The organism is Lactobacillus gallinarum DSM 10532 = JCM 2011, assembly GCF_001434975.1.
GTDB lineage: Bacteria > Bacillota > Bacilli > Lactobacillales > Lactobacillaceae > Lactobacillus > Lactobacillus gallinarum.
This window is the reverse complement of sequence record NZ_AZEL01000047.1, coordinates 82,115-139,785: the sequence shown is the minus strand read 5'-3', so window position 1 is coordinate 139,785 and position 57,671 is coordinate 82,115. Positions and strand designations below refer to the sequence as shown.

The following is a 57,671-nucleotide window of genomic DNA, read 5'->3' as shown; positions in this document are numbered from 1 at the left end:
GCAATCATTAAGCAAGCTCCCGCTCTAATTTCACCAGCTGTTACTTCAGCTCCATGAAGTTGCTTAGTTGGATGAGCCAAAATAATATTATCTTCAACTTTAATATCGGCACCCATCTTCTGTAATTGTGGAATATGACCATTACGTTTTGGATAAATATTATCGATTACTACGCCTTCACCTGATTTAGCAGTTAAAAGAAGCGGTGTAATTGGTTGTTGAAGATCAGTCGCAAAGCCAGGATACACGTCTGTCTTTACTTGTACCATCTTTAAGTCCCCTGCTGGGTAAACATAAAGTGAATCTTCATCTGCGTCAATTACTACACCCATTTCTTCTACCTTGGCTAAGTAAGAATCCAGGTGCTCCTCAATAATATTATGAATGCGAATACCATTACCAATGCAAGCAGCCAAGGAAACATAAGTACCTGCTTCAATTCGATCAGGAATAATTGTATGTGGAATTTGTGCTTTAAGCATATCCACACCTTCTATTCTGATAGAATCAGTTCCGGCACCACGAATTACTGCGCCCATATTATTCAAGAAGGTCGCTAAATCAATAATTTCTGGTTCTTTGGCTGCATTTTCAATAATAGTTTGGCCTTGTGCAGTTACACTGGCCATAATAATATTCATCGTTGCACCAACAGACGGCATTTTCAAATGGATTTTTGCCCCATGCAATCCATCTTCTGGTGCTGTAATTACAATTTGATCATTTTCATTTTTTACACTGGCGCCTAGAGCTTCAAAGCCCTTAATATGTTGGTCAATAGGACGTGGTCCAATATCGTCACCACCAGGGAAGCCTACTACTGCCTTGCCAAAACGACCGAGAAGCGCACCCATGAAGTAATACGATGCACGCAAACTCTTAATCTTACCAGCTGGTAATGGACTCATCTTAATATTCTCTGGATCAATACGTAATGTGGTTTCTCCAAAATCACAATGTACATCCATCTCGCTTAATAAATCCATTAAGTTGACAACATCAGCAATCCTTGGGACGCCTTCCAAAGTTACTGGTGTTCTTGACAAAATCGATGCTGGAATGAGCGCAACTGTAGAGTTCTTTGCGCCACCAATCCAAACGTCACCTTGTAGAGGCTTTCCACCATGAATAATCATCTGCTTCATTGGCGAAAACAAATCCTTTTCTTTTACTTTCAATTAATCATAATAATGTTAAAGGAAATTTGAGAAAAAAACAAGAGCCGAGGTCCCTCAACTCTTGTTTTCTTAAGATTTTGTATAATTCAAGTGATTATTCATTAAAATTCTTGTGCTGGAAGTCCACTAGCTGCACCGATAAATGACTTAAATAATCCTTCTGGACGTTGTGGACGACTCAAAAATTCTGGGTGGTATTGAGCTGCAATAAAGAACTTCTTCTTTGGCAATTCAATGATTTCAACCAAATGATTATCTGGTGATACACCTGAGAATACCATACCAGCTTTTTCAAATGCTTCACGATATTTGTTGTTAAATTCAAAGCGGTGACGGTGACGTTCTTGAATTACATCTTGATCATCGTAAGCTTCACGAGTCTTAGTACCCTTCTTAAGAGCAGCTGGGTAAAGACCTAAACGCAAGGTACCACCAATATTTTCTTCATCACGCTTATCAGCCATGATATCGATAATATTGTTCTTACAATGTGGTTCTGCTTCAGTAGTATTAGCATCTTCAAGATTCAAGATGTCACGTGCAAATTCTACACTAGCCATTTGCATACCTAAGCAAATACCCAAGAATGGAATATCATTTTCACGAGCATACTTAATAGCAGTGATCATACCTTCAAGACCACGAGTACCAAAACCACCAGGTACGATTAAGCCATCAGAGCCTTCCATGATCTTAGCAATGTTATCGTCAGTAATATCCTCTGCTTGAACCTTATCTACATCAATCTTGGTGTTGTAAAGGTAACCAGCATGTTGCAAAGCATCAGTTACTGAGATGTAAGCATCTTCAAGTTCTACATACTTACCAACCAAAGTAATCTTAGTGTGGTGCTTCAAGTTCTTAGCACGTTCATCAAGCTTCTTCCAACCTTTCATATCTGCTTCTGGCTTTGGACTTTCAATATGTAAGAAATCACAAACTTTTTGGTCCATACCTTGCTTTTGAAATGCCAAAGGCACATCGAATAATGAAGGAGCATCAATGGATTCGATAATTCGATCAACAGGAACATCAGTAAAAGTTGAAATCTTGTTTTTGTGTTCTTGATCAATTGGTTGTTCAGCACGAAGAACAAGCATGTTAGGTTGAATACCGATGCTACGAAGTTCAGCAACTGAGTGTTGAGTTGGCTTAGTCTTCATTTCATGAGCTGCGTGAAGAAGTGGAACTAAAGTACAGTGAATGTACATTACATTTTCTTCACCAACTTCACGACGCATTTGACGAATAGCTTCCATGAATGGAGTTGATTCCATATCACCAACAGTACCACCAATTTCAGAAATAATAACTTCTGAATCAGTAGTAAGAGCTGCACGCATAATCTTCTTCTTGATCATATCAGTAATATGTGGAATTACTTGTACAGTAGCACCGTTGTAGTCACCGCGACGTTCTTTTTCAAGAACTTCTTGGTAAATCTTACCAGTAGTTACATTAGAATATTTACTTGTTCTAACATCAACAATTCTTTCATAGTGACCTAAGTCAAGGTCAGCCTCTGTACCGTCATCGGTAACATAAACTTCACCGTGTTGGTAAGGACTCATTGTTCCTGGGTCAATGTTAATGTATGGGTCAAACTTTTGCATGGTTACTTTTAAACCACGATTTTTAAGAAGTCGACCTAAACTTGATGCAGTAATACCCTTACCAAGTGAAGATACGACACCACCAGTTACGAAAATATATTTTGTCATTTATTTGCTCCTTTTTAACTTATCCTTTAAACAAAAAAGCTCCCTTGTTAGGGAGCTAAATGCACATAGGGTGCCCAACAAAAATACTATCTGCTTTTTCCTCTTAAGTCAAGCAAATTAATTATCTTCGTCGTCATCATCATCGTTTAATTGTGATAATTGACCTTCAATTCCGTCTGGCAATACGTCATCTGTATCGTCATTATCTTCATCGTATTCAGAATCATCATCACCATAATCGTCATCGCTATCGTCAGCAGTAGCGTCTAAATCATCGTCTTCTGGATCATCATTATCATAATCGATAATATCATCATCACCAGTAGCGCTTGCTAAGAATGCGTTAACCTTCTTATGGTGCTTACGTGCATCGTCTTCTTCTTCATCTTCTGGGTGGTTAACTTCTTCATCAACTGATTCATATGGGAACCAAGTACGAAGTGCCCATACATTTTCACCCATAGAGATAAATTCACCATCAGTATTCATATTAGTATAAAATTGTGGCAAACGTTCACGAATTTCTTCGTCACTCTTATTCAAGTATTTTTGTACGGCATTAACGATATCGGCAAATGCCATTCTCTTACCATTATCTTCCAAAATTGCTCGTGCAACTTCGATCATTGATAATTCATCGCGGTTTTTGTCTTTAAATTTGTCTAATCCCACAGCTGTACGTCCTCTCTTTTACAATCTTTACTATTCTACTAGGCGTTTAAGTAAAAATCAACGTGACTGCATAGTTACCTATTAAGTATAGTCCATTAAAGAGGTCATATTCAAGCCGAAGTTGATGTGAACTTGCTTGCTCTTTATATTCAAGCAAATTTGTCACACTAGTCATATCCATTTGTCGTCCTTCAACAACATAGCGGCAATTAACTTTCTCACCAGGAACAAATTTCATCAAAGAATAGTTGTTATTATCTACCCCGCGCTTAATTATGAGTTCATCCTCTTTCAACAACATTTTAACAAGAATGGTGCCCTCTTCTTTATAAGATACACGAATTACACCATTATTTTCTTCTAGCTGGCCTGAGGCTACTTTAGTAAAAGTTTCTGTTTCATCATCTTGTGTAATTTTACTAGTCAAATTAACCGTAATTGCTGCCATATCCTCATCCCTTTCATTAAACACTCTTGGTTGATATTTGCTATAATTTTATGTGGTTACAATCTATTTTAGTATATAATTCCAAAAATTAAATTATCAAGCTTGGTGGTTTTTATGGCAAGATTTCAAAGTGAAAAATTAAAACAAGAAGTTGTGCTCCGTGACCCTGTTCACGGTTATATCCATATCGAAGATAAAGTTGTTCTAGACGTTGTTAAGTCCAAGGAATTTCAACGCATGCGCAGAATTAAGCAGTTGGGACCTGTTAACTACGTCTTCCCAGGTGCTACTCATACCCGGTTTGAACATAATCTAGGTGTATATGAACTTACTAGAAGAATTTGTGATATTTTTGCAAAAAAATATCCTTCTATCACACCAGGTGATGGTCTATGGAATGATGATAATCGCTTATTAGTTGAATGTGCGGGCTTACTTCACGACATTGGCCATGGTCCATATTCTCATACTTTTGAACATTTATTTAATACTAATCATGAAAAAATTGGACAAAAGATCATTACAGATCCTAATACTGAAATCAACAAAGCTTTAAAACAGGTTGCACCTAATTTTCCTGAATTGGTAGCTAGCATAATTGCTAAAACTTATCCTAATCCACAAGTAGTTAAGATGATCTCTAGTCAAGCTGATGCGGACAGAATGGATTACTTGCAACGAGATGCATACTTTACAGGCGTTAACTATGGTCGATTTGATTTATCCCGCATTTTACGCGTTATCAGACCTTATCAAAACGGAATTTGTTTCACTAACAACGGTATGCATGCCGTTGAAGATTATATAGTCTCTCGCTATCAGATGTACCAACAAGTTTACTTCCACCGCGTAGGCCGTTCCATGGAGGTTATTTTACAGCATTTACTTGAACGTGCAAAAGATATTTACGAAAAGGGTAATTTAAAAGTTACTTCTAGTCTAGCTAGCTTTTTAGAAGGGAATTGGACTCTTGATGATTATCTTAATTTAGATGATGGCGTCATGGAAACAAACTTTTTAATGTGGACTGAAGCGCAGGATCCTATTTTATCAGATTTAGCTAAAAGATACTTATACAGAAAACCTTTTGCTAGTGTAAGAATTGACGAAGAAACTAAAAACCTATTGCCTAAACTGAGAAATATTATTAAGCAAACAGGATTCAATCCGGATTACTACACTGCCACTAATTCTGCTTTTGACGAGCCTTATGACGCTTATAAGCCATCAGGTAAAAATGCTAATAGTCAAATTGAAATCATGCAAGATGATGGCAGTTTAATCGAATTATCCCAGCTTAGTCCTTTAGTTCGAGCATTAAATGGTACTTTCCAAGGTGATGAGCGCTTCTTCTTCCCTAAGACCATGCTTTCACATGACGAAGATCAACCGCAAATTTTTGATCCCCTTTATGAACAATTCCAAAAATACGTCAAAAATGGAGCATTAAGATACTTAAGAAAGCCTCGTAAGAGGTAAAATAGATTTATATAGAAAAGAGGTATCTGTTATGAATAATGACGATTTAAATACAAACGTAAGAACTCAAATTAATCCCGAAGACGAGATTGAACATGTCGAAAAAAGTGGCTACAGACAAGTCAAAGACTTAATGAATACTATTCATGGTTATTGCATGGATTATACTAAGCTATCATTTGATTTCATTCATGACAACAAGGACTTAATTAAGGATATTGTGAAGACAGGATGCAAGACTGGTATGGTCGTCAGCATCGCCGCAGCAAGCGTAAGTATTGCTAAAGCTTTATCTAAAAATGAATAAATTTAATTAATAAAATGGGCTAGCCAAAAACTAGTCCATTTTTGTTCGCTTTTTTTCTTTCAATTCAAGTAGCAACGCATATAAAGCCCCATATAAGTTGGCATCATTACCATACTTTGCGGCTACTACGGGTGGAGCAATCATTTGCTTACCAATCATTGGATTATTTTCTAAAATTTTATGCAATTGATTATTAATCTCTTCAATTAAGACTGGTTGTGCACTAATTCCACCGCCAATTACAAATTTGGAAGCATTAATGATAGTTTGGATATTAATGATCATGATAGCCACATTGCGACAATAACGTTGAAAGATTGCCAATGCACGTAAATTTTCTTCATTAATCGCTTTAAAAGCTGCTACACCATCAGCTAGATTCGAAACATTACCTAACGCTAAATTGATTTTTTTAATCATATTAACCGCTGAACAGGTATAACCAGTATATGCTGCCATATTTTTGGCGCCTATTCCAGCGTTAGTAATCATCCAGCTAAGCTCTCCTGCTTGAAATGTCCAACCATGAACGACTCGATGATTAACTACTATCCCACCACCAACGCCAGTTCCTAGAGTAATAGTGACGCCATCAGCTACATCATGTAATTCACCATGCCATTGCTCTGCTAAAGCCGCAGCTTTACCATCATTTTCTACGCTAACCGGTACCTGATATTTTTTGCCTAAAGTTTCTTGTAAATTCAGCCCATCAAGAAATGGCAGAGCACCACCAAAATAAATAACTTTGTGCTTAGTATCAATCTTACCTGGTACGCAAACAGCAATTCCCTTAAACTGTCCTCGATATTTATCTGCTACTTGATAAATTGGCTGCATAAACGCAGCAAGACTTTCTGTATTCGTCTCTACTCTGTCTTTTTCAAAAATTTTTCCTTCTTCATCAATCAAGGCATATTTCAAATTTGTGCCGCCAATATCAAAAGATAAGTATTTTGCCATGTTTTTCACCTAATACAAAAAACGGCTAGTCAATCGACTAGTCGTCCTTTTTAAATCTTTAATTATTCATTCTTGTCTGCTTCATATCTAGTATTAAACAATGGGCTAAGTGCCTTATGTTCTTGAATGCACTTGATAGCATCCCCCATAAGTGGACCCACTGATACTAAAAGCATCTTGTCGAGCTTCTTTTCAGCTGGTTGATTAATTGAATCAGTAAGAACTAAGTTCTTAATTGGTGAAGCATTTAATCTCTTGATAGCTGGACCAGAAAGAACAGCATGAGTTGCACTAGCATAAACTTCAGTAGCACCTGCATCAATTAATGCTTGAGCTGCTAAAGTAATAGTACCAGCAGTATCAATCATGTCATCAATGATAATTGCACGCTTACCCTTAACATCACCAATAATATTCATAACTTCGGCGACATTAGCCTTAGGACGACGCTTATCAACGATTGCGATAGGACAACCTAAGAATTCAGCAAGCTTTCTAGCACGGTTAACACCACCGTGATCAGGTGACACAACAACTGCGCCTTCTTCTAAGTTGTTACGTAAGAAGTAATCAGCAAGAAGTGGAGCACCCATTAAGTTATCAACTGGAATATCAAAGAAGCCTTGAATTTGTGGTGCGTGTAAATCAAGTGACAAAATACGATTTGCACCTGCAGTTTGAAGCATATCAGCAACAAGCTTAGCAGTAATTGGTTCACGTGCACGAGTCTTACGGTCTTGACGAGCGTAACCATAGTAAGGCATCACAATGTTAATTGTACGAGCACTGGCACGACGTACAGCATCAATCATAATCAAAAGTTCCATTAAATTGTCATTTACTGGATCACTGGTGGATTGAATGAGGTATACGTCTTTACCACGTACAGTTTCATCAATATTAATTTGAATCTCGCCATCACTAAAACGTTCAACACTTGACTTTGAAAGTGGTACGCCCACACGATCAGCAATCTTTTGTGCTAATGGCACGTTTGAGTTGAGGGCAAAAATCATCATATCGTCTTTATAGGACATAATTTCCTCCGTAAAAATAATTAACCAGCTCTATTTTAGCAAAAGTTGTTCCAAAAAGAACCATGTACTCCTTAATTATAACAAGATTTTTTGTTTTAACAGTAAAAAAGCGGTAAAAGCACTAACTATTCCTCACTAAAAAAGTTAGAATATACTTGTACTTTCTAGTACAACGAAAATATCCTAAAAAAATAAGACATAACGTCTTTTGACGCTACGTCTTATTTTATTTTTCTCTTAATTAACGATTAATAGCTGAGTTTTGAACAGCGTAGTCATTAATGTTTAATGATTGTGTATAACCGTTAGTTACGATTGATAAAGTAGTGTTATTATTTGAGAATTGAATTGCGCTTTCTGGAACGTTATTAGCATTTGCAACTGCTCTAACAATTGCAGTTACTTCATCTGGAGTCAAGCTGTTAAGGTTAGCTACAGCAATCTTAGCACCGTTAAGCTTAGCCTTAGCACTAGTAATAGCACTTTCTGCTTCGTTAACTTGACCGATAGTTGCACTAGCATTGTTATTTACCATAGCACCATCTGTAATAGCCTTGTCGTATGCAGCCTTAGCAGTTGAGCTTGAAAGCTTGTAAATCTCTGAAGCCTTAACACTAGCAGCTTCATTGATGCTTTGAGTCAACTTAGCCTTATCAGCAGTAGTAGCTACAGTAACATCAGCCTTAGCTTGTTCTGGAGTGTTAACAGCATTCAAAATCTTACCATCAACAGTTACTTCATCAGCCTTTAAGTAACCTCTACCACTAGCTAACTTGTAGAACAATTGTGGAGTTGAGTTTACTGAAGTTGCAATGTATCTTAATTCAGAAACTTGTTGACTTACACCAGCATCGAATATTCTATTAGCGTATTTTTGACCTTTAATGTCGTAAAGTGAAACAACGCCCTTAGTAATTACCTTAGTTGAATTTACATCTTCAGTATCTGGAACTTCAACAGTTGCTGCACCATCTGGTTCATTAATTGGATCAAGTTCTTCGCCCTTAACCTTGCCTACATTAGCAGCCTTAACAAATTGATCATCGCCAATCTTGTAGTAAAGCTTGGTACCAATGTATCTAGCTTCTGTGGTTTTAACGGTCTTGCCCTTCTTAACAAGCTTCTTCTTGGTCTTACCTTCACCGTTATAAATGTAGGCATTCTTCTTTAAAGTAATAGTAGTTGGTCTATCAACATTACCAGCCTTAACGAAAGCAGTACCTTCTTCATCAAGTTGGTAATACTTCTTACCCTTAATATTCACAGTACCGTAAGTATCAATTTCTGTACCCTTAGTAAGCTTTGACTTACCTTCATACTTCTTGATACGCTTACCATTTACGTCGTATACATAAGCATTATGAATTAACTTAGTGCTGGTACTATTTTCTGATTCATCAGTAGAAGGCTTATTTGAAGAAGTATTCTTTGATGATGTCTTTTTAGTTGATGAACTAGTTGCAACTTTACCATCTACGTTAGCGGCCTTAATGTATGCACCACCACCAAGGCTGTAGTAAAGAACGCCATTAATAGTCTTAGTACCATTTGAATTTACAGTTACACCTTTAGCAATAGTAGTGTATTTAGCGCTACCCATGTAAGTCTTAAGACGCTTACCGTTCTTGTCATATACATAAGCGTTGTGAGTTAACTTAATAGTATTAGACGTAGTCTTTTTTGAAGTAGTTGTCTTTGATGAAGCAGCTTTTTTAGTAGTCTTCTTTGAAGTTGACTTCTTTGTAGTTGTTTTCTTGCTTGAAGTCTTCTTTGTAGTAGTCTTCTTAGTTGAAGCTGTCGCAGCATTTACGTTTTGTGTAGTATTTAAAAGTGGACTAACACTCATTAATGCAGCTGCTGATACCATAATTAACTTATGACTTAATTTCATCGATAATTTACCTCATATCTAAAACTAAAATTCTAATTCATTTATATATTGTAAATCTAAATCTAAATTTTGCCAATTTTAGAAACAAAAAAGATACCCTTTCTTAAGGAAAAGATATCTTTTACTCCACATTGTTACTTAACAGTAACATCTGAAGCCTTAACGTAATAATGATTTGGCTTTAAAGCGTAGTATTTAGTGCCCTTAATAGTCTTAGTACCTAAGCCCTTTACAGTTACATCTTTACCAATGTAACTAGTGCCTAAATAGTTCTTAACACGCTTGCCATTGTTGTCATAAACATAAGCTTTCTTCTTCATTGAAATCTTAACTACCTTAATTTTGCTAGACTTCTTTGAAGTAGCCTTTTTAGTTGCTTTCTTAGCTGAGGACTTTTTGGTTGTAGTCTTCTTGCTGTCTTTCTTAGATTCTGACTTTTTAACAGTCTTCTTTGTTGCTTTCTTAACTACCTTTTTAGTAGTCTTTTTAGCTGCTTTCTTAGTTGATTTTGCAGTTGAAGTAGAAGTTACAACTTTTTTGCCGTTAGACTTAAGAGTATAAGTAGTCTTACCAGACTTGTAAGTTACTGTACCTTCAGTTGCAGCAGCTGGGATCCAGTACTTCAAGTCAGTTTGGATACTGTAGTAAACTTCACCGTTAATGTTCTTTACATTCCAAATAGTGTAGTGACCACCCTTAGTTGCAGTCTTTGATGTCTTCTTACCATAGCGGTCTACAAACTTCATGGTCTTAGTCATCTTAACGCGACTATTCTTACCATAAGTATTATGAACACCCTTAGCATGTGCAATTGGTGCAGCTTGAACAGAAGCACTATTTGCCATACCTACAACTGGGCTAACGCCCATCAAAACAGCTGCTGATACCATCATTAACTTATGACTTAACTTCATAAATATATACCTACCTCATTAAAAACATCTTTGTAAATCTATTGTAGGGCTCTTATATAATTTTGCAAATAAATACTATAGCCTTAATACTTTCTTAGCAAAAAAGCGCCCTAGTTCAAATGACCAGGGTTACTTCTTTATTTATTAATTATTCCCAATCTTTATCTTTGGAAAGAGGAAGCTTGTGCCAGTAATCTGGCTTGTTAACTTGACGTCCACGTGCAATCGCCATGTCGTACTTGTTTACGTCCTTAGTAATAGTTGAGTCGGCAGCAATAAAGGCATGATCAGCAACATTGATTGGAGCAATAAGTGTTGAGCCAGCACCAATAAATGAATGATCACCAACATTAGTATGGAGCTTCTTGACACCATCGTAGTTAGAGAAGATTGTACCACAACCAATGTTAATATCTTTACCCAAGGTTGCATCCCCAACATAAGTTAAGTGACCCACCTTAGTGTTTTCACCAATTTCTGCCTTCTTAATTTCGACAAAGTTACCAATATGAGCACCCTTGCGAATAATTGCCTTAGGACGAAGGTGAGAGTTAGGACCGATATCAGTGTTGTCATCCATTTCAGCTTCTTCGATAGTTGAAGAAGTAATAGTTACACCATTACCAATCTTAGAATCGATAATTCTTGATCCATTAGTAATGTAACAATCGCTACCAATTTCAGTGTTACCCTTGATAACTACATTGCCTTCAATCACAGTATCGTTACCAATTTTTACATCTGCATCAATATAAGCAGTATCAGGATCAACAAATGAAACCCCGTTACGCATATGAGCTTCATTTATTCTTCTTTGCATGGTCTTAGTAGCTTGAGCTAAAGCAACACGATCATTTACACCAAGACTTTCACTAAAGTCAGGCATCTTGTAAGCACCAACGCGTTCACCATTGTTGCGCAAGATTTCAAGCACATCAGTTAAGTAGTATTCACCTTGAGCATTATCGTTATCAACATGCTTTAAAGCTTCAAACAATTTTTGATTGTCAAAGCAAAATACACCGGTGTTAATTTCCTTAACTTTTAATTCTTCAGGATTACCATCTTTTTGTTCAACAATTCGTAAAACATTGCCTTGATTATCACGAATAATTCTGCCGTAGCCAAATGGATTTGGAGCTTCTGCAGTTAAAACAGTAGCGGCATTGCCCTTTTCTGCGTGATACTTGAATAATTCATTAAAAGTATCAGTAGTAAATAATGGGGTATCACCTGTAACTACTAAAGTAGCGCCTTCCTTATCACCTAAGGCTTCTTTAGCAGTCATTACTGCATCACCGGTACCCAATTGCTTTTCTTGGAAAGCAAACTTAGATTTGTCTGCTAATACCTTCTCGACTTCACCTGCACCAGTACCTACTACAGTTACGATCTCAGTAGGATTAATTCCACTAGCAGCATCAACTACGTGCTCTACCATGGTTTTACCACAAACTTTGTGTAAAACCTTGTACAGCTTTGACTTCATTCGTGTACCCTTGCCTGCGGCAAGAACAACTACATATTTTTCCATTAGTAATTAACCTCTTAATAATTAAAACTTAGATCTAGTATAGCATTTAAAAGCGATCAAAATCAGTTTCATTTAAGAAGTTTCCTGGTTCTGCCAAGATGAGCTTCTTTGCCGTATCGATTTTACTAATTTTTACTAATGAAAGGTAGTTTTTGACTAATTTTTCTTTATCAAAATCAGCTTCACAAAGAACACAAATACCAGCAATCGTGCCTTCAAATTCCTTAACTAGTTCTTCCATCCCAGTTAAGGTACCGCCGCCTTTCATAAAGTCGTCCACGATTAATACTTTTGCACCTTTTTTAAGAGCACGAGTTGGCAATTCCATTTTAGAAACGCGGGCTAATGAAGATGAGATATAGTTAACAGAAACCGTTGCTCCTTCAGTAACCTTAGAACGTTTTCTAGCTGTCACAAACGGCACATCCAAGTAACGAGCTACAGCTTGTGCTAAAGCGATTCCTTTAGTTTCGACCGTCATTACGGCATCTATCTCATCATAAGCGTAGCGAGTAGCAACCAATTCACCAATTCTACGCAAGTCTTGCGTATCACCCAATATATCTGATAAATAAACAAAACCGCCGGCTAAAATTCGACTTGGGTCTTCAATTCTTGATGCTAAATCAGATAAATAATCTTCCGCATGATTTTTACCTAAAAATGGAATATAGCGTACCCCACCAGCTGCTCCTGCTACAGTTTCCAAAATACCATCTTGATTATTAGCTAGTGTGTGTTTCAAAATGGCTAAATCTTCTGAAATTGAGGATTTAGCTGCACCGTATCGCTTAGCAAAGAATGGTAACGCAATTAGAGTATGGGGACGCTCCATTAAATACTTGGTCATATCAACCAATCTTTCTGAACGTTTCATGATATTTCCTTTCTAATGTTTGGCTTTATACTTAATAAATATACTCTAAAGAGCAAAAAAAAGCACTAACATTTTTAATGCTAGTGACAATTTTGAATTGTGTTTAAGCTTCAGCTTCCTCAGCCTCATCATCAAACTTTAATGCAATATTCTTAGTTAATAAATCAGTGTAACTGTAAGAAACATGTTTAAAATTATTTTGATGTTGGTCTAAATCGACCACAAACACTGCAGGGAATGTTTCTCTGAGAATTCCCCGTCTCTTAGTAACTTTCTTACGACCCGCTTGAGCTACTACTGTTAAGGTATCACCTAAGTGAGAATCCAACTTATGCTTTATTGTGATAATCGATGTTGGCACTAAACAACAACTCCTTTGGTGACATTTTATCACATTTTAACAGTAAAATCAATATTATACACTACTTAGTGGGAATATTTCTAGCTATTTCAATAAATTGTTCAATTGTTAAATTTTCAGGTCTAACTCGTGGATCTACACCAAGCTTTTTAATTAAGGCTTCACGCTTTTCAGTGTCTGGAATCAACGTTTTCAAATTGTTATTCAGTGTCTTTCTACGTTGTGAAAAGCACATTTTAACTACCCAAACAAAGTGCTTGCGATTCTCAATTTCGGGTTTATTCTTCAATGGAGTTAAAACAACTACACTCGAATCGACCTTAGGACGCGGCATGAATGATTCATGGTTAACTTCTAATGCCACTTTGACATCCATTTCAGTTTGAACAGAAATAGTTAACGGACCGTATTCTTTACTGCCCGGCTTAGCCTCTAGCCTTTCGGCCACTTCTTTTTGCATCATTAAAGTTAAACTAGCAAAATGCAAATCTGACTCAGCTAAAGCAAAAATAATTGGAGTAGTAATGTAATATGGCAAATTAGCAACTACCTTGATTGGCTTGTTCATGTCAAAAAAGCCAGCAAGATCTTCTTTAAAATCAGCCTTAAGCACATCTTTAAGCATTAACTTAAAGCGATCTTCTAAAGGAGCATCACCAATTTTTTTAGGCAGCTCATTTTGCAAAATATCTGGCAAACTATCGTCTACTTCATAGGCAAAAACTTTTGCACCTGCCAGTAGAAGTTGCTCGGTTAAAGAACCAATACCGGGACCAATTTCAATTACTTGATCACCCGCATGAATATCTGCAGCTTCAACAATACCCAAAATTGCATTTTGGTCGATTAAGAAGTTTTGACCCAAGTTTTTCTTAGCTTTTACAAAATAGCGGTTAATAATTGCTTGTGTTCTAACGGGAGAACCAATTGGAATATTATTTGTCATTTTTCGCCTCTTCTACCGCATTTTTTAACTCATCAAGTGAAACACCAAAGGTATGCAAACGATTATAGAATTGCTTAGAATTACCATATCCAACTCTAAGCTTAATGCCAACTTGTTCCCGCAACTTACGAGAGCCTGCGCCGCCTGCTAAACCTAATTTACGATATTCGCTTTCAGTTAAATCACTTGCTTGTGGACTAACTTCATGTAAATCGCTTAATGCCTTTTCAAGTGCTTCTTTTGAAGCATGCTCTACTCCAAGACTCCCCTTTTTATGGGGTTCGCCTTCTTTACGTGTAATAAAAGCCTGCTTAGCATTAGGCACAGCATTAGTTACAATTCGGCGAATTCGCTCACCGTTAAAGTCAGGATCTGTAAAAACAATAATCTGTCTATTTTTACTGAGCTGTTTCAACTGAGCTAAAACACTATCTGAAACAGCAGAACCATTAGTTTCTACCGTCTCAATTCCTGGGAAAAATTGTTTTAAACGAATAGTATCGTCTTTTCCCTCAACGACAACTACCGCATCAAAATTCTTTTTATTTAAGACCATAAACTCTCACTGTATTTTTATAAGTAGCTTCTGCAACTTTTTCAAGTGGAATATCTTTTAACTTGGCAATTGCCTCTGCAACATAACGCACATAGCCAGTCTCATTTTGACGACCACGATATGGCTTAGGTGTTAAATATGGTGCATCGGTTTCAACTAGGATTCGATCCAGCGGAGCTGCTTTAGCACTTTCATGAACTTCCGTAGCCTTGGTGAAAGAAACTACACCTGAATATGAGAAGTAAACGTTTAAATCTAAAAACTTGTTTAACCAGTCAATCCCACCATTAAAGCTATGCAAAATGGCACCATATTCTAAATTGCTATTTTTCAAAATATCGTAGCAATCAGGAAATGCATCCCTAGTATGAATATCGACCGGCATTTTTAAATCATGTGCCACTTCGATTTGACGAGCAAAAACCTCACGTTGTACATCCCTAGGCGATTCATCCCAATAGTAATCAAGACCGATCTCACCCATTGCGACAACTTTAGGCATTTTCAATTGTTCAATCAGCTTATCTTCGGCTTTTTGATCATAATCTTTGGCCACATCAGGACAATATCCCACCATCGCATAGACATTATCAAACTTTTCTGCCAAATCAACAGCTCGTTCATTAAAGTCAGGATCTTGTCCCGCACAAATAACTTTGGTTACACCCAAACTTTTGGCACGTTCAAGATAGTACTGTTCCTTCCCTCTAAAGGGCTCATCATTTAAGTGCGTATGGTTATCAATAATTTCCATTAGCCTAATTCAGCTCCAACTGGATGTCCATCACCAACAAGTGCTAATTTAACTTGACCATCTTTTTCACTAGATAAAAGCATACCTTCGCTAAGGTGACCCAACATCTTACGTGGCTTCAAGTTAGTAACAGCTAAAACCTTCTTATCAAGAAGTTCACTTGCATCTGGGTAAAACTTGCGAATACCACTCAAAATTTGACGTTCTTTACCATCGCCAAAGTCAAGCTTGAACATGAGTAATTTATTTGAGCCCTTAACTGGTTCTACTGACAAGATTTGACCAACTTGGATCTTTACCTTGTCAAAATCATCAATGGTAATTTCATTACCCTTCTTTTGTTCACTTCTAGTAGTCTTCTTTGGCTTAGCCTTTGCCATTTCGTCCTTGATGTACTTAACTTCTTCTTCAGCTTTAAGTCTTGGGAAGATTGGCTTTGGCTTTTCAATTACCTTGGTATTCCAACCAAAATCATTAAAGGCTAAATTCTTTTGATCTTCATCATCCCAGTTTAAGCCAAGTTGTTCAAACATCTTTGGTGCAGTTTCAGTCATTACTGGATAAATCATAATGGCAATCAAACGCAAGCTTTCAGCTAAATTACTCATTACATGAGACAATTCATCTTTCTTGCCCTCCTTGTTCAATACCCAAGGAGTAGTTTCATCGATGTACTTGTTAGCGCGTGCTACTAACTTCCAGATGCTGTCTAAAGCTTGTGAGAAATGAAGTGAATCCATTTGTTGACGGTAGTCTGCAATCACACTAGCAGCTGTATCTTGTAAATCCTTACCAAACTTGTCTTGAGCAACAGGAACGGGTGCAACTTGACCATCTTGGTATTGATTAATCATTGAAACTGTACGGTTAAGCAAGTTACCAAGGTCATTAGCTAAATCATAGTTAATTCTTTCGATAAAGTCTTCAGGAGTGAAAATACCATCTGCACCAAATGGAAGTGCACGCATCAAGTAGTAACGAAGTGGATCAACACCATAACGACTAGTAAGTGATTCTGGGTAAACTGCATTACCCTTAGACTTAGACATCTTACCGTTCTTCATCAATACCCAACCGTGACCAATAATGTGCTTTGGAAGTGGCAAATCAAGTGCCATCAACATAATTGGCCAATAGATAGTGTGGAAACGTACAATTTCCTTACCTACCAAGTGAACATCTGCTGGCCAATATTTCTTAAACAATTCGTCATTGTCTGAGCCATAACCTAAAGCAGTAATATAGTTAGAAAGTGCATCAATCCAAACATAAACTACGTGCTTGGGATCGCTTGGGACAGGAATCCCCCAGTTAACAGTGGTACGAGTAACTGAAAGATCTTCAAGGCCTGGCTTAATGAAGTTATTAAGCATTTCCTTTTCACGAGAATGAGGCAAAATAAATTCAGGATGTTCCTTGTAGTATTCAACCAATCTGTCAGCGTACTTGCTCATCTTGAAGAAGTATGAAGGTTCCTTAACCAAACGTACTTCGTGACCACTTGGAGCCTTACCACCAATCACATTACCGTTGTCATCCTTATAAACTTCGGCAAGTTGTGATTCAGTGAAGTATTCTTCGTCTTCAACTGAGTACCAACCAGTGTATTCGCCTAAGTAAATGTCGCCCTTGTTTAAAAGTTTTTCAAAAATCTTTTGGACAGCCTTAACGTGTTCTTCGTCAGTAGTTCTGATGAATTTATCGTAAGAAATATCAAGACTCTTCCATAACTTCTTATATGAAGCAGCCATCTTATCAACGAATTCTTGAGGCTTAATTCCTTGAGCTTCGGCCTTTTGTTCAATCTTCAAGCCATGTTCATCAGTACCAGTTAAAAAGAAAGTGTCATAGCCTTGGCTACGTTTGTAGCGAGCCATAGTATCTGCGGCAATTGTAGTATAAGCATTACCAATAGTTAATCTACCAGATGGATAGTAAATTGGGGTTGTAATGTAAAAAGTATCTTTATCAGCCATTAATTAGTCATACTCCTTTATTCGTCTAAAATATCTATTCTATAATAACATGCAAAAAAAGGAATTGGGCTAAAACACCAATTCCTTTTCTCTAAAATTTTTCTTTTTTTAAATATAATTGCTTAATTGCCGTAGTTAATAAAACATATATTATTTCTAATGCAACAACTACCAAAATAAAGCTGATTGGCAATTGCGTTAATCCCAAACTAGCTGCCACATTAGAAGATGGCAAGACGCTGCCCCAAAGAGCCCAGCCAAAAGTTACCAAGATCACAACTGGAGTGGCACGTTGCTTAATGAATGGGAAACGTTCATCGCGCAAGACATGGATAACCATTTCTCTTGTCCACAAGGATTCCACAAATAAGCCTGAATAAAACAGCGATTGAAATACCCAATGATGAAAATCAGTTCCTACCAAGTACGGACAGATCACATAAAACATTAATGCCATAGTAATCAAATCGATTATTGCGGGAATCGGTCCAAAGTTAAGTACGAACTTAGGCCATTTATTAATTGACCATTTCTGCGGCTTCTTCACATAGTTTCTAGATACACTATCAAATGGAATCACTAAACAGCTAAGACTATAAATCAAGTTCAAAATAAGTAGCTGCAAAGGCAATAACGGTAAAAATGGCAAAGTAAGTGAAGCAATGACCATTGCAATAATACTGCCAAAGTTGGTTACTAAAAACGTCTTAATGTATTTCATTGTATTTGAAAAGACTTTACGCCCTGTAATAATCATTTGCTCAAGCAACTGGAGATCCTTTTGTTCAAATACAATATCAGCAGACTCCTTAATAATATCGACAGAATTATTAGAAGTAACAGTGACGTCGGAAACTTTCATTGCCAAAGCATCCTTATTGCCATCGCCCATGTAGCCTACTGTATGTCCATTTTTCTTTAACGCTTGAATAATCTTAACGCGCAATTCAGGAGTTAAATGAACAAAGATATTACACTTTTCAACAATTTCTGCTAGTTCTTCCGTGGTTGCTGTTTCAATTTGTTCACCATCGTAAACCGTATCCACGTTCAAACCAACTTGCAGAGCAATCGCTCTTGTAACTGCCTCATTATCGCCGGTAAAGATCTTAACATTTACATTATCATTCTTTAGATCTTGCAAAGCCTCTTTAGTACTTTCCTTAGGTGGATCAAGATATGCTAGATAGCCAATAATGGTTAAATCATTTTCATCTTTAGCCGAAAATTCTCCTACTGGAGCTGGATTCAATTTATAACCAACTAATAGAACACGCAAACCGTCATCATTTAATTCATTAATTTGGTTTAAGATTCTTTCACGCCAAGCGTAAGTCAATTTCTCGGTTTTGCCATTTACTTCAACTTGGTTAGAAATATCTAGCATCCCTTCCGCAGCGCCTTTAGTTACTAATAAGTGTTGTCCATGGTGTTCATCGTTATCAACCACCACAACGCTCATTCTTTTTCTGCTATAGTCAAAAGGAATTTCATCTATTTTATTGTAATCACGTTGGATCTCGTTTACATCTAATTCATCACCAGCCGCATCGATTACTGCTTTATCAATCAAATCCTTCATCCCGGTTTGATAATAAGCATTTAAGTATGAGAATTTCAAGATGCGCGGCGTTTCTTCCATTTCTAAATCATAGTGTCGCTCTAGCACCACTTGATTTTGAGTAAGAGTACCTGTTTTATCGATACAAAAAACATCGGTTGAACCCAAATTTTGAATAGCATTCATCTGCTTAACTACTACGCCTTGCTTAGACATTTCAAGAGCGCCTTTAGTCAGATTGCTATTAACAATAATTGGTAAAACTTCAGGAGTAAGGCTAACTGCTGCAGCTAGAGCAAATATTAAGCTTTCTCCCCAATCGCCTTTGGTTACGCCATTAATTATGAATAATAGCGGCAATAAGATAGCTGTAGCGATTATCAAGATTCTAGCAAGTTGCTTCATTTCCCGATCAAAAAGAGTCGTCTTAACTTTTTTGCGTGAAATCTTCTGGACCTTTTTACCAAAAACAGTGTTATTTCCTACCGCGAACACAATGCCACTGCCAGAACCAGAAACAATAGTAGTTCCCTCATATAAAATATTAGGATAATTGAAATAATCAGCTAACATACTCGGCTTTAGAGTCACATTAGCTACTTTTTCAGTTGGTTCAGAATCACCATCAAGATAACTAGAAGAACAGAATAAATCTTTGCTAGTCAGCAGCTTCATATCAGCTGGAATCATATCACCTGCCGATAGATTGATCACGTCCCCAACTACCACATCCTCAGTTGGTAGCTCCATATTTTTACCATCACGACGAATATTGGTAGTAACTGACACCATATTCAGCAATTTTTCAGTTACCTTAGCGATCCGTATTTTTTGAATAAAATTCGCCACTACCGAAATAAGAAGCATCAGTAGCATCACAATTACAGTTTCAATATCGCTATTACCGTGAGGAACAATGTAACTAGTAAATGTAGTAAGTAAAGTCAATATAATCAACACTACAGTAAACGGTGTCGCCAAGGATTCACCCAACAATCTCCATTTAGAAGCGTTAGTGTTAGTTCTTATTTCATTTTTGCCATATTCTTTTCTATTTTCATCAGCTTTTTTAGTTGAAAGGCCTTCGGCACTCGCTTGCAATCTTGCTAGCGTTTCGCTGCGTGATTCACGTGCAATTCGTTGAATTCGTTGAATATCAACATTTGAATGTTTTTTGCTCGCTGGTTTTAACATTCTTCAATTCCTCTCATTCAATAGACAAGCAAACAAAAAAGTCACCTGCTATTTCTGCAGGTGACTTGCACGCCAAACAAGGCTTTTGTCATACTCGTCGTTCAGTTTTAACACTACGTGACGTAAGCACATGCTAGCTATCTGGATCTCGCCTTAAGTCGACGACACCTATTTAACCCGTTGGCATCTCTGGATGTTTCTGGGCGATAGCGTGTGTTCACGTAGGAGTCTCACCTAACAGTTTCACTTACTATGTCTACAAAAAGTTTAAGGACTTAATTCAAATAAGTCAAGTTGCCTATTTGTGCAAATTGGAGCTATGATGTCCGAATCTTCTAAGCATATATATTATTCCCATAATTAAGAATGCTAAAGCTAATGCAATCGGCAGTGCTACTCGATGGGGATGGGAAATTTTATCCTGTTCACTTTGCGATAAATCATATTTATCAAGAGCATACTGATATTGTTGATCTACTTTAGTTGCACAGGCCCGAAAAACAAACCGCAAACCTTTGTTAAAAGTAGCATTATTATGGCTGCGAAGTCGATCTACTTCAGCGCGAAGAATATTCGATCTCGTATCAGCAGTAAAAGCTCCATGTAAGTCTTTGCTTGAAAAGATTTGCACATTGCGCTTCTTTTCTTTTTGACCTACCACAATAAAAACAGTACGTTTAGAATGATTTAACGCCTTTGGTGTTAAATTCTTGAGTTTCTTTACTGTAATTACTGCTATTTGCGGTTGCTCTTTAGTCTGCAAATAACGATTATTCTTTTCTTTAATTAAAGTCTTAGTCTCTTTGTCTAAAATATGGACATGATCTTCAATATTAGGTTGCACAAATCCTGTCATCGTCATAAAGACGGCTAACAGGCCAAATAACCAAATAAATCTAGTTTTCATCTTCTTCAAGTTTATGAGCCAAGCTTTCCACATATTTCCGATCGATTTTAATTTGCTCATATGGTACCCCGCAATCATGAAGCAACTGCATTGCTAACGGATTATCACGATAATCAAAGTAATAATTGATTTTCTTTACACCGGCTTGAAGCAAAGACTTGCAGCAATTATAACAAGGGAAATGAGTCACATATATTTCCGTATCATCAGTTGATACGCCAAATTTAGCACATTGGATGATCGCGTTCATTTCGGAATGAATAGTTCGAACACAGTGCCCATCTACCATTTGATGACCTACCTCATCACAATGTGGTTGTCCGGATACCGATCCATTATACCCCGTGCCAATAATACGATTATCTTTAACCAAAACACTACCAACTAGAGCTCTGCTGCAGGTGGAGCGCTGAGCTATCACTAGTGCCTGCATCATGAAATATTGTTTCCAAGGAATTCGATCGTGCATGAACTTACCTCTGTTTATTCTTATCTATTCTTAAAGTAGTTCAAACCAATAGCATCACGAACTTGTTCTAAAGTTTCATTAGCTACTGTATTTGCCTTCTTTGAACCTTCTAAAAGCATTTCATAAATTGCATCTTCATCTTGAGCGTACTTTTCACGGCGTTCACGAATAGGTGCAAGTTCTGCTTCAAGTACTTTGTTTAAGTAACGTTTAATTTTAACATCGCCTAACCCGCCTTTTTGGTATTCTGCCTTAAGTTCTGCTACCTTATCCTTATCTGGATCAAAGACATCAAGGTAAGTAAAGACAGTGTTGCCTTCAACCTTACCTGGATCTTCAACGTGAATATGATTTGGATCGGTGTACATTGACATAACTTTCTTTTGAACGGTCTTAGCATCATCTGACAAATAAATGCAGTTACCAAGTGATTTAGACATCTTAGCATTACCATCAAGACCTGGAAGACGACCAGAACCCTTTGGTGGGAAGTAGCCCTTTGGTTCAACCAAAATATCAGTGTTATAAACACGGTTAAAGGTTCTTACAATCTCACGAGTTTGTTCAAGCATTGGTTCTTGGTCATCCCCAACAGGAACGATAGTAGCCTTAAAAGCAGTAATATCTGCAGCTTGAGAAACTGGGTAATTTAAGAAGCCAACTGGGATTGAATCTTTGAAATCCTTTTGCTTAATTTCAGTCTTAACAGTTGGGTTTCTTTCAAGACGTGCTACAGTTACTAAGTCCATGTAGTAAGAAGTTAATTCAAACAAAGCTGGAATTTGTGATTGAACATAAATTGTTGATTTACTTGGATCAATGCCTACAGCTAAGTAGTCTAATGCTACTTGAATTAAACTGTTACGAATCTTTTCTGGGTTACGAGCATTATCTGTCAACGCTTGAGTATCAGCAATCATGATATAAGGATCGTACTTGCCAGAATTTTGCAATTTTACTCTATTTTTAAGTGAGCCAATATAGTGACCAATGTGAAGTTTGCCAGTTGGACGATCACCGGTTAATAAAATTTCTTTTGCCATAACTTCTACTCTTTTCTAATTTTATTTTATACTCTTTGCTTTTTTATTTTATTTCTTATGTTAATGACCTAATTTTAACAAAATTTAAGCTATGATTAAACTATCACCAATGAAAGGAAACAAGACATGTGTAATCACTTTCGGATACCCGATTTAATGCAAATAAAAAAATATCTGACTGAAGACCTCGCTTTACCATTAACCGATCCAAAAATCGAAATAAAGCAACAAGATATTTTTCCAAATCAAACTGCGCCAGTCTTGCTCTATCAAGACAATAAACTGCAGCTCGTCAATAAAAACTGGGGCTATCCTAGTCCAGTAGATTCCAAAAAGCCGATGTTTAACGCCAGAATAGAGCGTTTTTATGAAAATAAGCCTTCTATGTGGGATCGTTCTTTTGCTAGACAACGCTGTTTAATTTTAAGTAGCGATTTTTTTGAATATGCTAAAACTACATACCAAGGAGCTAATGGCAAAAAATATCATGAACGCTACTGCTTTAAAACGGCTAATCCCATCACATTAATTGCAGGAATTTATGATCAAAATAATTTTTCTATGGTTACTACCGCTCCTAATAAAGACATAGCTCCCATTCATAACCGCATGCCACTAATCATTGAACCTGGCGAACTGCGTAGATGGCTTTTTCAAAACTTTACCAGTTTGGTTGATCGCAGCAATATTGACCTAAAAGTACAAAAAGAGCCACATCAAAAATAATTGGTTTATTAATTAAAAGCATGATAGAATAAAGAAGTATTGCGGGTATAGTTAAATGGTAGAACGACAGCTTCCCAAGCTGTAGATGCGGGTTCGATTCACGCTATCCGCTTTTTTTGTACAAAAAAACGGATGAGATTTTTTCTCATCCGTTTATTTTTTACGCCATGATAACGGTTAAAACGCCACTAATGATAGCCAAATAAATCGGCATCCAGAGCGTTTGTGTATAAAGATAACTCCAGGCAAATAGCCCGCCATAGATAATCTCAATCACAACCAACAAAAGTGAACTTTGAAAGTTTAACAAACTAAAAATAATTCCTGAAACAATAATTCCTGTTACTGCAACTTGAGTAGTACTTCTGCGAAAAGCATAATTAAACAAAAATCCTGTTGCAAGGAATTCTTGCAGAATTGGTAAGATAATTCCTTGTACTAAGATCAAAAACCAAAACATGTCAACTGATTCATTTTTTAAATAAATCAATTGAAAGTCATAATGTGGAATCTTTTCATATGCTTGTAAATACGATATAAGAATTCGAGTAGCCGTGATTGCCAAAGTAAGCAACATTACCGTAGAAAAACTGCCTAGCCATGGTAATTTAAAATCTCGAGCAAAAAAACGTTGTTCGCGATTAAAGCGATAAACATAAAATAATAAAATCATTGCTGCAACAAGGCAAAACAAAATCAAATCCCAAACATGCAATGGCGTCTTCCTAGTCACTAGCTTAACGACTGCAAAGACGATAACATACCCTACCAGGTACACTGTATAGCGGATAACGTTTCCCTCTCTCGATTCTGGCGTATTCAAAATTTTCACTCCTACTCTGGATTGTATCCTACAAAATCAATATTATACCAAAAAAATACAGTTTATTAAATACAGATAGGGCGTCCGCTTACTTCACTTCTACAATAGTCACCTTATATTCTCCAGCTGGGGCTTCGACTGTGGCAACGATACCTGCCTCTTGCTTCATAATTGCTTGACCTAAAGGTGAATCAAAGGAGATTTTGCCATCGGCCAAATCCGCCTCCATCCGTCCGACGATCTTATATTCTTCTGTTTCATCATCGTCATCAAATTTAAGAACTACGGTCTTACCCAAATCTACTTTGCCATCATCCTTAGTTTCGACAATTTCTGCGTACTTTAATTGCTTACCTAAATAACGCAGACGACTCTGCAAGTGTCCAAGGTCCCTTTTAGCCTCTGTATATTCAGTATTTTCTGATAAATCGCCTAGAGCTCGCGCAGCTTGTAAAATCTTTATTCTGCGAGGACGATCTTTCTTTAAACGTGCAATTTCATCTTCAATTTGTTTATAGCCTTCTGGCGTCATTTTTTGAAAATATACCATGATTTAACACCTTATCAATTCGTTCATTCATTTTTCTTTTTAATTATACAAAAGTTATCCACAAGTGTTAAACGTTGATTTACTAAAGTTTTTATTCATAAATTAGCACTATATACTTTCAAGTGCTAAATAGTTTAATTTATTTTGAAACTGACTACAATAATCAGTGTAAGGAAAAAGAACGAGTCCTTACGAATTAAAGAGCAAATAAAAATTGAAAGGAAGTTTTCAATATGGCAAACGATATGATGAATCGTCGCAATGATATGATGGATGCAATGAACGACTGGTTTGGTTTTCCAAGAAACTTCTTTGATGACACTGAAATTGAAAACATCATGCAATCAGATGTTGCCGAAACAGACAAAGACTATACCGTTAAGATCGATATGCCTGGTATGAACAAAGAGGACATCAACGTTAACTACAAAGATGGTCTTTTAACAGTTGCTGGCAGCAGAAAATCATTTAAGGATACAAGTGACAAGGATAAGAACATTATTCATAAAGAAAGAAGCGAAGGTCGCATTTCAAGAAGCTATAGATTACCAAATATAGTTGCAAGTGAGATCCATGCAAAGTATGATAATGGTGTATTGACTATCATCTTGCCAAAGCAAAATGCTGGTGATGATAGCAATTCTATCCATATTGATTAATTTATTAGATTAAGCAAGAGGTCTAATAAGTTACGGATATAATTCTCTGAAGCGAGTTCATTAATTGAACCCGCTTTTATTTTGGCTTAAAATAGACTTAATTTAAGAAAAAATTAAAAATGAGAAAAGGAGATTTTTTAATGGCTCATGAATTAACTGTGCAGGAACTGGAAAAGTTTTCTGCCGATTTTAATAAAAATCCTAAAAACGAAGTCGTTGCTCGTGCTGCTCAACGTAGCGGTGTACTTGAAGCTTCTTACAATGACCGCGTTCAAAGCGAATTAACCCGCGTTTTTTCAACTGAACTTGATACTGATAATGTTACCAACCAAAAGCACTCAGGTCGTTGCTGGTTATTTGCCACATTAAACGTTTTACGTCATGAATTCGGCAAGAAATACAAGGCAAAGGATTTTACTTTCTCACAAGCTTACAACTTCTTCTGGGACAAGATTGAACGTGCCAACATGTTCTACAACCGTATTTTGGACAGTGCTGACATGCCACTTGATTCTCGCCAAGTTAAAAGTGATTTAGACTTTGCTGGTGCAGATGGTGGTCAATTCCAAATGGCTGCTGCATTAGTTGAAAAATACGGTGTTGTTCCTTCATACGCTATGCCTGAAACTTTCAACACTAACGATACTACTGGCTTTGCGACTGCATTAGGCGACAAGCTTAAGAAGGATGCTTTATTTCTTAGAAAATTAAAGCAAGAAGGCAAAGATGACGAAATCAAGAAGACTCGTGAAAAATTCTTAAGTGAGGTTTACCAAATGACTGCCATTGCTGTTGGTGAGCCACCTAAGAAATTTGATCTTGAATATCGCGATGACGATAAGAAGTATCACTTAGAAAAAGACCTTACTCCACTTGAATTCTTACACAAGTACTTAGGCGACGTTGACTTTGATGACTACGTTGTTTTAACTAACGCTCCAGATCACGAATATGGCAAGCTTTATGGTTTACCAGCAGAAGACAACGTTTCTGGTTCACTCAGAATTAAGCTTTTGAACGTGCCAATGGAATACTTGACCGCTGCTTCAATTGCCCAATTAAAGGATGGCGAAGCTGTTTGGTTTGGTAACGATGTTCTTCGTCAAATGGACCGCAAGACTGGTTACCTTGACACTAACCTTTACAAATTAGACGACTTATTCGGCGTTGATCTTAAGATGTCAAAGGCTGACAGATTAAAGACCGGTGTCGGCGAAGTTTCTCACGCCATGACTTTAGTTGGTGTTGATGAAGACAACGGTGAAGTTCGTCAATGGAAAGTTGAAAACTCATGGGGCGACAAGTCAGGTTCCAAGGGCTTCTACGTAATGAACAACGAATGGTTCAACGACTACGTATACGAAGTTGTTGTTCACAAGAAGTATTTGACTGACAAGCAAAAGGAATTAGCTGAAGGCCCAATTACTGACCTTCCTGCATGGGATTCACTTGCTTAATTAATCGAATAAAAGAAAAAGGCCTAATCTAGCAGCAAATGTCTAGATTAAGTCTTTTTTTAATCCTTTTTCTTCTACTTATAATTTGGAGCAGCCTTAGTCATTTGGACATCATGTGGATGTGATTCACGCAAACCTGCATTAGTGATTTGAACAAATTGTGCCTTTTCAATCAACTCAGGAATATTTGCGGCACCACAGTAACCCATACCAGAGCGAAGTCCCCCATCAATTTGGAAGACTACATCACTCACGTCGCCCTTGTACTCTACACGAGCTTCAACACCTTCTGGCACCAATTTATTAGCTTCGTTAACGCCGCCTTGGAAGTAACGGTCACTTGAACCATGAGCTTGAGCCATCGCACCAACAGAGCCCATACCACGGTAACGCTTAAACTTCTTGCCATTTTCTTCAAAAATATCACCAGGTGCTTCAGTTGTTCCTGAAAGCATACTACCGAGCATGACGGCATTACCACCTGCTGCTAAAGCCTTAACTACATCCCCAGAATATTTGATACCACCATCGGCAATGATTGGCTTGTGGTACTCACGTGCAGCTGAAGCAGCATCATAAATAGCAGTAATTTGTGGTACACCAACACCGGCAACGATTCTAGTAGTACAAATTGAACCAGGTCCAATACCTACCTTAACTACGTCAACGCCAGCGTCGAACAATGCACGAGTGGCATCCCCAGTTGCCACATTACCGGCAATTAAAGTTTGCTTTGGAAAATGTTCACGGAATTCTTTAATCTTACGCAAAACACCTGCTGAGTGACCATGAGCAGTATCAATAACGATTGCATCGGCACCAGCTTCAAGAAGTGCTTCTGCTCTTTCAAAAATATCACTAGTTACACCAACAGCCGCGGCACAAAGCAATCTGTTTTGGTCGTCAACTGCAGCTTTAGTAGCATTGCTTGGTACGACTACGCTCTTAACATTAGCAACTTCACTTGCTTGGGCTTGAATTGACATATTCTTGTGCACTACGCCAAGTCCACCTTGGAGAGCCATCGCAATTGCCATTGCTCCTTCAGTGACAGTATCCATGCCGGCACTGATTAATGGAATATTCAATTTAATATTATCAGCCAGTTGTGTGCTCAAATCGACTTCGTTTGGCAAAACATGGCTTTCTGCTGGAATCAATAAAACATCATCAAAAGTTAAACCTTTTTTGGCAAATTTTGTATCCCAATTAGACATTATGCTCTCCTTTTCTCATATAAATAAAAATTATTAGCTATACTTTACTAGGAGATCTATAAAATTTCAAAAAATAAGACTTAGTAGTTTTTACCACTAAGTCTTATTTTCTTAATCAACATTCCATTCTTGCATGAACTCACGCACAAAATTGCGCATGTAAGCTGTACGTCGTTCAGCCTCTTTTTTAGCTGCCGGTGTATTCATCAAATCAGCTAACGAAAATAATTTTTCATAAAAATGATTGATCGTTGTTTCCTCATGATTGCGATATTGATCATGACTCACTAACTTCTCTGGTTTAATTTTAGGATCATAAATCTTGTTGCCGTGCTTGCCACCATATGTAAAGGCACGTGCAATTCCAATTGCGCCCAAACTTTCTAATCGATCTGCATCTTGAACATATTGGCCAGAAAGCGGCAAATGATAATGATGCTCAATATTGGCGGAGAAAGACATGTGCTGAATAGTGTAAAGAATGTCCCAAGCTTCTAGATCATTAAAACCTAATTGAGGCAATAATTCTTCGATCTCTTTAACCACCTTTGCGGGATCAGCACAAATCTTTTCATCAATCGTATCATGAAGATAACCTGCAGATTTAATAATTGCTACTTCGCGGCTATCCCTATGCGCATGTTCATGATCAGCAAGGTACATCTTGCTAGCTAATTTAGCCACACGCTCACCATGATAAAAATCATGTCCTGTCTTTTCGCCCTCTAAATGCTTTTTAGTAAAATCAATTACTGCATCAATATTCATTATGCCATTGAATCCCATGCTTCTACTGGAGTTGCTTCGCCTTCCCAGATCTTAACTAATTTTTCTGGGACGTATTGCTTCTTTACGACTACCTTAAATAAGTATTCGTTGAACCAATCATCATCCATGACAAAGTAGCCTTTTTCACCGACTTTTGTGCCCCAAGAATTTTCAATCTTCCATTGACGTGGCTTACCATCAACCACATCAACACCCACTAAAGTCATGGCATGAGTTGAACCGGAAGCACCAGTTTGCAAGCGTTCCTTCTTAGATAATTTAGTTTCAATATTAAAAATAGTATCGGTTTGGTAAAGGCCCTTAGATAAGATACCTTTTTGACGATCACTATCTTTACCGACATCACAGCCAAACCAGATAGTTTCACCAGCTTTAAGTTGCTTAATAGCAGCTTCTTTTAAGTTGTTAATTTCAGTATTTAAAAATTGAACTGGCGTACCACCTTCAACATTGTCTTCAAATGGTAATGCATAAAGTTTATCAAATTCATGATCTGGAGCATTGAACAAAACAATGTAATCATCAAGATCATCAGTAAAGTAATTATGGAAGAAATCGAGTGGAGTTAAATCACCATCAAAATGGTACTTGCCATCGTCATCTTTGAATTCAAGATCAAAGTGTTGGACAGGTTCACCAAATGCAATGACAGCCATGCGGTAAACTTCGCTTAAGAATTCTTGACGCTTTGCTTCGATTTCATCGGTCTTGTTTTCCTTAGCTAATTTACGCAAAACTAGACCATCTTCGCGCAGCTTCATATTCAATGCACGGTTAAAAGCGGCGGTATTGTTTGCAGTAAAGCTCTCTTCTTGAGCATAAGTTGGCACCAAACCATACTTGCGAATCAATGATACAGCCATAGCCCATTGACCACCATCGGTATCAGGACCTTGCATATAAGTGTGTACAGTTCGATCATCAAGTGGTCTATCAGCTGTATTTAAAATATTGTCAAAAAAGATATTGGCTCTTTCTACTCTATCCCAGAAGAAGAGATAATTTTGAGAAAAAGTAAAATTCTTGGCATTGTATTTTTTAGCAAAACCATGACGCAAAGTATTTAATGCCGCAAATAACCAGCAACGTCCAGATTGCTTTTGATCAGTTACATTATCAGTAGGAATTTCGATTGAGAAATTACGGTTAAGCTTTCTAATTCCTTCGGTATTGAAACTTGCCTTTTGGACACCATTATTTACGACTGCTAGTTCTGCTACTCGGTTTTGTGGTTCTTTTTTATATTCTTTTTGAAACTTGGCAATTTCTGCCATTGTAAGTTCGTGTTTCATATAACTTTCCTTTCTCGTTAGAAATCATTAGTTGTTATCATTTTAGCATTATTTTGCCTACTAAAAAAAGCCGCTTCCCAGGTTTGAACTGGGGACCTCCTCCTTACCACGGCGGTGCTCTACCTATTGAGCTAAAGCGGCGTTTCTATTGTATCAAAAAAGGCGAAGATATTCATTCTGAATATCTTTGCCCTTTAAAAATTCCTAATCTAAGAGTAGAAAAAGCCCACAAATATGTATGAGGTTATTAAACTTTAATCAATGACTAGTTCTTAACAACATCCTTGCTGTTCAGCCATTGCTTCTTGTTAATTCTAACAATCTTCTTGTGGTTAACTTTCTTAACAGCCTTTGCTGTGAAAGTTGAACCCATTTTAACTGTCTTCTTTATCTTCTTAGCATTCTTAGTGTAGACAGCAACCCTTTGGTTCTTAGTGTCTTTAACAATGACGAAGATCTTGTCACCCTTCTTAATTGATGGGTTAGTTGGTACGTCTTCAGCAACACCTAACTTTGGAGCAGTAAATGAAGTAGCTTGAGCGGCATTACTACCGATACCGACAAGACTTAAGCCGATTACTAAACTTGAAACAACTTTTAAAACTTTTCTTGATTCTAACATTTTAATAACCTCTTTCTATTTACTCGCTTTCTCTTTACGCTTTTACTATAACACTATTTAGTCAAAAGTAAACAAGATAGTTAAATATTTCACAATAAATATTAAAAAGGCTATATTTTACAGTTGCGCTCTGTGTCAACATTCTTAAATTGTATGTCGGTATAGTTATATGCATATATTGTTGCATTATTCTAAATCGTATAGTCATCATGTGAATTTGTAAAATAACTTATATTAATTATTTTGCTTTTTGTGGCAAAAATAAAATAACATTTTATCTAGTGAAATATTATTTTATTTAATTCACGCTTTTTCAATATTCAAGACTGCATAAAATCAGTTACTATATTAATTAAATTTCATATAGTATTTCTGAAAACAAAAAAATGAGATGAATTATCATCCCATTTTCTCTGATTAATTACTTAATTGTAACCAAAGTGTACTTTCTCTTACCCTTACGGATAATTACATACTTACCATCGAAGGCGCTTGATGGATCAACTTCAAAGTCAACGCTTTGTTCACGATCACCATTAACATAGATCGCACCATTCTTAATGTCTTCACGTGCTTGACGCTTTGAAGGTTCAATCTTGGTATCAACTAAAAAGTCAACCAAGTTCTTCTTTTCGCTGCCTGCTTCTGCACTTGGAGCGTTCTTCAAACCTTGTTCAATTTGAGTTACTGATAAGTTCTTAATATCACCTGAGAACAATGCATCAGTAATCATTTGAGCTTCTTTAAGACCGGCTTCACCATGAACGAACTTAGTTACTTCTTCAGCTAAACGCTTTTGAGCAGCTCTCTTCCAAGGTTCCTTTTCAGTCTTTTCAGCCAAGTCTTCGATTTCTTCACGGCTAAGGAAAGTAAAGTACTTAAGGTACTTAACAACGTCACGGTCATCTTGGTTAATCCAGAATTGGTAAAATTCATAAGGACTAGTCTTTTCAGGATCAAGCCACACAGCACCACCAGCTGACTTACCAAACTTAGTACCATCAGCCTTAAGCATCAATGGAATAGTCAAACCAAATGCAGGACGATCTGCACCTTCAAGCTTGTGAATAAGGTCGATACCTGCAGTGATGTTACCCCATTGATCACTACCACCGATTTGAAGTTGAACACCATCATCTTTGTTCAAGTGGTAGAAGTCGATGGCTTGCAAAATTTGGTAAGTAAATTCAGTGAATGAAATACCGTTTTCAAGACGACTAGCAACAACGTCCTTGTTAATCATGTTGTTAACTTGGAAGAACTTACCGTAATCACGCAAGAAATCGATTAAGTTAAGCTTGCCAAGCCATTCAGCATTGTTTCTAATTTCAAAGTTTTCAGTACCAAACAACTTCTTCATTTGGTTAGTCAAGCATTCTTCATTGTGCTTAACTTGGTCGGCAGTTTGCAAAGTACGTTCAGTCTTACGACCTGATGGGTCACCGATTGCACCAGTACCACCACCGATCAAAATTACTGGGTGGTAACCTGCCATTTGGAATCTCTTCAAGATCATGAATGGAATTAAGTGACCGATGTGAAGTGAGTCACCAGTTGGGTCAGTACCACAGTAAAGAGCAAGATCATCATGTTCTGCTAAGTACTTACGTAAACCTTCTTCATCAGTTTCTTGATTAATGGCTCCACGCCACTTCAAGTCTTCTAAGATATCAAACTTTGCCATAATTTTCCTCCAATAAAAAACGTCCCCTGATCTTCCGATCAAGGGACGACTAAACTACATTATTAGCCGTGGTACCACCCACGTTTGCGCTACTGCGCCTTATTAAAGCCGGTAAAGGAGCAACCCTATTAAGTACTTCGCTAAAATCGGCCTGTCTAGCTCACACCAACCGCTAGTTCTCTGAACGCTGAGCCGACTCGCTACTCATTCGTTAGTTATGATATTAACGAGAAAAATAGTTTTAGTCAACCGCTATTTTAAGAAAACCGTTTTAATTGCGGACCATGGGCCTTCTTCTCTGCCATTTAAAGCTTGTAATTTCACTTCATAACTTCTATTTCTGGTAATACCTGTAATAGCGTTAGAAGCTTGATCGGTTACTTCGTAATACCACTTGCTTGTACCCTTTTGGCGGTAAGCAATGCGGTAACTTTGTGCACTATCAATTTTCTCCCAAACTACATGAATGTTGTGGTAAGTATTGTCAGCTTTAGCAATGGTTAAATCGACAGCTCCTGGTGTGGCATCTGAAGGAGCATAGTAGGTATGCTCAACAACTTTACTCCAAGCACCAAAATAATTATCAGTTTCTGGATTACCGTAACGAATGTAGTCAGGGTTGCTTACTCCGCGAGCTACAAAATCATAAGTTTGACCATTAACTAACTTTTTACCAATTTGAACTGGAATTTTATGACCGTTTCTTTCTAGATAGCGCGTAGCTGGAGCAGTACTTACTTCTACAGTGTTGCTGCTAGAAGTAAATGAGGCAGCCTTTGAGCCCTTCTCACGCCATGCAAGTTCGTAAGTCTTAGCATGAAGTGCATCCCTCAATGTAGCAACCACACCATCCTTAGTATCCTTTAAAGATTCAATTTCAGTATCTGTTGGCACCATGCGTGTATCAGGAACGGCTGTTAATTGGAAATCATAAAGCCCGCGAGTATTTACACTAAACACATAGGTTCCTTTAGCCAAGTACCAACTTTGGCTGGCAGTCTTATTGCCATTAACTTTGAAATCCTCTGGGTAAAGCATAGTGCTACCGCCAACAGAATTATCTTTATCAAACATGATTACGTTCATATTGCTGAAGATGTTGCCTTTTCCAAGTTGATAAATTGGATTATTAGTCATCTTCATCGTAACCATTTGAGGTGAATCAATAGTAAAGCTGTAGTAGTCGATACTATCATAATTGTACATTTCACCCATTGCTTTGATTTTTTGACCAATTTTAATCTTTCTTGCCTTAAGGCTGCTGTTATCATTATCCTTCTTAGTTTCAACGTAAGTTTCTAAATTCTTACGAATCTTGGTCAAACGAGTATATGCAGTCTTTACGTTGGCATTCTTTGAACTGGTTAAATAGTATGTACCCTTACGCAAATAATATGTATTCTTCTTTTTGCCATAAGGAATACATGTCCATTCCATGCTATTTTTCAAGGTAACATTGCTATTTGTAACTAATCTACCAGCTGCAGGTAAATGTAATTTGTAAATTTTGCCTTTAGTTACGTGGTTACGTTTATTAATATTAAAACTAGTAGTATTCTTTGGATTATATGTACCAGCTTGAACAGTTGTAGCAGAAAGTCCAAGAAGTGCAGCACTTGTTAGTGCCATTGTCATTATCTTTTTCATTTTAATCACCTTTAACACGTTTTTTCTTAGCTACTATTTTACCATTAGACACAAAAAAGACCGAACTTCGTGTTCGGTCTTTTGTTTAGTTATCTAACTTGTAGAACCCCTTAGCCTTCAAGCCATAAGCTTGACCAGCAGTCATATCGTATTGAACCATTTCGTAGTCATTCAAAATTGCTTGTTGTTCTGAAGTCAATTTCTTAGGATCAACGAAGTGTCCCTTTTGATCAACTAATTGGAAGCCTTTATCACCGTTAAAGTTAATGGTGATTGCAGGAAGCTTCTTGTGAACTTCAGTAAGTAATGCTTGGTAAGGAGTTACCTTAGAATTAGTTTGTTCAAGCATCATTGCAGTGAAGTCGCTAGTGTTGACGTAATTAGTGTTGTGAGTCAACTTCTCCTTAGCACCATGTTCTCTAGCGTACTTGTTAGAGTAAATGAAGTAACGAGTAGCGTGCATTTGAACAGGATACTTAGCAGTGTAGTTTTGTGACAAAATACTTGGGTAGTGGTCACCGTAGAAGACAATGGTAATTGGCTTCTTGATCTTATCAATTTGACCAATAAACTTCTTAACTGCCTTGTCGGTGTATTGCGTACCCTTGATGTAAGTTGCCATTTGTTCACGAACGGCAGCAGTGTTGAAGAGTTCACCAGATACCTTACCCATGTATTCGTTGTTTGGATACCAGTTGTTGTAAGGCATGTGGTTTTGAATTGAGATCAAGTTAATAAATTGACCACCCTTCATGCTGTTGATTTGTCTCAAACCGTTAGCATAAGTAGTGAAGTCAGAGTTGTAAGTACTCTTGCCTAACTTCTTCTGATCAATGATCTTGTACTTAGATCCAAGGTAAACAAACTTGTTAAACTTAAATCTCTTGTAGTCTTCTACTCTTGAGTAGTAAGTACCAATGAATGGGTGAACAGCTGACTTGTAGTTGAAGTCCATACCAATGGTGGGGTAGAAGTCATAGTTTGGCACAATTTGAACATATGGAGTCAAGGTTGACTTGAACATACCCATGTTAAATCCTGTCAAAGTTTCCCATTCCATGTTGGCAGTACCACCACCGTAACCTGCACTAAGCATGCTACCGTAAGTAGATCTATCCTTCATTGATTGAATAAACTTAACTGGGTTTGGAACCTTAGGATCAATCTTAATTGTTGGGAAAGTATATGGATCAACAAAACTTTCACTCAAGTTGTAGACAATAGTTTGATCCTTTAAAGTATTCTTTCTAGTCTTGTTAATTTCATCAGCAATCTTGCCATACTTTTCATTCAAGTGATTAATCGTAGCCTTGGAGTAATTAGATGGCTTATTCATAATCTGTAAATCGAAGTAGTTCAAGAAGTTCAATAATGGACCGTTAATTTGAATATCACGTTCAGGGTTTCTGAATGATTGCTTGTTATCAAAACCACGGTTGATGTGATAAATGATTCCGCCATCGTGGTTGAAGCGAGCTGGTGTCATAAACAAAAGCAAGCTGAGCAATGCCCAGATACCACGGCGCTTCCATGAACCCTTTTTCTTAATTGGAAACTTGATTTCAAGGAAAACAGTCAAAGCAATTACAATCACTAAAGCAACGGCAATCATAATTACCTTTTGTTGACCAACCATTGGAAGCAAGGTCTTCCAGTTAACAATTTCATCAAGTTCAGTTGGATAAATAGGTTCACCACGAAGGTTAAGCTTGATCTTGTTGGCAATGGCCCAACCAATGGTAATTACACTAACCAAAATGGTTGAAGTCCAGTAACGCGTTGTGATGAAGTAGAAAATTGCAAACATGGCATCCAAGAAAATGGCTGTCAAAATGATTGCAAAGAATCTAGTTCCGAGCAAGAAAATTACGGCATTGATATCTGTAGCTGTTGTAATTTGAATTCTTAAGTTATCTGATTCAATTAAGAATGAAACAAAACTCAAGATATAGAACCAGCCCCAAGTAAGAAGTCTTACTCGGTTTTCAACTACCCATGCTGTGAAGTTCTTCCAACCATATTCCACAACTTCAGCTAAATTATCATGACTATTGAAGAACTCAACTGTCTTCTTAATTGGCTTTATTCTAAATAAAAAGCGGCTATACAAATAGTTCAGCGCAAGAGCTGCAATCATCATAATGACGATCATCAAGAACTTGTTAAAACCAGCACTATTAGTAAAGCGGAATGATCTTACAAACCCACCAATAATTGGTGCGTCCATAAAAATAATTATTGGAATAAAGAAACGCATATCCTTAGCGCTATAGCTAACGATTACTTTTCTAAAGATTAAGAATACTGCCAAGACCATTAAAAATAGAAATGGCGAGGTAGGATTACTTAAAAACTTAGGAGTCCAAGAATAAACTCCACTACGTCCGGATAAACGCTGATACCAGTAGACACCGTTAAATCCCGGAACCCCAATAAACATTACAAAGAATGAAAATACTCCTGCAGCAATTGACCAGCCAAAGACTTTCTTAGGGATCTTAACATTGGCCAAGAACATCCCCCAAGCAAAGTATAAGACGAGGTAAACACCGTAAATGGAGTAGTTAAAGTACATTGTACCTGCACTAGTAGCAAAGCCTACTAATGTCAATGCACTAAGCAGCAACACATTTTGCTTAGTTGTAATTCGGCGTTGCAACTCATACAGATATGGTTGAGCCAAAATACTGAAAATCAATCCAGCTAGTAAAACTGAAGTACTTGTCAAAACTGGGAAGAACACACCCCACAGCTTCCACATGACAAAACTACCTGGTCGCTTAATGAAGTTAGCCAAATACAGAAGTATCAGCGTTACAACTGCAATAATCCAGAATCTGAATGCTTCAGTTGGACGGATTTTCTTTTTGCTGTATACAGCACCAAAAACCATCGGTACAAGCGCTAATGTTGCACTACCTAGCATTCCTGGAATAAATCTCATTAAGGTACTCAATGGCAATCTACCAAAGGTATTCCCCCATGAAAACATCTGCACTAGCATTAAAAATGCAGCCAAGATCATACAAACAATTTGACCAACATTCAGTGATTTCTTTTTATTAATCTCACTCATTTTCCTAGTCTATGTCCTTACTAAAATTTTTTGTTATTACTTACTCTTAATTCCCAACTTCTTTTTAATTGAATATAAAATATCAACTTTTTTACCATGACCGGTAAAGAAATCAATAATATCATGCCAGAACTTGAAAATCATAATTAAAGTAATCACCAAAAAGACAATTCCTGCTTCTTGATTGTGCCAAAATTCATAAACACTGAATAAAAGCATAAACACGATTGGTGGAATCGTCAAATTTTGCATAATTGCAGTTAATACCAGAGCAATTAGCAAAGTTGCAAATCCTGCCTTCCAATCATAAAAGACCGCTACCTGAGCGGCAACTGCAACACCTTTACCGCCTTTAAAATGATCCCAAATTGGAAAACAATGTCCTAAAATCAATCCCAGACCAGTATATGCAATATTGATATGTGCTGGGAAAACAAAATACACAATAAACAGAGCAATCAAACTTTTTAGCAAATCGCCCAAACAAGTTAAAATACCCCATTTTTTACCAAAAACAGCCCCCATGTTAGCTGTTCCTGGATTATGTGAACCATATTCTGTAGGGTTTATTTTCAAAAAGATTTTACCAACAACCATCGCTGTCAGAAAATTACCAAAAATATAGCCAATCAGCGTGGCCCAAACTCGCTCCATTAATTATCCCCTTCTCCGGTGTAATCATAGATATGATAATGCTGAATCTTGCCACTCTTAAAACTAAAGCCATTAGCTTTATTTTTTTCATTCTGGAAGGTCTCGTTATTCTGAACAACTTCCTTTTCTAATTCCAACTCTGTGCGCACTAAATCAGAAATTCGTTGCAATTCACTAGTTGGTTGAATTTGATATGCGGCATCCTCAACCTCAGCATTATAGCCATGAAGATAATCACTTGATGAGCTTTTAGCACAATCACGATAATTCATTGCAATTTGTTGTAAAGCACTAAATGGCAAGTTGGTTCGTACATTGTTTGAAACAGAGGTTAGAATTGAATCTAAATTTGATAGTGAACTAATCGAAACAGCCTTTCTAATTAATGTCGTGATGACTTGTCGCTGTCTCTCCTGCCTACCATAATCTCCTCTAGGATCATCGTAACGCATTCTCGAGTAAGCAAGTGCTCCGGCACCACCCATATGGGTTAATTTGCCTTTCTTAAAGACATAACCGCCATATTCAAAGCTAAGCGTTGGTCGAATATTAATGCCGCCAACATAACGAATCATTTTCATGATCCCGCCCATATTAACTACAGCATAATATTTAACAGGCACATTAATTAATTCAGAGACAGTGTCCATTGCCATTCTTGCTCCGCCTATCTCATAGGCAGCATTAATTTTTTCTACCCCAAACTCATCTGTACCAACCATTTGCGCCATCGTATCACGTGGAATAGAAACCAACGTATAGTGCTTCTTAGCAGGGTTAACTACAGCTAAAATCATGGTATCAGTTCGTCCACGCTTTTCTGTTCTATGAAGAGCACCAGTATCGGTTCCCATCAATAAAACAGCAAAACGTTTTTTCCCATTAAACTCACCTGTAGTTTTCACTGCAGTTTGCGGATCATAGGTTTTATCAACAGCGTTCTTTGTTCGGAAATATACAGAAGCAAAATAAGCCGCGGTCGCAACTACTGCTACTAAGACTATTATCCCCGTGACCCACGCCCAAACATGGCGCTTTTTATATTTATGATTTTGCACTCGAGTCTCTGTCGGGTGATTTCTATACTCTTTTCTACTTTTCTTCATAAATCATACCTATATGTAAATTCACATTGAGTGTATTATAACAAAAAAAGCAAATCATCGCTGACTTGCTTCCTACATCTTATTAAAATCGTTACTTATTTTTACTTTAGTGTCAATGTAATCTCAAAATTGCGGCTACTTTCAGCCTCTAATTCAATTTTATCAGTAAAAGCAGTAACTTTACCATCTTCTGCGGCTAACTTAAAATCAGTTGAAGCAATATCTATTCCATGTTCTTCATTAATTAAACTAATTTTGTTAATGCTGCTCTGACTTTGCCAAGTACTTGGCAACACAAAGCCTAATGAAAATGGTAGTTCCTTATGTGATGAATTCTTTAGATAAAATGATATCTTTAATTGATTGCCCTCCAAAGCATATGTTATCATCACTTCAAAATGATATGGAAAACTTTTATAGCTTTCCGGTGTATCAATTAAAGTCAAACTGACTCGAGTATCACCTTTATCTACGACAGTCCAGGGCAGTTTGCTAGCCCAGTTATTGCCTTGATCAAGCACTGGAAAAGCAATTGCCATACCCTCTTCAGTCCCATTTTCGCCGAGATAATCATAATTATCATTAATAGATACAAGATGGACCATTTTGGCCCCATTCTCATCGACAGAGACTTGTAAGAGAGAATTATCAATTGTTTGCATATTTTTCTCCCCACTTTAATTCCATTGACAAAAATAGCACTTAAAAGGGGTAACTGTCAATTTTTAACACATTGCAGCCGCTTTTATGGCCGCTGTCAGCCCGACTACCATATTCTCTAAACTCATTGAAGGATAACGTCCATTCTTAGTCTGACTTGGCAAATATGGAATATGAATAAAGCCGCCCTTTAAATCAGGATAATCGTGATGAATTAAATATTGAATTTCATAAAAAAGATGGTTGCAGACATATGTCCCCGCAGAATTTGAAATTTGTGCAGGGATTCCGGCATGACGAATAGCAGTTACCATCTTTTTAATTGGCAATTGGGTAAAATAGCCATCTAATCCGTCTGCTTGAATTTTACCTTCTTTAGGACCTTTACCAGAATTGTCAGGAGTTGAACCCGATTGAAAATTAATTGCTATTCTTTCGGGCGTAATGGCACCGCGACCACCTGCCTGTCCTACATTAATCACCATCTCAGGATTTTCTTTTTCAATCGCTTTCTTTACGACATCAGCACTTTGATAAAAAATAGTAGGAACTTCTAACTTAATTATTTTGTTACCAGCTATTTCATTAGGTAATCTTTTTACAGCTTCAATTGCAGGATTAATTTTCTCTCCGCCAAAAGGATCAAAACCGGTTACTAATATTTTCATATCGTTTCTCTTTCCTTAGAAAAAAATGGTAAATTTTCTTTATTTATAATATAATATACTTGTTCCAAAAAATTATGAAACTAAATGTTTAAAAAATAGTTTTTGGGGCAAGTTGATAAAATAGAGCATCCCTCTTGGGGTGCTTTTTTTCCCTAAAAAATACAAAATAAAAAGGAGCTTCTTGCAAAGTTCCTTTTTTGTGTGAATAACCATTAATTAAATTAGTCGTCCAACTTTTCCTTGTTAACAACATCCAAGTTTTCGTCGAATGTGTAAACAACTGGTTCACCAGTCTTCATTTCAAGGTTCATGATGTCGTCATCAGAAATGTTTTCGATGTACTTAGTTAAAGCACGAAGTGAGTTACCGTGAGCTGCGATAATTACGTTCTTGCCGTCAAGTAAGTCTGGAGCAATGTGATCTTCCCAGAATGGCATTACACGGTCAAGACATACGTGTAAGTTTTCTGCCTTAGGAACGATGTGTGGGTCCAAGTTTGCGTAACGACGGTCATGTGCTTGACTGAATTCATTGTCATCATCAATAGCTGGTGGCAAAACATCGTATGAACGACGCCAAATGTGAACTTGTTCATCGCCGTACTTTTCAGCAGTCTTCTTCTTGTTCAAACCTTGAAGAGCACCGTAGTGACGTTCGTTAAGTCTCCAAGTCTTCATTTCTGGAATCCAGAGTTGGCCACTTTCTTCCAATGCGAAGTGCAAAGTCTTGATTGCACGAGTTAATAATGAAGTGTAAGCTTGATCAAATTCAAGACCGTGTTCCTTGATTAAACGACCAGCCTTCTTAGCTTCTTCAACACCTTTTTCTGAAAGGTTAACATCAACCCAACCAGTAAATTGGTTTGAAAGGTTCCATTCACTTTGTCCGTGACGGATTAAAACTAATTTTGACATGAAATATCTCCTTTTAAAATTCAATGTTTCATCCATATTTTACACATTTCACAGTTTTTTTCATAGAGAAATGAGTAAAAAACATCTTTTTTTAATGTTCACTTTCTATTATCTTCTTTTTTGTGTTACTTTTAAGTAAAATATTCAAAAAGAAGTGTAAAAAATGAAATTTATGAATAAAAAACTAATTTTAGGCTTAGTTGCCTTATTAGCATTATGTTTATCCGCTTGCTCGCAAAAAAGTGCTAAATCTGGCGACAACTTGCCGAGCGCCAAAACTATTTTAACTAAAGCACAAAAAGCAAATTATAATTCGATGCATGCCACTTGGGACGAAAAAAGCAATGGCAAAACTTTACAAAAGGCTGCGGTTGAATATACAACTAAACCTACGATCATTTATGCCAATGTTTCCGCAACTTCTAATTACTATAAAATGTGGGTTGAAGGGAAAAATAGCTACATTCAAATGAAAGGCACCAACAGCAGTCACTGGTTTAAGACCACTGCTAAGGCTGGCACCTATTCATCATTCATTCAAAGCTTAAATGGCAACTTGTTAACTCCATTTATTCCTTTGCACAAACAATTTAAAGTCAAAAAGAATGACAACAATTATGCCCTTATTTATAAAGGAAACAACAAAAGAGTTTGGAACGCGATCGTGTCTGATGCGGCAGTCACAACTTTAATCGGAATTGATATTGATGATGTAAAGCCAATCAATACTGAAATTCAGGTCGACGTTGATAAAAATTACAATGTCAATGATGTAAAAATTGTTTCTAGCTACAAAGATGATGGGCAAAAGAAGACTTTGACTATGAATGTAGATCAAATTGATCAAATTAAGAAATTGTCCGTTCCTAGTGCAGTTAAAAAGAATTCCGTAGATTTAGGAAAATTAGATAAAAAATAATTAATATAAAAAAGCTCTAATCTAAGCATAGATTTGGGCTTTTTCGTTATAATAGAAATAGTTATTTAGGAGATTTTTTATTATGAAATTAAAAAAAGCAATTATCGGTATATCATTAGCCGCCGTCTTTTTACTCAGTGGCTGTAGCCCAAAAGAAAAGAAAGCTGATCCTGTTTTAAACAAAACTCAGGTAGTTCAAAAAATGAAAAAGGGCTTCAAGAGTGGTCAAGTTATTCAATCAATTATTCTTGGCACTGACACTTCTAACCAAGCAGCTATTGCCAACACCACATTTGGCGGTGACTCAACGGTTTACCATATAATCAACCAAACTTCTAGCAAGGGCAAGACCCGCTCTAGCGAAGAATGGGTTAACATGAACAACGTTTATATCAATGGTCGTGACACTTGGTATAAAGCTGATCTAGAGAAATTAACCGGACACTCATACGCCGATTTAACTGATGCAATTATGAATAATCACTTGATCACTAATCCTAGTGCTGAGTTGATTAAAGCTTACAAGTTAAAGCGCAATAAAAACACCTACACTTTAACTGCTAAAACAAGTGATAAAGCTTTGATGAAAAAAGCAGCTACTCCTATCTTTGATACTACTCCACAAAGCACAGGTCAAGCTAAAGTGTTTAAGCAAATTCAAAAATTAGGCAAATACAAATCAATGACGGTTAAGGCGGTAGTGAAAAACAATAAATTAGCTACCTTTAACGTCTTCGTTAACATGAAGCTTGGCAAAATGATGACAGTCAAGGTCGGTCAAAGCTATGGCAACTTTGGTAGTCACGACTTCTTAAAGGTTCCAACTAACGCTACGAACGCTAAGAATTTGCCAACTACTGACAATAATAAGAAAAAGAAATAGGTATTCACGATGAAATTAGGAATTATCGGCAGCGGCATGATTGTTCAAGACTTTTTAACTACTGCTGATCAAATTGATAACTTAGAATTAACCGCAATTTCTTCAACCAAGCGTAGCGCAGGCATCGCGCAAGAATTAGCACAAAAATACAATATTTCTCAAACCTATACTGACAATGAAAAATTAATGTCAGACAGCAACGTTGATACGGTCTATATCGGCGTGCCTAATTTCTTGCACTACTCGCTAGCTAAGCTTGCACTTGAACATGGCAAAAATGTCATCTGCGAAAAGCCATTTGTATTAAGTACAGCTGAAGCCGAAGAATTAAAGCGATTGGCCGATGAAAAAGATTTAATTATCGCTGAAGCTATCACTAATATCTACTTAGAAAACTACAAAAAGATCAAAGAAGAATTAGATAATATTGCTCCAATTCATATCGTTTCTTTAAATTATACGCAATACTCTAGCCGTTATGACGCCTTCCTTGAAGGTAAGATTGCTCCCGTTTTTGATCCGAAAAAAGATGGCGGCGCCTTGATGGACTTGAATATTTACAATATCCACCTTGCCGCTGGACTGCTCGGGTTGCCTGATAAGGTAAAATACTACGCCAACATGCAAAAAGGCATTGATACATCGGGTATCCTGCATCTTTCTTATCCTGATAAACAAGTAACTTTGATCGGTTCAAAGGACAGTTATGTAACGCCACGTTCGTTCATTGAAGGCGAAAAAGGCAGCATTTATTTTGACGGTTCAACTGGTACGCTTGATAACTTTACCGTCGAAATGCGTGGACAAAAACCGAAGCGTTACAACTTTAATAAATATCCACATCGCATGGCAAGTGAGTTCACTGCATTTGCCGAGATGATCGATCAACATGATGTTCGGAGAGCTGATGAAGCGTTTGTCAATACTTTGGAAACAATGAAGATTTTAACTGCAGCTAAAAATTCAGTTGAATAATGTGAAAGCCACCTTTAAACAAGGTGGTTTCTTTATGTCTTATTTTATAAGCCATCGACTATACAACTGCCAATGACTCCGATCGCGTCTACTAATGTTGCCTACTTATCAAGCAGATTATTTAGCTCGCGAAGAACTAAATGAAGTTCATGTAGCAAGTTGATTAGGCCAGCCCCTAGAATGTGCATGAATGACATGCATTTTTACTTTAACATGTTCTTATGTATATAAGAAGATTATCGCGTCCAATGATCATGGATGCATGCGCAACAAGACGATAACTTGCAAACGCGCGGTGGCTCTGCATAATAGCAGGGCTTTTTTATTCCCGATGATTACTAAAAAAGTGTCCGAGATTTTTCTCAGACACTTCTTTTCTACTATTCCTTACTCAACAAATCACGGACACGATCTGCCACCTTAAATTCACCAGAGAAGACCAAAATATCTCCCTGCTCAATCACAGTCGCACCACGTGGAATTAACCATTCATCCCCACGCTTAATTCTACTTACCGTAATCTGATCAATAAACTCTAAATCCATCAGTTGACGACCTGTATAATGCGTATTCTTCACTTTGACAGAATACAAAATGTTCTTCGTGTCAGTCATAATTCTGTAGACAGTTGGTGACTCGATCATTGCCCTCATCAATGCAGCATGCACATTGGTAGAGTTAAAGACTTCGATTCCCTTCTCATTAAACTCGGTCAAAGTCTTGCTATCAACTTCGCTAAGTCGGGCAATCACACGATTTACGCCCTTCTCTTTTGCCATCCGGGCAATCTTAATATTATCTTCGTCCGCGCGATTAGCCGCTACCACGATATCACCATCAAATACGCCATCTTTTTCAAGCGTTTCTTCGTCTAGATTTGGCAAAAAGGTTAAATTCTCTACTCGACTGTCGTAAGTTTTATATTGATTCTTTTTGTCAGTGAACATCTTGACTGAATACCAATTAGCATGCAAATCATGAGCAACAGGCACAGTAACGGCATTCGCGCCAACAATTGCCACCTTTTCCTTAATCTTGTCTTCTGGTAACAAAACAAAGTTAGAGTTAAAGACAATTGGACTCAAAATGCAGACGATTACCGCAGCCAAAATGAAGGCATCAGACTGCGTTGATGTGATTGCGTGCAATTTCCGTGCAACTTGTAAAGTTGGCAAAACAATCGTAATAGTTGTTGCCGTCAAGAACCCACCAGCAAAAGCATTTTTCTTCTGAAAATAGCGCACATAAGTTAAAAGAACTGGTACTTTTGCAATAAATAAGAAAATAACTAACACTGGCAATAACATCAATGAAGACGGATGTGCAAAAAGTGAACGCAAGTTAAGTCCCACACCAGTCATAATGAAGAAAATTGGGATAAAGAAGCCATAACCAATTGAAGTCAACTTATCTTTAGTAGCTTCACTTGGCTCAAGCAACTTCATTACCATTCCGGCTAAAAAGGCACCTAAAATGTTTTCAGCACCAACTCTTTCTGCTACGGTTACCAATGCAAAAATCAGGAAAAAGGCTAACCGAATATCAAGTTGAGTGGTTGACTTAGTAATCTTAGCAAACCACAAATATGGCTGCTTAAATCGACGCAACAAGAAAATTGCAGCAACAAATAATAAGATAATCAACCACAATTGTTCCGCATTACCACCATTGATAGATGCATAAATTGTTAACAAAAGCAGTGGAATAACTTCGCCGAGTACGGCTGTTAACAAAATCGTCTGTCCGATTGGTCGACCTAAAATATCCTTTTCCTTCAAAGTAGCGATAACCACGCCAAGGGCCACAGTCATCAAGATAATTGCGGCCAACATGACTTCACTGAATAATCCGGTAAGTCGTAAGACATAGGCTAAAACAAAGGCCATGATCACGATCCCAATAAAGGCAGTAATCGCCGTCTTCAGCGGATCGACCGTCTTCCCTGCTTGCGACTTCCCTTTAGGATTATTTTTTCTTTGCAATAAATCAAAATCAATTTCCATCCCTGATAAAAACATCAACAAGATCACACCTAGATTAGATAACAAGGTTAGATCATGCGTGGATGTAATCAAGTTAAAACCGCTGGATCCCATGATAATGCCGACGATAATCTCGGCAACCGCGGTTGGTACGTTACTAATCTGAAAGCGTGCCATAAATATTGGAATGACTAGCGCTAACAAAACTACTAAAAATAGTGATAGTTGTGCCATAAACTCCCTCTCTTTCAACACGAGTTAATTATTTCATTTTCAAAATTAAAACGCTAGATGATATTCTAACAAATAATCATCTAGCGTTAAATCAACTACACTTCTATTCAATATCTTTAGCTAAGATATATTGTGTAGCGTTAAGTGCATAATACTTTTGACCTTTAATTGTGATCTTGCTGCCGTAAGTTAATACGCGGCTGCCTTCCTTGACTTTGTTCTGCTTTTCAACGCGACCACTTCTAGTGTGCAAGTAGGTCTCGTTCTTTACTGTGCGGACAGTGGCATCAATGTTAGAAGCAACAACATATTGATCCTCGCCAATCTTGTAGTACTTCTTATTATTGATCATCTTGTAACCCATCACAACGACAGGACTGCCAGTCTTCTTCAAGATCTTGGTTCTCTTGCCCTTTTCGGTGTAAACATAAGCATCGTGACCAAGAGTTACCGCACCTTGAACTGCAGGTACTTCTTCCTTCGTCTTGTTTGGATCCTTAGTATGGGTATTTTCATTCTTCTTTTGCAAGTTGTAGTAATACTTGATTAAAGAATAGAACTGATCCATGTCGTAGCCCCACTTAGCAAAGTAGCCATCTGGGTCAACGTGATCGGTACCACCTAAGAATGTGCTGACAGCATGGTGAGACCAGATCGTCCCTTCACCATCATCGCAGGCATTGTCTGGCTTAAGATCATAACGGTGAAGCAGTTTTGCGATATAAATAGCATCATTATTCACTGACTTAGCAAATGCATCCCTAGTATTTTCTTCACAAAGCTCAATCTGGATAAAACGGTTGTTAGCCTTAGGACCTGCACCCCAGGTACCCATATCTGGTGATCTCATCTGAATAACTTGCTTGCTATCAACAAAAGCATGAACGTAAGCATTAATATTCATCCACTCACGGTTAAAGTAAATTGCTTCATCGTGGGCAGTCGCGCCAGGATCGTCAGTTTCGTGAACTACGATTCCTTCTGGCTTGCCATTTTCATATTCGACACCAGGGAACTTATTATACTTAATCCCTTCGAGCTTCAGCATCTTGTATAAATAAGTCACACCGCTATATTTATATTTTTTGGCGAGCGAGTTGATTGATTCAGCATGAACTGTTTGACTTTGGATATTAATCGCCGTAATCAGCCCCAATACTGCAATTAAAGTTGCTAAAACTTTCTTTAATTTCAAATCAGGCCCCCGTTCTTATTACATGAAGTTTGATTTCTTAATGTATTGACGGATACCGATTCTGTAATACTTCTTGCCATTGATCTTAACAGCACTTCCGTATGTAGCAACTTGTTCATTCTTCTTACGCTTTAAAGTGTTGTCGCGGTTGCCATATTGGTTATAAACATAGGCATTATGCTTCAAGAATCTAAGAGTACCATCAATGTTACCGGCTGCAATGTATTCATTTTCGCCTACACGGTAGTAAGTCTTCTTCTTAATAGTCTTAGTACCGTAAGTAGCGATTAACTTGGTGCCTTCTTCATCGTTGACCTTGTACATCTTGCCCTTGATCTTCTTGCCTTTGGCATCGTAGACATAGGCATTGTGCATCAAGTTCTTTTCAACCTTGGTTGCACCCTTTGGAGCCTGAGTACTTGGTGCGCTAGTAGTTGTCTTACCCTTGGTTAAAGAAGTACCGTTGATCCAGCCTTTACCTTCAATGTACATTCTAGTTGAACCATCATTGTAGGTAATGGTCTTAGTTACAGTAACCTTTTCGCCGCTCTTAACAGAACCAACAGCCTTAGCTACTGAATGGTTAGTTGGCCAGTTATAAACTGAACCTGACTTATCAACAGTGTAGTGCTTGGTAGCCTTAGAAATCACTGGGTCATATTGGTTCAAATTATGACTAGTGATTCTAGAATTAAGTGCAATATCATACTTGCTGTCGGTAGCATAAGTACCAGTTAAAGCCTTGGTTGCTTCGGCATAAGTGTTAGCATTCTCAAGCCAAGCACCCTTGTAGCGAAGTGGTTGCCAAGTAACACCATTACGCAACTTGCTACCATTATCTTCAAATGATTCTTCAAAAGAATTATATTTTTTAAACTTGGCATTAATGTAGTAGCTCTTACCATTCTTGCCCTCTTCACGAGTCTTGGCAGAATAAGTAGCGCCACCCCAACTATTGTCAGCCTTCATACCAAAAAGATTATTTGCATTAACTGCAAGACCTGATTGTCCCCAACCAGATTCTACGATAGCTTGTGCAATCATTACTGATGGATAAGTACCATATTTCTTAGCAGCTTTGACAGCTTGCTTAGCGGCCTTATTTAAAAATGCTGTTTGCGCATCAGTAGCAGCAGAAACCTTTTGGCTACGAAGATCATTAATTGCAGAAATATTAGATGCTGGGGCAATTGTGGAAGTCAACACAACTGCGGCAGCTATGCTGGTCAAAAGTCTCTTCTTCATGAAATTTCCTCCTTGTATAACAACCTTTATTGCATCTAGCAAATAAGCAAGAAACAAGCCATTCATACCATTTGTACGGAAAAAGTAATATTTCTATTACACTGTTTTTATTGTGTTTGGTGGGAGCTGTACAATCTTAAGAAAGTGTATGGTGATATTTAATTCATTAGGTACTTTTAACAGATTTCATTATAATATTTGTAGGTACGAGATTTAATATGAAGGAGACTATTATGAGTAGAGATGCATACTTTTTTGATAAAGTCGAAGACTTGGTATCATATCTTGAAGCAAAACTTACTAACCCTACTCCATTGAAAATTCAAAAATCATTGTATTTCTTATGGGCCTTCTATGCTGCAACATACGGAAGCATTGATTATTCTAATGAAAATAGTGAATTTTCAGAAACTATCAAATACCCAAAAAGATTATTTAAGGCGAACTTTGAAGCTTGGCAATACGGCCCCGTCCTAAACAAAGTTTATGGAGAAGATAAAAATAACTCAATCACGCCAAGTTTAGAGAAAAAGCGTTACTCTAATTCGATGGAAAAAGATGTTTGGTCATTTATTGATGATATGATTGCACAAATTGATCCTATTAATGATTTTGGATTAGTAGCTAGATCACACCAAGATAGTGCTTGGAAAAAGGCTTATAAGGCCGGTCAATCACATTGTCCCATGAATGAAGAAGAGATTATTGAAGATTACAAGGAATATGCCGCAACCACAAATGCCTAAATTTCGTCCCAAATTAGTAACCAACCATAATAACCCCAGCCTAACGACTGGGGTTAAATTATTTAATCAGCATACTGCTGGTCAGCTGAATGCTCACAATGCTGATGTAAAAATTCTATTTTTTGACCAATTTTTAAATTCATTTAAAGACGAAAAGAATGAATTCTCCAACTTTGTTGACCGTCTAGGGATTAAAAATACTTCTACCTACAAAAATATTCTTTCTTTAAGTAAAAATCCTCAGCAAATTGCCAACGAAATTACAGCAATCGATATTTTACATCGACAAAATAGCAAAAGAATAAAAGAAATTCTAAGCCACGATATCTCTAAAGAAATAATTGATTATTTTAATGACAGTATTTTTGAATCTACGGTCAATAAAGGAACGGATTTTTTCGATCCTAATGGTAAAGGAAAATTTAGAGTTTTTTCTATTTATGCAATTAACCCAGATAATTTAAATGATAATACACAAAACTTAATAGTAATTTTGATAGATCCATATCATTTAGTCTGTCCTGTTGCTAATAGACAAAAAAATTTTAATAAAGATAAAAATCGACACTATACTTTCGAAAAATATAAAGAATGTAGACACTCGCTAAGCGACCTATTCAAAGAGAAATTTGATAATTCCGATTCAGTCCGCTACATTCACTTAAACGCCTTTGCCTCAAAATAAGCTCATGATTACTCAAAATCATGGGCTTTTTCTTTTGCATCCCTTACGCTTAACATCCTCTATCTTCAGACCCGGATTACACGCGGCGGAATAAACCCACCCAATCCACCCCTAGCATATAAGACGAAAAATCACTCCACTAAAATCAAATTTAAGGATCACGTACACAATATACGTGCTTCAGGCATGACGCCTGTACGCATGCTGATTCTTCAGCAATGACTACTACCTCATGAGAGTTATAGACTCATGGATCTTGCTTTGAAGAGTTTTGTACATTATAGGCTCCTTTCCATGCTGAACCTATGGCCTATTACATTTTTTTATTTCAAGGAGGAAAAGACCACATGAAGAAAAATTTAAGAATTGTTAGCGCTGCTGCTGCTGCTTTATTAGCTGTTGCTCCTGTTGCTGCTTCTGCTGTAATCACTGTTAACGCTGCTGCCGTTACTACTGCTACTCAACTTGGTGGTGTAAAATTACCAACTTCAAATGCTGCTGTAAATGTTAAGCCAAACGTTTCATTAAATACTGCTGTAGGTAACAGCGTTAAGGCTTCAATTTCAGTATCATTTACTGCTACTATTGACGGTACTACTGCTACTGCTAACTTAGATCCTAAGTCTACTGAAGTAAGTCTCTACAAGGGTACTGTTTCAGATGCAAATAAAGTTACCGACTTACAAGACGTAACTTCAGCTGATGCTGGTACAGAATATAAAGTTGGTATGAACAACGTTTCTTTAAACTTTGGTTCACAAAATGCTAACAAGAAAGTTACTTTGACTTTCCCAGATAACGGATCACACTTTGGCTACAATGGTAAAGATGGACGTTCACAAGAAGTACAACTTAACAAAGATGGTGTTGTAACTTTATCATACGTAATCTTCCCTATAACTGCCAAGAACTTCGCTAACCCTGAAATTGTTAGTTGGTTCAATGTTACTACTGGTGCACCTGTAACTTCAGCAAGCATTCAATTATACGCTGGCTCAAACGCAGGTAAGATGAACGTTGCTCAAGCTGTTAGCCCATTAGAAAACAAGGGTAACGGCTACGTTGCAATGCAATATGGTAACAAGCTTGCTTTCGACACTACAGCTAACATTAAATCAGCTCTTAAGGCTATGAACATTGATGTTGACGCTTACGGTTGTTTTGTTGCACCTAAGTCATTCACTTTCAACTTGACTGCAACTTCACCTAAGAACGACGCTACTGCAACTTTACCTGTAACTGTTAACGTACCAAACGGTGTAAACCCTACTCCAGCAACTGTTCCAAGTCAAAGCAAGACTATTATGCACAACGCATACTTCTACGACAAGGACGCTAAGCGTGTTGGTACTGACAAGGTAACTCGTTACAACACTGTAACTGTTGCTATGAACACTACTAAGTTCTCAAACGGTATCGAATACTACGAAGTAATCGAAAACGGCAAGGCAACTGGCAAGTACATCAACGCTGACAACATCGACGGTACTAAGCGTACTTTGAAGCACAACGCATACGTTTACAAGACTTCAAAGAAGCGTGCTAACAAGGTTGTTCTTAAGAAGGGTACTGAAGTAACTACTTACGGTGGTGCTTACACCTTCAAGAACGGCAAGAAGTACTACAAGATCGGTAACGACACTAAGAAGACTTACGTTAAGGTTGCTAACTTTGAATAAAAATTAGCCAACATTGACTAAGCGAGAAAACGAGGCATTGCCTCGTTTTTTCTTTTGCACTAAAAAGCTCATGATCTCAATAATCATGGGCTTTTTATACGTTTTCTATAATTCATAACTAATAAATAACATAAACCTTATATTTATGCATATTAATATAAACATGTGAGACCGTAAAATAGTTTGTGTAAGGATGAATTATTCCTTAATTTAATTTCCTAAAACATTAGAAAAAGGAGTTCCTTACGGTTTTAGAAAAGCATGGGAAAATCGTAAGTTAGTTGGTGGAGCACTCAAGGCTGCACATGTCCGCCCTGATTACCACTTGTATGAGGATCTATTTCAAGAAGATCTGATCATTTACGCCGAAATGCTCGAAGAATTAGCTACCGAAAAGGCTCGCACGGAAATTGATAAGTTAAGCTTCAAGAAGGTTCTCTGGCAGACGCTGAATCGATTGAAGCGTAAACAACGCGTGTGTGAACGCAACACTGACATGGATGAGGCCTACGATCTTGGCGAAAAAGCCGATTGGAACAACTTAGTTGTCTTGAAGCAAGAAGTTAACAAGTTGACCGAGATGGAGCAGATTATTTTCTACGAGCACCTACTCTCTGACAAGAAGATCACACAATTAGCCGCGGAATACGGCACCTCACGCAGAACCCTCACTCGCCTCAAGCATGATTTGTTGGTTAAGCTTCGCAAGATGCTGGTTAAATAAATATATTTTCTCACAAAAAAATGCCACTTTTTTGCGTATTAAATAGTGGGGACTATTTTACTGATGTACGAGCTATTATGAGGTAAAATACGAGAAAAAGAATAACTCGATATCCTGGCATTACGCAAGATCTGGTATTTGGCCATGTGATGAGCAAGAAGAAAAATTGCCTAGAGCTGCTCCGCCGTGCTTATCCTGAGTTGAATTTGCAGAAGATTAATGTAATCACTCAATATGACGGCAACATTGGTCTTGAGAGCAAAAACTTTCGCTTAGATGTCTGGGCACAAGATGACGAAGGTCGTATCTATGACATCGAAATGCAGACGACTAATAAGCAGAACGCATGCAGTATTACGCTGCGGGGTTGATCAACTTCACTTTGAAATCGGGCCAACCTTACACTAAGCTTAAATCTACTTACGTTGTGTTTTTCTGTACGTATGATCCATTCGATCAGGGTGAAAGCATGTATGAATTCGATTTCTTTGATCGCAAGACCAAGACTATAGAATTTAACGCAGGCATGCATATCAAAGTTTTCAACTCTAAGGGCAAGAACCGCGATCTTAACCAAAAGATGTTGGATTTCTTGGATTATATGAATGGCGTAATTAACCATGCTCAAGGCTATATTGCCGACTTGCAAAAGGATATCGATCATTATGTTAATAGTGGAAAGTGGGTCGATGACATGGATAAGTTGGCTTATGAAATGAATCAGGTTGCGATGAAGGCAGCAGAAAAGGCTACTAAAAAGAAAGCTATAGGAGATGCAATTACGTTAATTCAGGCATTAAAGCAAGTTGATCTTTCTTCTGAAGTGATTTTTGAAAAAGTATTGCAAGATTACAGTAACGATTTATCTAGCGATGAGATTAAGAAGCTAGTAGAAGAAAATTATTAAGTAAAAATTGTAATTAAGTAAAATAGTTCCTAGAAGCTGGCATGCATGAAGCGTGTCGGCTTTTTTAGTGCAAAAGAAAAAACGAGGCAAATGCCTCGTTTTCCCTTTATTTAGTTAGCGTGTACTAGCTATCTTGTTGACCAAGAATATTAGTCAAAGTTTGCAACCTTAACGTAAGTCTTCTTAGTGTCGTTACCGATCTTGTAGTACTTCTTGCCGTTCTTGAATGTGTATGAACCACCGTAAGTAGTTACAGTTTCACCCTTCTTAAGAACAACCTTGTTAGCACGCTTCTTTGATGATGCGTAAACGTAAGCGTTGTGCTTCAAAGTACGCTTAGTACCATCGATGTTGTCAGCGTTGATGAACTTGCCTGAAAGCTTGCCGTTTTCAACTACTTCGTAGTAAGCCTTGCCGTTGATGGTAGTAGTCTTAGGTGAAACAGTTACTGAGTTGTAACGAGTCAACTTGTCAGTACCAACACGCTTAGCGTTCTTGTCGTAGAAGTATGCGTTGTGCATAATAGTCTTAGGTTGACTTGGAACAGTAGTTACCTTGCCGTTTGGAACAGTTACAACTACAGGTAATGAAGCAGTCTTACCGTTAACGTCTGACTTAGCATTTAAAGTTACAGTGAAAGTGTCAGGTGCAGTGAAGTTACCACTAGCATCAACATCAACACCGGCCTTCTTAAGTTCGGCAGTTACATCTGCAGGAGTAGTACTAATGTTAATCTTGTTGAAAGCATTCTTGCTGTATTGAACAGCCTCGTATTGCTTAGTAAGTGAGTCAAGAACTGAACTTACATTTAATTTGCCATCATTTGCAAGAGTCATCCAAGTACCCTTGGTTTCAGTGGTACCACTGTTAACATTAATGAAGTAAACTGCGTTGGTAACACTTTGGTTGTATGCGTGAAGAGTTTGAGTGTAAGTCAAACCAGTAGCATTACCGTATTGATCTAAAGTTACTTGAACGTCACCAGTTTTACCATTAAGGGTAGCACCCTTAGCAACCTTAACAGTAATGGTCTTGTTCTTCATTGATGAACCAAAGCTAAAGCCCATGTTAGTAAGGGTAAGCGTGTAGTCATTACCTGCTACAACATCGTTTAACTTGTTTTCAACCTTCTTAGTATCCTTGTTGTAGCTGTAGAAGTTAGTCTTACCCTCAGATACAGTTACGTCTTGTGCAGCATCAGCTAAACTTGCTGATACAGTAGTACCATTAAGAGTAGCAGTTAATTCACCACCAAGAGTAGCATTAGCAGTAACGTTATTATTAGTATCCTTAACTGGTGCGTTTAAACTAAAGTTTGATGATACGTTAACAGTATTAGCAGCATTATTAGCAGTATCACCTGCACCATTTAAGTTAAGTGATACATTGTTGTTAGTAGCTGCAGTGTTAGTAGCAGTGGTTACAGCTGATGAGTCTGCAGCGTTAACAGAAACAGCAGAAGCAGCAACTGGAGCAACAGCAAGCAAAGCAGCAGCAGCAGCGCTAACGATTCTTAAATTTTTCTTCATGTGGTCTTTTCCTCCTTGAAATATAAAAATGTAATAGGCCATAGGTTCAGCATGTGATAGGAGCCTATAATGTACAAAACCCTTCGAAGCAGGATCCACGAGTTTATAACTCTCGCGAGGTAGTAGTCTTGCTGAAGGATCAGCATGCGTACAGGCGTCATGCCTGAAGCACGTCCTATTACTTACCACGACTCATATTGTACTAACCTGGGCAAAAAATAGCAAGTTAAATTAATCGAAAATTCCTTTTTGTAATATTTGCCACTTTCTTACCCCGCCGCGCATTTTCGCCTCCCTCAACTTTTCAATTAATTCAATCGTAGTCATAACAAGAAAAGGCGGACTTCCGTCCGCCTTTAATTTTTTATTCATTTTTTAAATTTTACAAACATATAACAAAATCATCTGAAAAAAGTAATATTTCTATACGATTTCTTTAAAACATTTTTGTGTGTAGTTATCTTATTTTCTATGTAATTGTCTAATTATTTGAATGATTTCTAACAGCAAAGACAGATTAGTCTTGCTTATCAGCAGATGCTAATTCAGAATTTGCGCCATCATTAAAGATGTCACTAACAGTACGTTCAACATATGAAGCAGATTGTGGAGTTTCGTAATATGCAACACCGTCTTTCTCAAAGACGTTAGCTGATGCAATAGTGTTCATCGCTTGACGAACTTGTTCTTCAGTAAGGTTATCTAGTGCATCCCCCAACGTAATACTGTTCTTCTTCTTTTCACCATTTAAAAAAGTTAATTTCAAAGTTTTAGTAGTTGTAGCCATTTATTTTCTCCTTATTTCCTTATATAGTGGTCCAGTTCCCGTCTTATTATTCAGCAGCTTCGATAACGCGTTGCTTTTGCACTAAGATGACATCGTCAAGACTGTCTTCTTGTAAGCCCGCAATTGCTTGACCCACTTTTTTGAGATCATCAGCTGCAGCGCCCTTCTTCACGTTCTTGATCATGCGACTCTTAAGTCCGTTAGTGTATCTCTTATTGCCAAATGTATATTGGATTGATTGTTCTGCTAATTCAAAGTTCATAATTTTCTCCTACTTTATTTAATAATTTGATTTGAATTGTTGTAATCAACCTGCCGGCCAGATATCTTACACTATTACTAACAATCTGAGATCCAAAAATGAGCCAAAGTTTTTAACGAAAAGCGCCCGAAAATCCCCGTATTTTAATGCGGGGATGGATAGGGCCAAGCTGACCTAGCAGTCAGCTTTTTTATTAAAAAAATAGAGACATATGTTCGCTTATCCTGTAAAATATAAATATCTAATCTATGAGGAGGCGAAATCATGAAGAGAATGAGCAGTTTAGCCTATCATTTTGGTATCAAACTACGCTTTTATCCTAGTTCTAAGCAAAAGAAAATCATCAAGCTAAACTATGATGCGCAACGCTTTGTCTACAACTCTTATGTAGGACGCAATCGAAGCAATTATCATGCTAAGCACTACTTAGCTGTTAGACAATATCAAACAATATCTTTTGCCTTTTCTGCTCTTAATAGCTATGAAGTCCAACTGGCAGAAACAGTAGTCATCAATAATGAATTATTGGCTAAGCCTAAGAATATTCGTGATGCTTATAGCTTTTTACGCGTTAAAGAAATTGATAGCCTCGCTCTTGCCAATGCGATTCAGAACTACCAGAAGGCTTGGAACAACTATCGCAAGATTGGGCATGGAATTCCGACTTTTCACAAAAAACGCAGCGACTGGTCATACCAAACCAACTGTCAATACCCTAAGCAAAAAGAAGCTTTTCTTGATAACGGGACGGCTAGGTTTATTGATGCTAAGCATATTAAATTGCCTAAGCTGGGAATTGTCCGCATTGCCGGCTTTAGAAAGCTAATCAAAGAGCGTCTGGTTAATCATATTCCAACTCGTATTGGAACAGTGACGATAAAAAAGACCGCTGATGACCAATTCTACCTGTCTATGCAGTTAGGCAGCGATACTGCTTTTGTCAAGGAATTGCCTAAGACGCAGAGTCAAATTGGCATTGACCTTAACCTTGATAATTTCTTAACGGAGTCAAATGGATCAATGGTTGTCAATCCACGTTTTTACTGTAAAGCAAAAAAGAAGCTTGCCCATACCCAACGTGTCTTGTCTCGCAGGCAGCGCCGGGCTAAAAAAGGAGGACGCAATTTGCGGCTAGCAAAAAACTATCAAAAACAGCGCTTGGTAGTAGCTAAACTGCACGACAAGATCAGAAGACAGCGTAATGACTTCTTGCAAGTACTCTCAACTGCACTAATCAAAAACCACGATTTAGTAGTTGCCGAGGAACTAAGAAGCAGAAATCTGTTAAAGAATCATGCCTTGTCTCAAGCCATTTCTGATGTTGGCTGGCGTAGTTTCCTGAACATGCTGGCTTATAAGGCAGATCTATATGGCAAAGAATTTCTAACAATTGATCCTAAGTACACCACCCAAAGATGCCATCAATGTGGCAGTATTATGGGGCAAAACGGTTATAAGAAATTAACCCTTAAGGATCGGGAATGGACTTGTCCAATCTGTCGAACGCACCATATTCGTGATTGGAATGCGGCCGTGAACATCTTAGAAAAAGGATTAGGCAAGTGGCAGAATCCTAAAATAAAAGAG

Annotated in this window: 54 protein-coding genes, 2 tRNA genes and 1 riboswitch (1 of these 57 cut by a window edge); of the genes, 16 read left to right on the top strand and 40 right to left on the bottom strand. The window is 37.4% G+C overall.

All coding sequences use genetic code 11. From position 1 onward, the window contains the following. From FC37_RS06475 to FC37_RS06460, 4 genes are all read right to left on the bottom strand, one after another. Nucleotides 1–1,145, bottom strand: partial view of a UDP-N-acetylglucosamine 1-carboxyvinyltransferase gene (locus tag FC37_RS06475; RefSeq protein WP_056945558.1) — the 5' portion only. It extends 151 nt beyond the left edge of the window; the window shows 1,145 of its 1,296 coding nt (coding positions 1–1,145); it begins with the start codon at nucleotides 1,143–1,145; its stop codon lies off the left edge, out of view. 134 nt (nucleotides 1,146–1,279) lie between these two features. After that, nucleotides 1,280–2,899 (bottom strand): CTP synthase, encoded by a 1,620-nt coding sequence (locus FC37_RS06470; protein ID WP_025005724.1) that lies wholly within the window; start codon nucleotides 2,897–2,899, stop codon nucleotides 1,280–1,282. A gap of 117 nt (nucleotides 2,900–3,016) precedes the next feature. Beyond that, nucleotides 3,017–3,571 (bottom strand): DNA-directed RNA polymerase subunit delta, encoded by a 555-nt coding sequence (rpoE, locus tag FC37_RS06465; protein ID WP_056945557.1) that lies wholly within the window; start codon nucleotides 3,569–3,571, stop codon nucleotides 3,017–3,019. Between the two features lie 46 nt (nucleotides 3,572–3,617). Beyond that, a complete protein-coding gene (locus FC37_RS06460) occupies nucleotides 3,618–4,019 on the bottom strand; it encodes a YwiB family protein (protein WP_056945556.1) in 402 nt (133 codons plus the stop codon). 114 nt (nucleotides 4,020–4,133) lie between these two features. Between FC37_RS06460 and FC37_RS06455 the strand changes: the two genes are divergently transcribed. Both FC37_RS06455 and FC37_RS06450 read left to right on the top strand, forming a co-directional pair. After that, on the top strand, nucleotides 4,134–5,498 hold the full coding sequence (locus FC37_RS06455) for an HD domain-containing protein (RefSeq protein ID WP_056945555.1): 1,365 nt from the start codon (nucleotides 4,134–4,136) through the stop codon (nucleotides 5,496–5,498). A gap of 31 nt (nucleotides 5,499–5,529) precedes the next feature. Continuing rightward, entirely contained in the window at nucleotides 5,530–5,805 is a 276-nt protein-coding gene (locus tag FC37_RS06450; protein WP_025005723.1) for a hypothetical protein, read from the top strand. Between the two features lie 30 nt (nucleotides 5,806–5,835). On the opposite strand, the gene FC37_RS06445 is transcribed toward FC37_RS06450, so the two are convergent. The 15 genes from FC37_RS06445 to trpS all read right to left on the bottom strand — a co-directional run bounded on the left by FC37_RS06445 (nucleotide 5,836) and on the right by trpS (nucleotide 22,788). Further along, complete coding sequence (locus tag FC37_RS06445) at nucleotides 5,836–6,768, bottom strand: ROK family protein (protein WP_056945554.1); 933 nt, start codon at nucleotides 6,766–6,768, stop codon at nucleotides 5,836–5,838. Between the two features lie 62 nt (nucleotides 6,769–6,830). After that, the gene (locus tag FC37_RS06440; protein ID WP_025005722.1) at nucleotides 6,831–7,805 is read right to left on the bottom strand and encodes a ribose-phosphate diphosphokinase; all 975 of its coding nucleotides are present in this window, start codon (nucleotides 7,803–7,805) and stop codon (nucleotides 6,831–6,833) included. Between the two features lie 241 nt (nucleotides 7,806–8,046). Beyond that, entirely contained in the window at nucleotides 8,047–9,696 is a 1,650-nt protein-coding gene (locus FC37_RS06435) for an SLAP domain-containing protein (protein WP_025005721.1), read from the bottom strand. Between the two features lie 134 nt (nucleotides 9,697–9,830). Continuing rightward, complete coding sequence (locus tag FC37_RS06430) at nucleotides 9,831–10,610, bottom strand: SLAP domain-containing protein (RefSeq protein ID WP_056945553.1); 780 nt, start codon at nucleotides 10,608–10,610, stop codon at nucleotides 9,831–9,833. A gap of 148 nt (nucleotides 10,611–10,758) precedes the next feature. Further along, entirely contained in the window at nucleotides 10,759–12,144 is a 1,386-nt protein-coding gene (glmU, locus tag FC37_RS06425; protein WP_025005720.1) for a bifunctional UDP-N-acetylglucosamine diphosphorylase/glucosamine-1-phosphate N-acetyltransferase GlmU, read from the bottom strand. A 46-nt stretch (nucleotides 12,145–12,190) separates the two neighbouring features. After that, a complete protein-coding gene (gene purR, locus FC37_RS06420; RefSeq protein WP_025005719.1) occupies nucleotides 12,191–13,021 on the bottom strand; it encodes a pur operon repressor in 831 nt (276 codons plus the stop codon). A 103-nt stretch (nucleotides 13,022–13,124) separates the two neighbouring features. After that, nucleotides 13,125–13,382 carry a Veg family protein gene (locus tag FC37_RS06415; RefSeq protein WP_003625575.1) on the bottom strand — a complete coding sequence of 86 codons (258 nt, stop codon included), beginning with the start codon at nucleotides 13,380–13,382 and terminating at the stop codon, nucleotides 13,125–13,127. Nucleotides 13,383–13,443: 61 nt separating this feature from the next. Continuing rightward, nucleotides 13,444–14,328 (bottom strand): 16S rRNA (adenine(1518)-N(6)/adenine(1519)-N(6))-dimethyltransferase RsmA, encoded by an 885-nt coding sequence (gene rsmA / locus FC37_RS06410; RefSeq protein ID WP_025005718.1) that lies wholly within the window; start codon nucleotides 14,326–14,328, stop codon nucleotides 13,444–13,446. Next, complete coding sequence (rnmV, locus tag FC37_RS06405) at nucleotides 14,318–14,884, bottom strand: ribonuclease M5 (RefSeq protein WP_025005717.1); 567 nt, start codon at nucleotides 14,882–14,884, stop codon at nucleotides 14,318–14,320. The genes rsmA and rnmV overlap by 11 nt, the downstream gene beginning before the upstream one ends. After that, nucleotides 14,871–15,638 carry a TatD family hydrolase gene (locus FC37_RS06400; RefSeq protein ID WP_025005716.1) on the bottom strand — a complete coding sequence of 256 codons (768 nt, stop codon included), beginning with the start codon at nucleotides 15,636–15,638 and terminating at the stop codon, nucleotides 14,871–14,873. The genes rnmV and FC37_RS06400 overlap by 14 nt, the downstream gene beginning before the upstream one ends. Next, nucleotides 15,638–17,614, bottom strand: coding sequence for a methionine--tRNA ligase (gene metG / locus FC37_RS06395; RefSeq protein WP_056945552.1), 1,977 nt, complete (start codon nucleotides 17,612–17,614; stop codon nucleotides 15,638–15,640). Before metG ends, FC37_RS06400 begins: the two co-directional genes overlap by 1 nt. 91 nt (nucleotides 17,615–17,705) lie before the next feature. Then, on the bottom strand, nucleotides 17,706–20,369 hold the full coding sequence (mgtA, locus tag FC37_RS06390; protein ID WP_025005715.1) for a magnesium-translocating P-type ATPase: 2,664 nt from the start codon (nucleotides 20,367–20,369) through the stop codon (nucleotides 17,706–17,708). Nucleotides 20,370–20,454: 85 nt separating this feature from the next. After that, a riboswitch (M-box (ykoK) riboswitch) is annotated at nucleotides 20,455–20,618 on the bottom strand. Between the two features lie 49 nt (nucleotides 20,619–20,667). After that, entirely contained in the window at nucleotides 20,668–21,276 is a 609-nt protein-coding gene (locus FC37_RS06385) for a TPM domain-containing protein (RefSeq protein WP_201779645.1), read from the bottom strand. Then, nucleotides 21,266–21,745, bottom strand: a complete 480-nt coding sequence (locus FC37_RS06380; protein ID WP_025005713.1) for a ComE operon protein 2 — start codon at nucleotides 21,743–21,745, stop codon at nucleotides 21,266–21,268. Before FC37_RS06380 ends, FC37_RS06385 begins: the two co-directional genes overlap by 11 nt. Nucleotides 21,746–21,765: 20 nt before the next feature. After that, nucleotides 21,766–22,788: a tryptophan--tRNA ligase gene (gene trpS / locus FC37_RS06375; protein ID WP_003625567.1), complete on the bottom strand. Its 1,023-nt coding sequence runs from the start codon at nucleotides 22,786–22,788 to the stop codon at nucleotides 21,766–21,768. A gap of 126 nt (nucleotides 22,789–22,914) precedes the next feature. On the opposite strand from trpS, the gene FC37_RS06370 reads away from it, so the two are divergent. Next, nucleotides 22,915–23,514, top strand: coding sequence for an SOS response-associated peptidase family protein (locus FC37_RS06370; RefSeq protein WP_025005712.1), 600 nt, complete (start codon nucleotides 22,915–22,917; stop codon nucleotides 23,512–23,514). Nucleotides 23,515–23,555: 41 nt separating this feature from the next. Then, nucleotides 23,556–23,626 (top strand) — tRNA-Gly (locus tag FC37_RS06365). Between the two features lie 48 nt (nucleotides 23,627–23,674). Here FC37_RS06365 and FC37_RS06360 read toward each other — a convergent pair. Both FC37_RS06360 and greA read right to left on the bottom strand, forming a co-directional pair. Further along, nucleotides 23,675–24,337: a CPBP family intramembrane glutamic endopeptidase gene (locus tag FC37_RS06360; RefSeq protein WP_025005711.1), complete on the bottom strand. Its 663-nt coding sequence runs from the start codon at nucleotides 24,335–24,337 to the stop codon at nucleotides 23,675–23,677. A gap of 88 nt (nucleotides 24,338–24,425) precedes the next feature. Continuing rightward, nucleotides 24,426–24,887, bottom strand: coding sequence for a transcription elongation factor GreA (gene greA, locus FC37_RS06355; RefSeq protein ID WP_025005710.1), 462 nt, complete (start codon nucleotides 24,885–24,887; stop codon nucleotides 24,426–24,428). Between the two features lie 233 nt (nucleotides 24,888–25,120). On the opposite strand from greA, the gene FC37_RS06350 reads away from it, so the two are divergent. Together FC37_RS06350 and FC37_RS06345 are read left to right on the top strand one after the other, a co-directional pair. Then, a complete protein-coding gene (locus FC37_RS06350) occupies nucleotides 25,121–25,546 on the top strand; it encodes an Hsp20/alpha crystallin family protein (RefSeq protein ID WP_025005709.1) in 426 nt (141 codons plus the stop codon). Between the two features lie 140 nt (nucleotides 25,547–25,686). Next, nucleotides 25,687–27,003, top strand: a complete 1,317-nt coding sequence (locus FC37_RS06345) for a C1 family peptidase (RefSeq protein ID WP_025005708.1) — start codon at nucleotides 25,687–25,689, stop codon at nucleotides 27,001–27,003. A gap of 74 nt (nucleotides 27,004–27,077) precedes the next feature. Here FC37_RS06345 and guaB read toward each other — a convergent pair whose 3' ends face one another. From guaB to FC37_RS06280, 13 genes are all read right to left on the bottom strand, one after another. Then, nucleotides 27,078–28,220, bottom strand: coding sequence for an IMP dehydrogenase (gene guaB, locus FC37_RS06340; RefSeq protein ID WP_056945551.1), 1,143 nt, complete (start codon nucleotides 28,218–28,220; stop codon nucleotides 27,078–27,080). 111 nt (nucleotides 28,221–28,331) lie between these two features. Beyond that, nucleotides 28,332–28,988: an HD domain-containing protein gene (locus FC37_RS06335; RefSeq protein ID WP_025005707.1), complete on the bottom strand. Its 657-nt coding sequence runs from the start codon at nucleotides 28,986–28,988 to the stop codon at nucleotides 28,332–28,334. Continuing rightward, entirely contained in the window at nucleotides 28,988–30,301 is a 1,314-nt protein-coding gene (locus FC37_RS06330; RefSeq protein WP_025005706.1) for a C1 family peptidase, read from the bottom strand. The genes FC37_RS06335 and FC37_RS06330 overlap by 1 nt, the downstream gene beginning before the upstream one ends. 68 nt (nucleotides 30,302–30,369) lie before the next feature. Further along, nucleotides 30,370–30,442: transfer RNA gene (locus FC37_RS06325), tRNA-Thr, on the bottom strand. 124 nt (nucleotides 30,443–30,566) lie between these two features. Beyond that, entirely contained in the window at nucleotides 30,567–30,923 is a 357-nt protein-coding gene (locus tag FC37_RS06320) for a hypothetical protein (protein WP_025005705.1), read from the bottom strand. Nucleotides 30,924–31,344: 421 nt separating this feature from the next. Further along, on the bottom strand, nucleotides 31,345–32,607 hold the full coding sequence (gene tyrS / locus FC37_RS06315; protein ID WP_025005704.1) for a tyrosine--tRNA ligase: 1,263 nt from the start codon (nucleotides 32,605–32,607) through the stop codon (nucleotides 31,345–31,347). A 252-nt stretch (nucleotides 32,608–32,859) separates the two neighbouring features. After that, nucleotides 32,860–34,254, bottom strand: a complete 1,395-nt coding sequence (locus FC37_RS06310) for a fibronectin type III domain-containing protein (RefSeq protein WP_025005703.1) — start codon at nucleotides 34,252–34,254, stop codon at nucleotides 32,860–32,862. An 85-nt stretch (nucleotides 34,255–34,339) separates the two neighbouring features. Then, nucleotides 34,340–37,330 (bottom strand): LTA synthase family protein, encoded by a 2,991-nt coding sequence (locus FC37_RS06305; protein WP_025005702.1) that lies wholly within the window; start codon nucleotides 37,328–37,330, stop codon nucleotides 34,340–34,342. A gap of 36 nt (nucleotides 37,331–37,366) precedes the next feature. Further along, nucleotides 37,367–37,984: a glycerol-3-phosphate acyltransferase gene (locus tag FC37_RS06300; protein WP_025005701.1), complete on the bottom strand. Its 618-nt coding sequence runs from the start codon at nucleotides 37,982–37,984 to the stop codon at nucleotides 37,367–37,369. Further along, a complete protein-coding gene (locus tag FC37_RS06295; RefSeq protein ID WP_025005700.1) occupies nucleotides 37,984–39,090 on the bottom strand; it encodes an LCP family glycopolymer transferase in 1,107 nt (368 codons plus the stop codon). The genes FC37_RS06300 and FC37_RS06295 overlap by 1 nt, the downstream gene beginning before the upstream one ends. A 101-nt stretch (nucleotides 39,091–39,191) precedes the next feature. Next, nucleotides 39,192–39,752, bottom strand: coding sequence for an aldose epimerase family protein (locus FC37_RS06290; protein WP_025005699.1), 561 nt, complete (start codon nucleotides 39,750–39,752; stop codon nucleotides 39,192–39,194). Between the two features lie 63 nt (nucleotides 39,753–39,815). Beyond that, nucleotides 39,816–40,418, bottom strand: coding sequence for a pyroglutamyl-peptidase I (gene pcp, locus FC37_RS06285; protein ID WP_025005698.1), 603 nt, complete (start codon nucleotides 40,416–40,418; stop codon nucleotides 39,816–39,818). Between the two features lie 221 nt (nucleotides 40,419–40,639). Then, nucleotides 40,640–41,332 carry a 2,3-diphosphoglycerate-dependent phosphoglycerate mutase gene (locus FC37_RS06280; protein ID WP_003630668.1) on the bottom strand — a complete coding sequence of 231 codons (693 nt, stop codon included), beginning with the start codon at nucleotides 41,330–41,332 and terminating at the stop codon, nucleotides 40,640–40,642. A 163-nt stretch (nucleotides 41,333–41,495) separates the two neighbouring features. Here FC37_RS06280 and FC37_RS06275 point away from each other — a divergent pair, with 163 nt between their 5' ends. The 3 genes from FC37_RS06275 (at nucleotide 41,496) to FC37_RS06265 (ending at nucleotide 44,109) form a co-directional block, all read left to right on the top strand. Then, a complete protein-coding gene (locus tag FC37_RS06275; protein ID WP_025005697.1) occupies nucleotides 41,496–42,251 on the top strand; it encodes a DUF6612 family protein in 756 nt (251 codons plus the stop codon). Nucleotides 42,252–42,333: 82 nt separating this feature from the next. Continuing rightward, nucleotides 42,334–43,134: a hypothetical protein gene (locus FC37_RS06270; protein ID WP_056945550.1), complete on the top strand. Its 801-nt coding sequence runs from the start codon at nucleotides 42,334–42,336 to the stop codon at nucleotides 43,132–43,134. Nucleotides 43,135–43,143: 9 nt separating this feature from the next. Continuing rightward, nucleotides 43,144–44,109: a Gfo/Idh/MocA family protein gene (locus FC37_RS06265; RefSeq protein WP_025005696.1), complete on the top strand. Its 966-nt coding sequence runs from the start codon at nucleotides 43,144–43,146 to the stop codon at nucleotides 44,107–44,109. A gap of 380 nt (nucleotides 44,110–44,489) precedes the next feature. On the opposite strand, the gene FC37_RS06260 is transcribed toward FC37_RS06265, so the two are convergent. From FC37_RS06260 to FC37_RS06250, 3 genes are all read right to left on the bottom strand, one after another. Next, nucleotides 44,490–46,325: a monovalent cation:proton antiporter family protein gene (locus FC37_RS06260; RefSeq protein WP_025005695.1), complete on the bottom strand. Its 1,836-nt coding sequence runs from the start codon at nucleotides 46,323–46,325 to the stop codon at nucleotides 44,490–44,492. A gap of 103 nt (nucleotides 46,326–46,428) precedes the next feature. After that, entirely contained in the window at nucleotides 46,429–47,520 is a 1,092-nt protein-coding gene (locus tag FC37_RS06255; protein WP_025005694.1) for an SLAP domain-containing protein, read from the bottom strand. Nucleotides 47,521–47,538: 18 nt separating this feature from the next. Continuing rightward, on the bottom strand, nucleotides 47,539–48,765 hold the full coding sequence (locus tag FC37_RS06250) for an SLAP domain-containing protein (RefSeq protein ID WP_025005693.1): 1,227 nt from the start codon (nucleotides 48,763–48,765) through the stop codon (nucleotides 47,539–47,541). Nucleotides 48,766–48,998: 233 nt separating this feature from the next. Between FC37_RS06250 and FC37_RS06245 the strand changes: the two genes are divergently transcribed. The 6 genes from FC37_RS06245 (at nucleotide 48,999) to FC37_RS06220 (ending at nucleotide 53,506) form a co-directional block, all read left to right on the top strand. Further along, nucleotides 48,999–49,511, top strand: coding sequence for a Panacea domain-containing protein (locus tag FC37_RS06245; RefSeq protein ID WP_025005692.1), 513 nt, complete (start codon nucleotides 48,999–49,001; stop codon nucleotides 49,509–49,511). Continuing rightward, complete coding sequence (locus FC37_RS06240) at nucleotides 49,489–50,196, top strand: hypothetical protein (protein ID WP_025005691.1); 708 nt, start codon at nucleotides 49,489–49,491, stop codon at nucleotides 50,194–50,196. The genes FC37_RS06245 and FC37_RS06240 overlap by 23 nt, the downstream gene beginning before the upstream one ends. A 347-nt stretch (nucleotides 50,197–50,543) precedes the next feature. Then, the gene (locus tag FC37_RS06235; protein ID WP_025005690.1) at nucleotides 50,544–51,875 is read left to right on the top strand and encodes an SLAP domain-containing protein; all 1,332 of its coding nucleotides are present in this window, start codon (nucleotides 50,544–50,546) and stop codon (nucleotides 51,873–51,875) included. Nucleotides 51,876–52,200: 325 nt separating this feature from the next. Continuing rightward, nucleotides 52,201–52,599 (top strand): sigma-70 family RNA polymerase sigma factor, encoded by a 399-nt coding sequence (locus FC37_RS06230; RefSeq protein ID WP_236697292.1) that lies wholly within the window; start codon nucleotides 52,201–52,203, stop codon nucleotides 52,597–52,599. A 206-nt stretch (nucleotides 52,600–52,805) separates the two neighbouring features. Continuing rightward, the gene (locus FC37_RS06225; protein ID WP_236697291.1) at nucleotides 52,806–52,970 is read left to right on the top strand and encodes a hypothetical protein; all 165 of its coding nucleotides are present in this window, start codon (nucleotides 52,806–52,808) and stop codon (nucleotides 52,968–52,970) included. Further along, nucleotides 52,946–53,506 (top strand): hypothetical protein, encoded by a 561-nt coding sequence (locus FC37_RS06220; protein WP_156400663.1) that lies wholly within the window; start codon nucleotides 52,946–52,948, stop codon nucleotides 53,504–53,506. The genes FC37_RS06225 and FC37_RS06220 overlap by 25 nt, the downstream gene beginning before the upstream one ends. 149 nt (nucleotides 53,507–53,655) lie before the next feature. Here FC37_RS06220 and FC37_RS06215 read toward each other — a convergent pair whose 3' ends face one another. The 3 genes from FC37_RS06215 to FC37_RS06205 all read right to left on the bottom strand — a co-directional run bounded on the left by FC37_RS06215 (nucleotide 53,656) and on the right by FC37_RS06205 (nucleotide 56,084). Then, the gene (locus tag FC37_RS06215; RefSeq protein WP_056945549.1) at nucleotides 53,656–55,035 is read right to left on the bottom strand and encodes an SLAP domain-containing protein; all 1,380 of its coding nucleotides are present in this window, start codon (nucleotides 55,033–55,035) and stop codon (nucleotides 53,656–53,658) included. A 517-nt stretch (nucleotides 55,036–55,552) separates the two neighbouring features. Continuing rightward, nucleotides 55,553–55,822 (bottom strand): DUF2922 domain-containing protein, encoded by a 270-nt coding sequence (locus FC37_RS06210; protein WP_025005688.1) that lies wholly within the window; start codon nucleotides 55,820–55,822, stop codon nucleotides 55,553–55,555. Between the two features lie 46 nt (nucleotides 55,823–55,868). Then, complete coding sequence (locus FC37_RS06205) at nucleotides 55,869–56,084, bottom strand: DUF1659 domain-containing protein (protein ID WP_025005687.1); 216 nt, start codon at nucleotides 56,082–56,084, stop codon at nucleotides 55,869–55,871. Between the two features lie 264 nt (nucleotides 56,085–56,348). Between FC37_RS06205 and FC37_RS06200 the strand changes: the two genes are divergently transcribed. Then, nucleotides 56,349–57,671, top strand: a 1,323-nt coding sequence (locus FC37_RS06200) for an RNA-guided endonuclease InsQ/TnpB family protein (RefSeq protein WP_056945560.1), incomplete at its 3' end; no start/stop codon positions are given.

Coding starts and splice junctions, on each gene's coding strand:
- FC37_RS06400 (WP_025005716.1), bottom strand. CDS start 15,638: ATGGAAATTATTGATAACCATACGCACTTAAATGATGAGCCCTTTAGA.
- FC37_RS06335 (WP_025005707.1), bottom strand. CDS start 28,988: ATGAATATTGATGCAGTAATTGATTTTACTAAAAAGCATTTAGAGGGC.
- FC37_RS06345 (WP_025005708.1), top strand. CDS start 25,687: ATGGCTCATGAATTAACTGTGCAGGAACTGGAAAAGTTTTCTGCCGAT.
- FC37_RS06270 (WP_056945550.1), top strand. CDS start 42,334: ATGAAATTAAAAAAAGCAATTATCGGTATATCATTAGCCGCCGTCTTT.
- FC37_RS06275 (WP_025005697.1), top strand. CDS start 41,496: ATGAAATTTATGAATAAAAAACTAATTTTAGGCTTAGTTGCCTTATTA.
- glmU (WP_025005720.1), bottom strand. CDS start 12,144: ATGGAAAAATATGTAGTTGTTCTTGCCGCAGGCAAGGGTACACGAATG.
- rsmA (WP_025005718.1), bottom strand. CDS start 14,328: ATGACAAATAATATTCCAATTGGTTCTCCCGTTAGAACACAAGCAATT.
- FC37_RS06460 (WP_056945556.1), bottom strand. CDS start 4,019: ATGGCAGCAATTACGGTTAATTTGACTAGTAAAATTACACAAGATGAT.
- FC37_RS06385 (WP_201779645.1), bottom strand. CDS start 21,276: ATGAAAACTAGATTTATTTGGTTATTTGGCCTGTTAGCCGTCTTTATG.
- FC37_RS06265 (WP_025005696.1), top strand. CDS start 43,144: ATGAAATTAGGAATTATCGGCAGCGGCATGATTGTTCAAGACTTTTTA.
- purR (WP_025005719.1), bottom strand. CDS start 13,021: ATGAAACGTTCAGAAAGATTGGTTGATATGACCAAGTATTTAATGGAG.
- FC37_RS06320 (WP_025005705.1), bottom strand. CDS start 30,923: ATGTTAGAATCAAGAAAAGTTTTAAAAGTTGTTTCAAGTTTAGTAATC.
- FC37_RS06290 (WP_025005699.1), bottom strand. CDS start 39,752: ATGCAAACAATTGATAATTCTCTCTTACAAGTCTCTGTCGATGAGAAT.
- trpS (WP_003625567.1), bottom strand. CDS start 22,788: ATGGCAAAAGAAATTTTATTAACCGGTGATCGTCCAACTGGCAAACTT.
- FC37_RS06455 (WP_056945555.1), top strand. CDS start 4,134: ATGGCAAGATTTCAAAGTGAAAAATTAAAACAAGAAGTTGTGCTCCGT.
- FC37_RS06280 (WP_003630668.1), bottom strand. CDS start 41,332: ATGTCAAAATTAGTTTTAATCCGTCACGGACAAAGTGAATGGAACCTT.
- FC37_RS06310 (WP_025005703.1), bottom strand. CDS start 34,254: ATGAAAAAGATAATGACAATGGCACTAACAAGTGCTGCACTTCTTGGA.
- FC37_RS06260 (WP_025005695.1), bottom strand. CDS start 46,325: ATGGCACAACTATCACTATTTTTAGTAGTTTTGTTAGCGCTAGTCATT.
- FC37_RS06435 (WP_025005721.1), bottom strand. CDS start 9,696: ATGAAATTAAGTCATAAGTTAATTATGGTATCAGCAGCTGCATTAATG.
- FC37_RS06300 (WP_025005701.1), bottom strand. CDS start 37,984: ATGGAGCGAGTTTGGGCCACGCTGATTGGCTATATTTTTGGTAATTTT.
- pcp (WP_025005698.1), bottom strand. CDS start 40,418: ATGAAAATATTAGTAACCGGTTTTGATCCTTTTGGCGGAGAGAAAATT.
- FC37_RS06235 (WP_025005690.1), top strand. CDS start 50,544: ATGAAGAAAAATTTAAGAATTGTTAGCGCTGCTGCTGCTGCTTTATTA.
- FC37_RS06445 (WP_056945554.1), bottom strand. CDS start 6,768: ATGGCAAAATACTTATCTTTTGATATTGGCGGCACAAATTTGAAATAT.
- FC37_RS06240 (WP_025005691.1), top strand. CDS start 49,489: ATGCCGCAACCACAAATGCCTAAATTTCGTCCCAAATTAGTAACCAAC.
- FC37_RS06380 (WP_025005713.1), bottom strand. CDS start 21,745: ATGCACGATCGAATTCCTTGGAAACAATATTTCATGATGCAGGCACTA.
- FC37_RS06450 (WP_025005723.1), top strand. CDS start 5,530: ATGAATAATGACGATTTAAATACAAACGTAAGAACTCAAATTAATCCC.
- mgtA (WP_025005715.1), bottom strand. CDS start 20,369: ATGTTAAAACCAGCGAGCAAAAAACATTCAAATGTTGATATTCAACGA.
- FC37_RS06215 (WP_056945549.1), bottom strand. CDS start 55,035: ATGAAGAAAAATTTAAGAATCGTTAGCGCTGCTGCTGCTGCTTTGCTT.
- FC37_RS06470 (WP_025005724.1), bottom strand. CDS start 2,899: ATGACAAAATATATTTTCGTAACTGGTGGTGTCGTATCTTCACTTGGT.
- FC37_RS06350 (WP_025005709.1), top strand. CDS start 25,121: ATGGCAAACGATATGATGAATCGTCGCAATGATATGATGGATGCAATG.
- FC37_RS06210 (WP_025005688.1), bottom strand. CDS start 55,822: ATGGCTACAACTACTAAAACTTTGAAATTAACTTTTTTAAATGGTGAA.
- FC37_RS06430 (WP_056945553.1), bottom strand. CDS start 10,610: ATGAAGTTAAGTCATAAGTTAATGATGGTATCAGCAGCTGTTTTGATG.
- FC37_RS06205 (WP_025005687.1), bottom strand. CDS start 56,084: ATGAACTTTGAATTAGCAGAACAATCAATCCAATATACATTTGGCAAT.
- greA (WP_025005710.1), bottom strand. CDS start 24,887: ATGGTATATTTTCAAAAAATGACGCCAGAAGGCTATAAACAAATTGAA.
- guaB (WP_056945551.1), bottom strand. CDS start 28,220: ATGTCTAATTGGGATACAAAATTTGCCAAAAAAGGTTTAACTTTTGAT.
- tyrS (WP_025005704.1), bottom strand. CDS start 32,607: ATGGCAAAGTTTGATATCTTAGAAGACTTGAAGTGGCGTGGAGCCATT.
- FC37_RS06440 (WP_025005722.1), bottom strand. CDS start 7,805: ATGTCCTATAAAGACGATATGATGATTTTTGCCCTCAACTCAAACGTG.
- FC37_RS06250 (WP_025005693.1), bottom strand. CDS start 48,765: ATGAAGAAGAGACTTTTGACCAGCATAGCTGCCGCAGTTGTGTTGACT.
- FC37_RS06220 (WP_156400663.1), top strand. CDS start 52,946: ATGCAGTATTACGCTGCGGGGTTGATCAACTTCACTTTGAAATCGGGC.
- FC37_RS06295 (WP_025005700.1), bottom strand. CDS start 39,090: ATGAAGAAAAGTAGAAAAGAGTATAGAAATCACCCGACAGAGACTCGA.
- FC37_RS06305 (WP_025005702.1), bottom strand. CDS start 37,330: ATGAGTGAGATTAATAAAAAGAAATCACTGAATGTTGGTCAAATTGTT.
- FC37_RS06370 (WP_025005712.1), top strand. CDS start 22,915: ATGTGTAATCACTTTCGGATACCCGATTTAATGCAAATAAAAAAATAT.
- rnmV (WP_025005717.1), bottom strand. CDS start 14,884: ATGGTCTTAAATAAAAAGAATTTTGATGCGGTAGTTGTCGTTGAGGGA.
- FC37_RS06245 (WP_025005692.1), top strand. CDS start 48,999: ATGAGTAGAGATGCATACTTTTTTGATAAAGTCGAAGACTTGGTATCA.
- metG (WP_056945552.1), bottom strand. CDS start 17,614: ATGGCTGATAAAGATACTTTTTACATTACAACCCCAATTTACTATCCA.
- FC37_RS06330 (WP_025005706.1), bottom strand. CDS start 30,301: ATGAAACACGAACTTACAATGGCAGAAATTGCCAAGTTTCAAAAAGAA.